The organism is Luteibacter sp. W1I16, assembly GCF_050434905.1.
GTDB lineage: Bacteria > Pseudomonadota > Gammaproteobacteria > Xanthomonadales > Rhodanobacteraceae > Luteibacter.
The window spans coordinates 114,866-170,492 of sequence record NZ_JBNDJJ010000001.1 but is presented as its reverse complement, the minus strand read 5'-3'; the positions used below and the strand labels follow the sequence as shown (position 1 = coordinate 170,492).

At 67.1% G+C, this 55,627-nt stretch carries 52 protein-coding genes (2 of these 52 cut by a window edge); 29 read left to right on the top strand and 23 right to left on the bottom strand.

Translation table 11 applies throughout. The features are described from left to right. From QFZ41_RS00755 to QFZ41_RS00745, 3 genes are all read left to right on the top strand, one after another. A protein-coding gene (locus QFZ41_RS00755; protein WP_371021837.1) for an efflux RND transporter periplasmic adaptor subunit crosses the window boundary here: on the top strand, positions 1-1,075 show its 3' portion. The gene continues 305 nt to the left of window position 1, outside the view; the window shows 1,075 of its 1,380 coding nt (coding positions 306-1,380); its start codon lies beyond the left edge, outside the window; the stop codon is at positions 1,073-1,075. 2 nt (positions 1,076-1,077) lie between these two features. Continuing rightward, positions 1,078-3,210 carry an HlyD family efflux transporter periplasmic adaptor subunit gene (locus QFZ41_RS00750; protein WP_429196971.1) on the top strand — a complete coding sequence of 711 codons (2,133 nt, stop codon included), beginning with the start codon at positions 1,078-1,080 and terminating at the stop codon, positions 3,208-3,210. Between the two features lie 64 nt (positions 3,211-3,274). Beyond that, entirely contained in the window at positions 3,275-4,438 is a 1,164-nt protein-coding gene (locus QFZ41_RS00745) for a M23 family metallopeptidase (RefSeq protein WP_429196969.1), read from the top strand. 1 nt (position 4,439) lies between these two features. On the opposite strand, the gene QFZ41_RS00740 is transcribed toward QFZ41_RS00745, so the two are convergent. The 15 genes from QFZ41_RS00740 to QFZ41_RS00670 form a co-directional block, all read right to left on the bottom strand. Beyond that, positions 4,440-5,282, bottom strand: a complete 843-nt coding sequence (locus QFZ41_RS00740; protein WP_429196967.1) for a class I SAM-dependent methyltransferase — start codon at positions 5,280-5,282, stop codon at positions 4,440-4,442. 77 nt (positions 5,283-5,359) lie between these two features. Continuing rightward, on the bottom strand, positions 5,360-5,872 hold the full coding sequence (locus tag QFZ41_RS00735; protein WP_429196965.1) for a cytochrome P460 family protein: 513 nt from the start codon (positions 5,870-5,872) through the stop codon (positions 5,360-5,362). A gap of 20 nt (positions 5,873-5,892) precedes the next feature. Beyond that, positions 5,893-6,951: an alpha/beta fold hydrolase gene (locus QFZ41_RS00730; RefSeq protein ID WP_429196963.1), complete on the bottom strand. Its 1,059-nt coding sequence runs from the start codon at positions 6,949-6,951 to the stop codon at positions 5,893-5,895. Positions 6,952-7,256: 305 nt separating this feature from the next. Then, positions 7,257-7,550 (bottom strand): cytochrome C oxidase subunit IV family protein, encoded by a 294-nt coding sequence (locus QFZ41_RS00725; RefSeq protein ID WP_429196961.1) that lies wholly within the window; start codon positions 7,548-7,550, stop codon positions 7,257-7,259. After that, complete coding sequence (locus QFZ41_RS00720; RefSeq protein ID WP_429196959.1) at positions 7,547-8,191, bottom strand: cytochrome c oxidase subunit 3 family protein; 645 nt, start codon at positions 8,189-8,191, stop codon at positions 7,547-7,549. Before QFZ41_RS00720 ends, QFZ41_RS00725 begins: the two co-directional genes overlap by 4 nt. Further along, positions 8,188-9,789, bottom strand: coding sequence for a cytochrome c oxidase subunit I (gene ctaD, locus QFZ41_RS00715; protein WP_429196957.1), 1,602 nt, complete (start codon positions 9,787-9,789; stop codon positions 8,188-8,190). The genes QFZ41_RS00720 and ctaD (QFZ41_RS00715) overlap by 4 nt, the downstream gene beginning before the upstream one ends. Then, on the bottom strand, positions 9,776-10,714 hold the full coding sequence (coxB, locus tag QFZ41_RS00710; RefSeq protein ID WP_429196955.1) for a cytochrome c oxidase subunit II: 939 nt from the start codon (positions 10,712-10,714) through the stop codon (positions 9,776-9,778). The genes ctaD (QFZ41_RS00715) and coxB overlap by 14 nt, the downstream gene beginning before the upstream one ends. Beyond that, positions 10,711-11,490 (bottom strand): SCO family protein, encoded by a 780-nt coding sequence (locus tag QFZ41_RS00705; protein ID WP_429196953.1) that lies wholly within the window; start codon positions 11,488-11,490, stop codon positions 10,711-10,713. Before QFZ41_RS00705 ends, coxB begins: the two co-directional genes overlap by 4 nt. Beyond that, entirely contained in the window at positions 11,487-11,795 is a 309-nt protein-coding gene (locus QFZ41_RS00700; RefSeq protein WP_429196951.1) for a hypothetical protein, read from the bottom strand. The genes QFZ41_RS00705 and QFZ41_RS00700 overlap by 4 nt, the downstream gene beginning before the upstream one ends. After that, positions 11,792-12,592 carry a hypothetical protein gene (locus QFZ41_RS00695; protein WP_429196949.1) on the bottom strand — a complete coding sequence of 267 codons (801 nt, stop codon included), beginning with the start codon at positions 12,590-12,592 and terminating at the stop codon, positions 11,792-11,794. Before QFZ41_RS00695 ends, QFZ41_RS00700 begins: the two co-directional genes overlap by 4 nt. Further along, entirely contained in the window at positions 12,589-13,149 is a 561-nt protein-coding gene (locus QFZ41_RS00690; protein ID WP_429196947.1) for a c-type cytochrome, read from the bottom strand. Before QFZ41_RS00690 ends, QFZ41_RS00695 begins: the two co-directional genes overlap by 4 nt. Beyond that, on the bottom strand, positions 13,146-13,673 hold the full coding sequence (locus QFZ41_RS00685; RefSeq protein ID WP_429196945.1) for a DUF3341 domain-containing protein: 528 nt from the start codon (positions 13,671-13,673) through the stop codon (positions 13,146-13,148). The genes QFZ41_RS00690 and QFZ41_RS00685 overlap by 4 nt, the downstream gene beginning before the upstream one ends. Further along, positions 13,670-14,983, bottom strand: coding sequence for an NrfD/PsrC family molybdoenzyme membrane anchor subunit (nrfD, locus tag QFZ41_RS00680; protein WP_429196943.1), 1,314 nt, complete (start codon positions 14,981-14,983; stop codon positions 13,670-13,672). Before nrfD ends, QFZ41_RS00685 begins: the two co-directional genes overlap by 4 nt. After that, on the bottom strand, positions 14,980-17,736 hold the full coding sequence (locus tag QFZ41_RS00675; protein ID WP_429196941.1) for a 4Fe-4S dicluster domain-containing protein: 2,757 nt from the start codon (positions 17,734-17,736) through the stop codon (positions 14,980-14,982). The genes nrfD and QFZ41_RS00675 overlap by 4 nt, the downstream gene beginning before the upstream one ends. After that, positions 17,733-18,380, bottom strand: a complete 648-nt coding sequence (locus tag QFZ41_RS00670) for a cytochrome c3 family protein (RefSeq protein ID WP_429196939.1) — start codon at positions 18,378-18,380, stop codon at positions 17,733-17,735. Before QFZ41_RS00670 ends, QFZ41_RS00675 begins: the two co-directional genes overlap by 4 nt. Before the next feature lie 173 nt (positions 18,381-18,553). Between QFZ41_RS00670 and QFZ41_RS00665 the strand changes: the two genes are divergently transcribed. After that, on the top strand, positions 18,554-19,102 hold the full coding sequence (locus tag QFZ41_RS00665; RefSeq protein WP_429196937.1) for a DUF4142 domain-containing protein: 549 nt from the start codon (positions 18,554-18,556) through the stop codon (positions 19,100-19,102). Positions 19,103-19,149: 47 nt separating this feature from the next. Here QFZ41_RS00665 and QFZ41_RS00660 read toward each other — a convergent pair whose 3' ends face one another. From QFZ41_RS00660 to QFZ41_RS00650, 3 genes are all read right to left on the bottom strand, one after another. Next, positions 19,150-19,698 (bottom strand): cysteine hydrolase family protein, encoded by a 549-nt coding sequence (locus QFZ41_RS00660; RefSeq protein ID WP_429196935.1) that lies wholly within the window; start codon positions 19,696-19,698, stop codon positions 19,150-19,152. A 17-nt stretch (positions 19,699-19,715) separates the two neighbouring features. Beyond that, positions 19,716-21,494, bottom strand: a complete 1,779-nt coding sequence (locus QFZ41_RS00655; protein WP_429196933.1) for a thiamine pyrophosphate-requiring protein — start codon at positions 21,492-21,494, stop codon at positions 19,716-19,718. A gap of 83 nt (positions 21,495-21,577) precedes the next feature. Next, positions 21,578-21,784: a DUF2795 domain-containing protein gene (locus QFZ41_RS00650; protein WP_429200156.1), complete on the bottom strand. Its 207-nt coding sequence runs from the start codon at positions 21,782-21,784 to the stop codon at positions 21,578-21,580. 200 nt (positions 21,785-21,984) lie between these two features. Here QFZ41_RS00650 and QFZ41_RS00645 point away from each other — a divergent pair, with 200 nt between their 5' ends. Then, a complete protein-coding gene (locus tag QFZ41_RS00645) occupies positions 21,985-23,199 on the top strand; it encodes a zinc-dependent alcohol dehydrogenase (RefSeq protein ID WP_429196931.1) in 1,215 nt (404 codons plus the stop codon). After that, complete coding sequence (locus tag QFZ41_RS00640) at positions 23,192-23,821, top strand: hypothetical protein (RefSeq protein WP_429196929.1); 630 nt, start codon at positions 23,192-23,194, stop codon at positions 23,819-23,821. The genes QFZ41_RS00645 and QFZ41_RS00640 overlap by 8 nt, the downstream gene beginning before the upstream one ends. Here the strand turns inward: QFZ41_RS00640 and QFZ41_RS00635 are convergent. Next, entirely contained in the window at positions 23,818-27,975 is a 4,158-nt protein-coding gene (locus QFZ41_RS00635; protein ID WP_429196927.1) for a CheR family methyltransferase, read from the bottom strand. The two genes, QFZ41_RS00640 and QFZ41_RS00635, sit on opposite strands and share 4 nt — an antisense overlap. A gap of 36 nt (positions 27,976-28,011) precedes the next feature. After that, positions 28,012-29,334, bottom strand: a complete 1,323-nt coding sequence (locus QFZ41_RS00630; protein WP_429196925.1) for a sigma-54-dependent transcriptional regulator — start codon at positions 29,332-29,334, stop codon at positions 28,012-28,014. Positions 29,335-29,536: 202 nt separating this feature from the next. Between QFZ41_RS00630 and QFZ41_RS00625 the strand changes: the two genes are divergently transcribed. From QFZ41_RS00625 to QFZ41_RS00615, 3 genes are read left to right on the top strand one after another with little or no spacing between them, the layout of a single operon-like run. Beyond that, positions 29,537-30,838 (top strand): NRAMP family divalent metal transporter, encoded by a 1,302-nt coding sequence (locus QFZ41_RS00625; RefSeq protein ID WP_429196923.1) that lies wholly within the window; start codon positions 29,537-29,539, stop codon positions 30,836-30,838. 55 nt (positions 30,839-30,893) lie between these two features. After that, entirely contained in the window at positions 30,894-31,883 is a 990-nt protein-coding gene (locus QFZ41_RS00620; protein ID WP_429196921.1) for an MDR/zinc-dependent alcohol dehydrogenase-like family protein, read from the top strand. Beyond that, positions 31,880-32,866: a Gfo/Idh/MocA family protein gene (locus tag QFZ41_RS00615; RefSeq protein ID WP_429196919.1), complete on the top strand. Its 987-nt coding sequence runs from the start codon at positions 31,880-31,882 to the stop codon at positions 32,864-32,866. The genes QFZ41_RS00620 and QFZ41_RS00615 overlap by 4 nt, the downstream gene beginning before the upstream one ends. A 47-nt stretch (positions 32,867-32,913) precedes the next feature. Here the strand turns inward: QFZ41_RS00615 and QFZ41_RS00610 are convergent, their stop codons facing one another. Continuing rightward, the gene (locus tag QFZ41_RS00610; RefSeq protein WP_429196917.1) at positions 32,914-33,954 is read right to left on the bottom strand and encodes a UDP-glucuronic acid decarboxylase family protein; all 1,041 of its coding nucleotides are present in this window, start codon (positions 33,952-33,954) and stop codon (positions 32,914-32,916) included. 220 nt (positions 33,955-34,174) lie between these two features. On the opposite strand from QFZ41_RS00610, the gene QFZ41_RS00605 reads away from it, so the two are divergent. The 7 genes from QFZ41_RS00605 to QFZ41_RS00575 are packed head-to-tail and all read left to right on the top strand — an operon-like array spanning position 34,175 to position 42,541. Continuing rightward, positions 34,175-35,290, top strand: coding sequence for an NAD-dependent epimerase/dehydratase family protein (locus tag QFZ41_RS00605; RefSeq protein WP_429196915.1), 1,116 nt, complete (start codon positions 34,175-34,177; stop codon positions 35,288-35,290). Beyond that, on the top strand, positions 35,287-37,350 hold the full coding sequence (locus QFZ41_RS00600) for an SDR family NAD(P)-dependent oxidoreductase (RefSeq protein ID WP_429196913.1): 2,064 nt from the start codon (positions 35,287-35,289) through the stop codon (positions 37,348-37,350). Before QFZ41_RS00605 ends, QFZ41_RS00600 begins: the two co-directional genes overlap by 4 nt. Further along, on the top strand, positions 37,329-38,429 hold the full coding sequence (locus QFZ41_RS00595; protein WP_429196911.1) for a glycosyltransferase family 4 protein: 1,101 nt from the start codon (positions 37,329-37,331) through the stop codon (positions 38,427-38,429). The genes QFZ41_RS00600 and QFZ41_RS00595 overlap by 22 nt, the downstream gene beginning before the upstream one ends. After that, complete coding sequence (locus QFZ41_RS00590) at positions 38,417-39,532, top strand: CgeB family protein (protein ID WP_429196909.1); 1,116 nt, start codon at positions 38,417-38,419, stop codon at positions 39,530-39,532. The genes QFZ41_RS00595 and QFZ41_RS00590 overlap by 13 nt, the downstream gene beginning before the upstream one ends. Further along, entirely contained in the window at positions 39,529-40,626 is a 1,098-nt protein-coding gene (locus QFZ41_RS00585) for a CgeB family protein (protein ID WP_429196907.1), read from the top strand. The genes QFZ41_RS00590 and QFZ41_RS00585 overlap by 4 nt, the downstream gene beginning before the upstream one ends. A gap of 11 nt (positions 40,627-40,637) precedes the next feature. Next, positions 40,638-41,729, top strand: coding sequence for a CgeB family protein (locus QFZ41_RS00580; protein WP_429196905.1), 1,092 nt, complete (start codon positions 40,638-40,640; stop codon positions 41,727-41,729). An 11-nt stretch (positions 41,730-41,740) separates the two neighbouring features. Further along, positions 41,741-42,541, top strand: a complete 801-nt coding sequence (locus QFZ41_RS00575; protein WP_429196903.1) for a DUF1698 domain-containing protein — start codon at positions 41,741-41,743, stop codon at positions 42,539-42,541. 50 nt (positions 42,542-42,591) lie between these two features. On the opposite strand, the gene QFZ41_RS00570 is transcribed toward QFZ41_RS00575, so the two are convergent. After that, positions 42,592-43,482 carry a manganese catalase family protein gene (locus QFZ41_RS00570; protein WP_429196901.1) on the bottom strand — a complete coding sequence of 297 codons (891 nt, stop codon included), beginning with the start codon at positions 43,480-43,482 and terminating at the stop codon, positions 42,592-42,594. 195 nt (positions 43,483-43,677) lie between these two features. Here QFZ41_RS00570 and QFZ41_RS00565 point away from each other — a divergent pair, with 195 nt between their 5' ends. Next, positions 43,678-44,187 carry a ferritin-like domain-containing protein gene (locus tag QFZ41_RS00565; protein WP_429196899.1) on the top strand — a complete coding sequence of 170 codons (510 nt, stop codon included), beginning with the start codon at positions 43,678-43,680 and terminating at the stop codon, positions 44,185-44,187. A gap of 10 nt (positions 44,188-44,197) precedes the next feature. Further along, on the top strand, positions 44,198-44,491 hold the full coding sequence (locus QFZ41_RS00560; RefSeq protein WP_429196897.1) for a hypothetical protein: 294 nt from the start codon (positions 44,198-44,200) through the stop codon (positions 44,489-44,491). A gap of 9 nt (positions 44,492-44,500) precedes the next feature. Here the strand turns inward: QFZ41_RS00560 and QFZ41_RS00555 are convergent, their stop codons facing one another. Then, a complete protein-coding gene (locus QFZ41_RS00555; protein ID WP_429196895.1) occupies positions 44,501-45,343 on the bottom strand; it encodes an SDR family NAD(P)-dependent oxidoreductase in 843 nt (280 codons plus the stop codon). Between the two features lie 197 nt (positions 45,344-45,540). Here QFZ41_RS00555 and QFZ41_RS00550 point away from each other — a divergent pair, with 197 nt between their 5' ends. The 11 genes from QFZ41_RS00550 to QFZ41_RS00500 all read left to right on the top strand — a co-directional run. Next, positions 45,541-46,737: a zinc-dependent alcohol dehydrogenase gene (locus QFZ41_RS00550; protein WP_429196893.1), complete on the top strand. Its 1,197-nt coding sequence runs from the start codon at positions 45,541-45,543 to the stop codon at positions 46,735-46,737. Beyond that, complete coding sequence (locus QFZ41_RS00545) at positions 46,734-47,159, top strand: hypothetical protein (protein ID WP_429196891.1); 426 nt, start codon at positions 46,734-46,736, stop codon at positions 47,157-47,159. Before QFZ41_RS00550 ends, QFZ41_RS00545 begins: the two co-directional genes overlap by 4 nt. Positions 47,160-47,240: 81 nt before the next feature. Further along, positions 47,241-49,007, top strand: coding sequence for a methanol/ethanol family PQQ-dependent dehydrogenase (locus tag QFZ41_RS00540; protein WP_429196889.1), 1,767 nt, complete (start codon positions 47,241-47,243; stop codon positions 49,005-49,007). A gap of 10 nt (positions 49,008-49,017) precedes the next feature. Continuing rightward, positions 49,018-49,551: a c-type cytochrome gene (locus QFZ41_RS00535; protein ID WP_429196887.1), complete on the top strand. Its 534-nt coding sequence runs from the start codon at positions 49,018-49,020 to the stop codon at positions 49,549-49,551. Next, positions 49,548-50,555 (top strand): cytochrome c oxidase subunit II, encoded by a 1,008-nt coding sequence (locus tag QFZ41_RS00530; protein ID WP_429196885.1) that lies wholly within the window; start codon positions 49,548-49,550, stop codon positions 50,553-50,555. Before QFZ41_RS00535 ends, QFZ41_RS00530 begins: the two co-directional genes overlap by 4 nt. Next, complete coding sequence (gene ctaD, locus QFZ41_RS00525) at positions 50,552-52,423, top strand: cytochrome c oxidase subunit I (protein ID WP_429196883.1); 1,872 nt, start codon at positions 50,552-50,554, stop codon at positions 52,421-52,423. Before QFZ41_RS00530 ends, ctaD (QFZ41_RS00525) begins: the two co-directional genes overlap by 4 nt. Next, positions 52,420-53,028, top strand: a complete 609-nt coding sequence (locus QFZ41_RS00520) for a cytochrome c oxidase subunit 3 (protein ID WP_429196881.1) — start codon at positions 52,420-52,422, stop codon at positions 53,026-53,028. Before ctaD (QFZ41_RS00525) ends, QFZ41_RS00520 begins: the two co-directional genes overlap by 4 nt. Continuing rightward, the gene (locus QFZ41_RS00515; protein WP_429196879.1) at positions 53,025-53,354 is read left to right on the top strand and encodes a hypothetical protein; all 330 of its coding nucleotides are present in this window, start codon (positions 53,025-53,027) and stop codon (positions 53,352-53,354) included. Before QFZ41_RS00520 ends, QFZ41_RS00515 begins: the two co-directional genes overlap by 4 nt. After that, positions 53,351-54,235, top strand: a complete 885-nt coding sequence (locus QFZ41_RS00510; RefSeq protein ID WP_429196877.1) for a cytochrome c oxidase assembly protein — start codon at positions 53,351-53,353, stop codon at positions 54,233-54,235. Before QFZ41_RS00515 ends, QFZ41_RS00510 begins: the two co-directional genes overlap by 4 nt. Then, positions 54,225-55,181, top strand: a complete 957-nt coding sequence (locus QFZ41_RS00505) for a PQQ-dependent catabolism-associated beta-propeller protein (RefSeq protein ID WP_429196875.1) — start codon at positions 54,225-54,227, stop codon at positions 55,179-55,181. The genes QFZ41_RS00510 and QFZ41_RS00505 overlap by 11 nt, the downstream gene beginning before the upstream one ends. Beyond that, positions 55,157-55,627 carry the 5' portion of a substrate-binding domain-containing protein gene (locus QFZ41_RS00500; RefSeq protein ID WP_429196873.1) on the top strand. 345 nt of this gene lie beyond the right edge of the window, so the window shows 471 of its 816 coding nt (coding positions 1-471); the start codon lies at positions 55,157-55,159; the stop codon falls past the right edge of the window. The genes QFZ41_RS00505 and QFZ41_RS00500 overlap by 25 nt, the downstream gene beginning before the upstream one ends.

Genomic DNA, 55,627 nt, shown 5'->3' with positions numbered 1-55,627 from the left:
GCTTTCGCCTGGCATGCTCGGCGAGGAACTGGCCGCGGAGTGGAGCGAGTGGCTGCCGGCGCACGTGTGGGTGCTGCCATTGATGGGTCCCGATCGCCATGTCGACGCGCTGCTCGTGCTCGCGCGTGACCAGGCGTGGCCGACGACGCTCACTCCTGACAGCGCCGAGTTCGCCCTGCTGCAACTCGCCAACCTCTACGGCTATGCCTGGTGGTCGCTGGTGGCGCGGCCGTCGCGTTGGCGGCGCTGGTGGGAAGCGGCGACCAGCGGACGCCGTCTGCGCTATGCGCTGGCCGTGCTGCTGGTGGTGTTGCTGATCCCCGTGCGCGAATACACGCTCGTTCCCGCCGAGGTGATCTCGACGCGAAGCCAGGTGATCGCTTCGCCACGCGAGGGCGTGATCCATCGCATGACGGTCCTGCCCAACGCGCCGGTGAAGGCCGGGCAGGTCCTCGCCGAACTCGACGACACGACCCTGCGCAACAAGCTCGCCGTCGCCCAGGCCGAACTGGCCACGGCCAGCGTGGAGATGCACCAGGCCGCGCAACAGGCCATCGAGAACCAGAACGCCAAGGCCGACCTCGGCATGGCCGAGGGCAAGTGGCGCGAGCGCCAGGTGGATGTGGTCTCGTTGCAGCGCGAAGTGGACAAGCTGGCCATCCGCGCACCGGCCGACGGCGTGTTCGTCTATTCCGATCCGGACGACTGGTCCGGCCGCCCCGTGCAGACCGGCGAGCGCATCGGCCTGCTTGCCGACCCGCATGCGCTGGGCGTGCGCGCATGGGCGCCGGTGGGCGAGCCGACCAACCTCGCCGAGGGCGCACCCATGACCGTCTTCCTCAAGGTCGCGCCGCTGGACCCGCTCGACGCGAAACTCGACTACGCCGGCTACCAGCCGGTGGAAGCACCCAACGGCGTCGCCAGCTATGTGCTGCGCGGGACGATCGATGGTACGCCGCCCGGCGCGCGCATCGGCCTGCAAGGCACGGCGCGCGTCTCGGGAAGCTGGAGCGTGTTCGGTTACCTGATGCTGCGTCGCCCGCTGGCCGCCGTGCGCGCCTGGTGCGGGCTCTGACGATGTCCGCCGTGCCTGCGATGGGGGCGATGGGTGGCATGGGCGCGGCGCCTCCGCCGTGGCCCGCGCTGCGCGACGAGTTGAACATCCATGCCGCCGGGCGCAATCGCGACGGTTCGCCGGCGTGGCATCTGTCGGACCCCGTGCGCAACCAGTTCTTCCGCATCGGCTGGCTCGAGTTCGAGTTCCTCCAGCATTGGGCGCTGGGCGATCCCCAGCGGATCGCCGAGGCCGTTACCGCCAGCACCACGATGACGCCCGAAGCCGACGACGTGCTGGAATTCGCGCGCTTCCTGCAACAGCAACAACTCACGCGTGGCGCCATGCCGAAGCGGCGGACGTCGGCGCTGCACTGGTTGTTGCAGAACTACCTGTTCATCCGCATTCCCCTCGTACGTCCGGAGCGCTTCCTGCGCCGGACACTGCCGTACGTCCGCTGGATGTTCGGCATGCGGTTCCTCGTCGCCACGCTGTTCGCGGCCGTCCTCGGCCTGCTGCTGGCGGCGCGGCAGTGGGACGTCGTGCAGGCCAACCTGCGTGGCGCCATGAGCTGGGACGGGGTCGTCGCCTTCGCCGGCGCGCTGGTCTTTTCAAAGTGCTGGCACGAGTTCGGCCATGCCTTCATGGCCACGCGGTTCGGCGTGCGCGTGGGACACATGGGCGTGGCGTTGCTGGTCATGTGGCCCATGGCGTACACCGATACCGGCGAGAGCTGGAAGCTCGAAGGCTCGCGCCGACGCCTCGCCATCGCCTCGGCCGGCGTCATGGCCGAGCTGGTGCTCGCCGCGTGGTGCACGCTGCTGTGGTCGTTCGCGCCGGAAGGCAACTTCAAGAACGCGCTGTTCTTCCTCGGCACCACGGCCTGGGTGCTCACGCTGGTGGTCAACGCCAGCCCGTTCATGCGTTTCGATGGCTATTTCATCCTCGCCGACGCGCTGGATTATCCCGGCTTGCACGAGCGTGCGGGGCGCTGGGCGAAGCGGTGGGTGCGCTTGCGCCTGCTCGGCATCGAGGATCCCCGGCCGGATGCGGTTTCGCCGCGTTTCGCCGGCTTCCTCACCGCGTTCGCGTTCGCCACGTGGCTGTACCGCCTGACCCTCTTCGTAGGCATCGCCGTGGTCGTCTACCACGCCTTCTTCAAGGCCCTGGGCCTGATCCTCTTCCTGGTGGAAATCGTGACTTTCGTGGTGAGGCCGATGCTCAATGAAGTGCGGATATGGTGGGCGCGGCGTGCGGAAATCCGCTGGCCGCGCGTGCGTCGTCGCCTGATCGTCCTCGGCGTGGCCGGACTGGTCGTACTGGTGCCCTGGTCGGCGAGCATCACCGCCGAGGGCATCGTGGAGGCGGGATTCGAACAGCCGGTGTTCACGCCGTTCGCCGGGCGGATGGAACGCGTGGCCGTGGCGGACGGCACCCATGTCACGGCCGGGCAGTTGCTGTTCGAACTCAGCGCACCGACACCCGAAGACGAGCGGGCGAAGGCCGATGCGCTGCGCGATGCCTACGAATCCACGGCGCGCGGTGCCATCGCCCTCGATCGCGACGGCGTGGCGAAGCAGGTCGTGGCCGAGCGCATGGCCGACCAGTACGACGTGCAGCGCCGCGCCAGCGCTTCCGAGCTGCACCGGTTGCGGCTCACGGCCAGTGAAGACGGGTTCGTGCGCGATCTCGACCCGGCGTTGCAGGCGGGCAGCTGGGTCTCGCCGGGCTCGCGCATCGCGACCGTCGTCGGAGGCACGCGCTGGCGAGCGGAGGTGCTGGTATCGGAGGCCGATCGCGCGCGGCTGGTTCCCGGCGCCGCCGCCACGGTGTATCCGCACGGCGACTGGCATCCCCTGCATGGCCGCGTGGTCGCGGTGGACGATGGTGCGCTCGAACACCTTCCCAGCCTGTTATTGGCGAAGAACCACGGAGGACCGATCCCGCTCAATCCGACGGCGCCGGCGAAGGAACTGCGCCCGGCGAGCGTCTGGTACCGGGTGCGCGTGGAGGGTGAAGGCCTGTCCGCTCCGCTCGACGCCGAGCAGGGCGTCAGCGTGCGCATGCAAGGCCGCCGCGAAAGTCTGGCGCGGCGCTGGATCGACAGCGCATTGCTGATCCTTCTGCAACAGACGGGACTGGGCAAGGAAGGCTGAGCCGGGTTGTCCTTCGCTGCCTCCGAGCCGCTACTATCGGGCACGGTCATCACGGGGGGATGGAATGCGCGCATGGATATGGGTGGCAGGCGTGGCGGCTTCGACCGGTACCGGCCTCCAGGCACGGACGGTGCCCGATCCGGCCCCGGTCGAAGCAAGGGTGCCCTGGGCGCCCACCGTGTTCACGGGCAGTGATGGCGCACGGCACTTCGCCTACGAACTGCACCTCACCAATTTCTACGGCGACACCGGCCCGTTGACCCTCGACGATCTGGACGTCTTCGCCGATGATTCGACACGGCCCTTGCTACATCTGGACAGCGCGGTGCTGGCCGCCGTGGCCAAGCCCGTGCCGAAGGAAGGCGCCGCCGCCGTCGTCGATCCTGGCAAGAGCGGCATCCTCTATCTATGGCTCACGCTTCCGGCCGGCGCGCCGGTGCCGAAGCAACTGCGGCATCATGTGGACATGACGGCGAACGGTCACGCCTACGCGGTGGACGGCGTCGAGGTGGTGGTATCGCCCACGGCGGCGCCGGTGATCGGTGCGCCCCTCCGCGGCGGCCATTGGCTGGCCCATGAAGGCCCCGGTGCTTTTCGCTCGCATCATTGGGGCAGCATGGTCGCGATCAACGGCAGCCTGACCGTTCCCCAGCGCTATGCGATCGATTTCGTCGGCGTGGACGCTTCGGGACGTGCGATCGAGGCCAGCGTGAAGGATCTGCAAGCGACGCGGTATGCGGACTGGGTCGGCTACGGCGCGGAGGTGATCGCCGTCGCGGATGGCGTCGTCGCCGGCGCGAGGGACGGCGAGGAAGAACACGCGCCGCTGAAACCGCAGCCGGAACCGGCTTCACTCACCACCGATGGCCTGTTCGGCAACTATGTGGTGTTGTCGATCGGGCCTGGGCAATACGCCGGTTACGCCCACCTCGCCAAGGGCAGCGTGCGGGTGAAGAAGGGCGACCACGTGCGCCGTGGACAGGTGATCGGGCAATTGGGACAGTCGGGCAACTCCGCCGCGCCGCACCTGCATTTCCAGTTGGCGAACGCACCGGAATTCCAGGGCTCGGAAGGCATCCCATATGTCTTCGAGCGGATCGATCTCTACGGCGAGGAAAGCGAGGCGCAGCTGTTCGGGCAGGGTGATCCATGGAAAGCGGCACCGCCGAGCCATCGCCAGGCGCAGTTGCCGCTCGACGGTATCGTGGTGGGCTTTCCGGACAAATAGCTCAACGACGCGTCGCGAATACGCCATCCAGGGCCGTTTGCGCCTTGAAGCCCGCGTGTTCGAGCCGTTTCGCGACTTCACGCGGCACGTCGCGGCCACTGGTCAGCTTGTTGGGGCTGCCCGTGTAGTGGAACAGGCGTCCGCCACGGCGCAGGACGCGCGCGAGCTGGTCGTAGAACGCTTGCGAATAGAGTTCGCCGGCGATGCCGAAGCGCGGCGGGTCGTGCAGCAGCGCATCGATCGACGCGTCGGGCACCTGGAGGATCGCTTCGGTGACGTCGCCATGGCCGAGTTGCAGCCTGCCGCCGGCGTCGGGGGCGTCCGGATCGGGAGACCATGGGTTGAGCGTGCGCAACCAGAGCACGTCCGGATTCTTCTCGAAGGAAAGCACTCTTTCCGCACCGGCGTCCAGGCAACAGGCGGCGAAGTAGCCGAGGCCACCGCAGGTATCGAGAACGACCTTGCCGCGCGGCTCCACCAACGCCACCTTGCGCCGCGCGTCGTCGATGGGCGACTCCTTCGATGTGGGCAGCATCTTGATGCCGTCGATCTCGAAGGTGGGCGCGCCCCAATCGGTAGGCACCAGCTTGATCAGCGAACGGGAGAAACGCGATACCGGTTCGAACGCCTCGCCATCCCAGTAATAGATCGTGCGGTCCTTGAGGCACGCGGGATATGGGTAGCTCCCGTCATGCCATTGCCAGGTGTCCGTATGCAGGACCGCCCGGCTTTCCGAGCGGCCGAGGTCCAACGACCCCGTCCATTCGTCCGCGCCGCTATCGCGCGAGGCGGAAAGCGCCCCGGCGACAGGGCGGGTGAGTAGCGGGCCTGCGTAATGCGACACGAAGGGAATCTCCTGGCTCCGCGGCGATACGGCGGGCAGGAACGATAGGCAATCGCCGCGTAAAAGTCACCCGCGAGCTATGGCGCGTAGCGGGTGAAGACGTAGTCGTGGTCGCGCACGAGCGCTTGGTGACAGGCGAAGCAGGTGCGATGCTGGGCCTCGTCGACGGCCTTGCCGTCGACGAAACGCCCGAACCCCCAGCCCCCGGTGGACGCGTATTTCTTGCTGTCCTTCACCATGACCTGCACGGTGGTCGCCGCGCCGGGCACGGTCGCGGAAGCGAACTCTTTCGAAGGCGTCCGCTTCCAGGCCAGCTTCACCAGGATCGTCCCGTCCGGAAAAGGCAGGTTCGCATGACGATATGCGTCCACGGCCTTCTGGTTGCCCACGACGGCGCGCAGCTCGTTGAGCGGGGCGTCTTCCAGGGCCGGAGCGATCAGTTCCCATTGCCGGTATCCCCCGGGAATGGTCACGCCATAGATGGGCGATGCCGAGAGCGGATGCGGGTCGTCCTTCGCTCCCGACACTTCCACCAGGGCGAACAAGGCCACGAACGCGATGGCACACGACAGGAGATGAACAGGCTTCATGCAAGGGCTCCGTTCGCGTCTCAGGACCGGGCCACGTCGATGACCGCCTTGGCGAAGGCCTGCGGCGCTTCCTGCGGAAGATTGTGGCCGACGCCGCCATCGACCAGGCGGTGCTCGTACTTGCCCGTGAACCGCTTCGCATAGGCGGACGGGTCGGGATGCGGCGCGCCGTTGGCGTCGCCTTCCATCGTGATCGTGGGCACGCCGATGGACGGGAAGGCCGCCAGTTTCGCTTCCAACGCGTCGTAGCGTGCTTCGCCTTTTGCCGCGCCGAGGCGCCACCGGTAGTTATGGATCGAGATGGCGACATGGTCGGGGTTGTCGAACGCGCTGGCCGAGCGCTGGAACGTCGCGTCGTCGAAGCGCCACTTCGGTGAAGCCTGCTCCCAGATGAGGTGCGCGAAGTCGTGCGTGTACTTCGCGTAACCGGCCTCGCCGCGTTCGGTGGCGAAATAGAACTGGTACCACCAGTTCAGTTCGGCCTTCGGCGGCAACGGCGCGCGGTTCTGTTCCTGGCTGCCGATCAGGTAGCCGCTCACGGAGACGAGGGCCTTGCATCGATCCGGCCACAGCGCGGCGACGATGCACGCGGTGCGCGCGCCCCAGTCGAAGCCGGCCACGACGGCCTTGTCGATCTTCAATGCGTCCATCAGGTCGATCACGTCCTGCGCGAGCGCGGCTTGCTGGCCGTTGCGCGGTGTATCGGCCGAGAGGAAACGCGTCGTGCCATAGCCACGAAGGTAGGGAACGATGACGCGATATCCCGCGGCCGCGAGGATCGGTGCCACCTCGACGAAACTATGGATGTCGTAGGGCCAACCATGCAGGAGGATGACCGGCGTGCCGTTCGCCGGACCATCCTCGGCGTATCCGACGTCGAGGCTACCCGCCTTGATCTGCTTCAGCGTCTTGAAGGAAGTCACGTTGCCTCCGGAGGTGGTTTTCTTCGCGGGAGCCGCCGGCGCCGCATGGACGGTGGACATCGCCGTCGAGGTGGTCAACATGAATGGCGCGGCGGCGATTCCCCAGGCGGTGGCACCGAGCCACTTGCGCCTCTTTTGGTCGACGGTATCCGTCATGGCACTACTCCAGGCAGGTTGAGCGGCCACGCCATCGCGGCCACGTGCCGCCTAATGTAGTGAGCGATGGCGAGATTGATTGCAGCTACTTCCGGTGTATTTGAAACCGCATGTAACGGTTTGGCCGCCTGATACATTGCGTTACAAAAAACACCCGCCGCGATGGAGCCAGGCTTCGCCGCTTACTGGTGGGAGCCGACCTTGTCGGCGATCCCGCGGCAGCGGGCCGGATTACGGCAAGCACCCATCGCCGACAAGGTCGGCTCCCACCGAGCCACTGCCACTGGAGCCACTGCCGCGCCGTCTCAGTGGACGACCACCGGCATGCGCGTGAGGAAATCGCCGAGCGTCAACGCGATCAGGATCGCCAGCCAGACGAAGCCGAAGCACGCCGCGAAGCGCACCGGTGCGCCGCTGGCCTTCAGTTTCATGAAGAAGAACAGCACCACCATCGCCTTCAACGCCGCGATGGCGAGCCCGGCGACCGCGTTCAAGGCGCCCAGGTGCACGCGGGCCACGATCACCGTCGCCGCCAGCAGAAGCGCCAGGACGAGAAGCGCAAGGACATGGGCGCGCAACGATGGTGGCTTCTCGCTCATGCGCGGCCCACCAGGTAATACAAGGGAAAGACGAAGATCCACACGATGTCGACCAGGTGCCAATACAGCGCGGCGTTCTCCAGCGCGGGATGGTTCCCGGCCGGGAAGTCACCCCTGCGCACCCTCAGCGCCATCACCAGCAAGAGCACCACGCCGATCGTCACATGCAGGCCGTGGAACAGCGTGGTGACGTAATACAGGATGAAAAACAGTTGTTTCGCCGGGGCGAGCTGCCCGACTTCCTCGTAGCGGATGCCGGGGATGACGGCGGCCTCGTAGTCGGCGTGGTATTCGATGCCGTGGATCGCGAGGAAGGCCACGCCCAGCGCGGCCGTCACGACGAGTAGCCACGCAGCCGTGTCGCGGCCACCCAGCTGCATGTCGCGCACCGCCAGTGCGACGGTGAAGCTGCTGGTGAGCAGCACCGCTGTCTCGAGCGTCCCCAGCGGCAGGTCGGTATGCCGGCTGCCGGAGACGAAGGCGTCGGGCCACAACAACCGGCACACCGTGTAGCCGGCGAACAGCACGCCGAAGAACAGGATCTCGGTGGCGAGAAAAGCCCACATGCCCAGCGTCGCCGCCTCGCGTTGTTGCGCGGCGTCATCGAACTGCCCGGCCACCCGTGTCGCCTCCGTGCTCATGGCGGCGTATACGCGTACGGCCCATCCTCGTCGACCGGCGGTGGGCGGGTGAAGTTATGTGTCGGGGGCGGTGAGTCCGTCTCCCATTCCAGCCCTTTCGCCCCCCACGGATCGGGACCCGCTTTTTCGCCATGCCGCAGCGACCAGAGGAAATACCCGATGGGAAGCAGGTATGCCGAGGCGAGCAGCACCGCCCCCGCCGACGAGAGCACGTTGAGCAGGCCGAACTCCGCCGGATACTCGTGGTACCGGCGCGGCATGCCTGCGGCACCCGCAAGGAATTGCGGAAAGAACGTGAGGTTGAAACCGAGGAACATGAGGATCGCGGCGAAGCGCGCCCACGCTTCGGAATAAAGCCGGCCGGTGATCTTCGGCCACCAGAAATGGATGCCGCCAAGATAGGCCATGACCGCGCCGCCGACCATGATGTAGTGGAAATGCGCCACGACGAAGTAGGTGTCGGTGAGGTTCACGTCCAGTGCGATGGCCGCCAGGAACAACCCCGTCAGCCCACCGACCATGAACAGGCCCACGAAGCCGAGCGCGTAGATCATCGGCGCCCCGAACGCGATGTCTCCCTTGTAGAGCGTCGCGGTCCAGTTGAAGACCTTGACCGCGGAGGGAACGGCGATGATGAAGCTGAGGATCGAGAAGACGATGCCGGCATACATCGACTGGCCCGCGACGAACATGTGATGTCCCCACACGAGGAAGCCGACCACGGCGATGCCGATGATCGAATACACCATGAAGCGGTAGCCGAAGATGCGCCGGCGCACGCTGGCCGTGATCAGTTCACTCACCACGCCCATCGACGGCAGCACCATGATGTAGACGGCGGGGTGCGAGTAGAACCAGAAGAAGTGCTGAAACAGCAAGGGATCGCCGCCGAGGGCGGGATCGAAGATTCCCACGCCGAAGAGTCGCTCCGCGGCGATGAGGGCCAGGGTCATGGCCAGCACCGGCGTCGCCAGCATCATCACCAGCGATACCCCGTACATCGACCACACGAACAGCGGCAGCCGGAACCACGTCATGCCCTCCGTGCGCATGGTGTGGATGGTCACGATGAAGTTCAGGCCGGTGAGGATCGATGAAAAGCCCACGATGAAGACGCCGACCACCGTCAGCACCACATGGGAGTTCGAGAACATCGTCGAGAAGGGCGTGTAGAACGTCCAGCCGGTATCCACGCCGCCGAGCAGGAGACAGGCGATGGTGAACAGGCCGCCCGCCATGTAGAGGTACCAGCTGAACAGGTTCAGCCGGGGGAAGGCGACATCGCGTGCGCCAATCATCAGCGGCAGCAGGAAGTTGCCGAGCGTGTTGGGAATGGACGGGATGAGGAAGAACCAGACCATCACCACGCCGTGGAAGGTGAAGGTCTTGTTGTAGGTTTCCGCGCTCATCACATCGCCGGCGGGCGTGGCCAGTTCCAGCCGCATGAGCGCGGCCGCCACGCCGCCGAGGAAGAAGAAGAACGTGATGGACACCGCATAGAGGATCGCGATGCGCTTGTGGTCGTGCGTGAGCAGCCACGAGCGCAGCGTGACGCCATCGTCGAGGTAGCTGGGTGGGGCGTGCTCAGCGAGGCTCATGCGGTGTCTCCCGGTCCTGTCCGCGGCGCTTGAGATAGGCGATGAGCGCGAGGATGTCGGACTCGTCGATGCGGCCCTTGTAGCTGGGCATCACCGGGTCGTAGCCCGCGGCCACCTCGCTCGCCGGCAGCACGATCGCATCGTGCAGGTAGCGTTCGTCGGCGAGCACCTGGCGGCCATCCGCCAGCGGCACCGTGCTGCCGTACAAGCCGTCCAGGCTCGGCGCATGCGCGGAGGACGCGGGATCGTGGCACCCGGCGCAGCCGAACCGTGTGAAGAGTGCCTTGCCGCGCACGGCGAGCGAGGCCGATGCATGCGTGGCCAGCCAGCGCGCGTGCGCCGCCGGCGTGTCGACGACTACCGTGCCGCGCATGCGCGAATGGTCGGTGCCGCAGAATTCCGCGCAGAAGAGGTCGTAGCTTCCGGCGCGGGTCGGTGTGAACCAGAGATCGGTATAGCGTCCCGGCAAGACATCCTGCTTCACCCGGAACGCCGGCACGAAGACATCGTGGATCACATCCTGCGAGGTCATCACCAGCCTCACGGGCTGTCCGGAGGCGACATGCAGGATGTTGATCTCGCGCTGCCCGTCGGGGTGCTCGAACTCCCACATCCACTGCTTGCCGATCACGTAGATCGTGGCCGCGTTGGCCGGTGGCGTTCGCATGTCCACCCACAGCACGATGCTCCAGACGAAGATGCCCACGAAAAGCGCGAAGGGCACCAGTGTCCAGACCAGCTCGATGCCCAGCTCGCGATGCGACTCACCGCTGCGATCCACGTGGCGGCCGCGGCGGAACCGGACAGCGAATACGAGCATGGCGGTGAACACACCCAGCACGACCACGGCGCTCAGCCCGACCATGGTGTAGAACATGGCGTCCAGGTGCCCGGCGAAGGTCGAGGCGCGGGGCAGGAGGTTCATGCCGTCCTCCGCCGCAAGCGGCCGATCGCCACCAGCATGCCGAGTACGAAGAGGCTTCCCAGCACCATCATCAGGCGCGAGACGAGCACGCTATAACGCCCGGTGGTGGGGTCGTAGCCGCAGCACAGCAGCACCAGGCGGTCGATGACGCCGCCGAGACGTCCGTTCGACGCATCGACCAGGGCCAGGCGCAGGGCGCCGGCATCGTAGCCGACGCCGAAGAAATACTGCGCGATCCGTCCCTCCGGCGTCACCACGATCAGTCCCGCGGGATGGACGTACTCCTTCGTGCGTTCGTCGAGGAAGTAGCGGAAGCCGGCGACGCGGGTCAAGCTGGCGATCGTGGCGGCGTCGGCCGTGCCGAACGTCCATGTCGCGGCGCGCGCGCCCGGTCGCATGCCGGCGAGCATGGTGCGTGCTTCGCGTGCGGCGGCGGCGGTCTCGTCCGGGTCGACGCTGAGGAACACCACGTGGAAGTCCGAGGCGGCATCGAGGGTCATGGTCGACACGGCGCGGCCGATGCCGTGCAACGTCAGGTCACAGAGGTTGGGACACCGGTAGTAGCCGAACGCCAGCACGAGTGGCTTGCCATGCGCGATGCCGGCCAGCGTTCTCGCCTCGCCGTCCTGGTCGACGATCCTGGCGGACATCGGCAGCGCCGCACCCACGTGCTGGTCGAATCCCGCGCGGGCGTCGATGTCCGCGGGCGGTGGCGGCGCCGCGGCCGCGGACATCGAGGCGATCAGAAGCATCAGCAAGGTGATGAGGCGGTTCATCGCGGTGGCTCCCGCGTCATCAGCCGCATGGCGCGCTCGACCGGCACGCGTGCCGTCGCATGCCGCTCGTCGACCCATTCCCACCGGTCCTGCGCCGCTTGCTGCCGCCGGAACGCCGCGAGATCGCTCGCCGGTCGCGCCTGTAGCCGCGGCTGGCCTACCGGCTGCACCGGCAGCGGCTCGGACGCCGCCCAGGTGCGCCAGATGAGGAAGCACACGCCGAGCACGGTCACCGTCGACACCAGCATGACAATGCCCACGATGACGAGATGGCGGCTGTCGATCGCCTGCGGTTCGTGGCTCATGGCAGCACCATCCAGGCCAGGTGGCATGCTTGCCCGAGCAGTGCTGTCGCGGCCGCGGCGTGCAAGGCCTTCGTCGAGATGGACCGCGTCAGCAAGACGGCGAAGGGGATGAACAGGTGGAAGAGCAGGGCCGCCACCGCGAGCGATGCCCACGCCCCGCGCGTGCGCGGCAGGTACCACGCGGCTTCGTAGGGCAGGTCGGCCATCCACGCGGTGAGGTAATCGACGCCCACCAGGTACGCCCATCCGAGGCATAGCGCGATGAGCAGGTTGCCCAGGTCGCGGGAGACACGCGTCGTCGCGACGTCGCCGGCAGGCGCGTGCAAGGTGACCAGGGTGAAGGCGACGACGAGTTGTCCCAGCGCCGCGACCAGCCCGATGGCGGAGGATCGCCAGCCGGGCGATAGCGAGACGATCCAGTCGTTGGCGAAGACGCCGCACGCGAACAACCACAGGATCAGCGTAGCGGCCGGCGCCCGCCGCGTCGCCCAGGCGCCGACGCCCCACGCGGCGAAACATGCGGCCGTGCGCCAGGCGAGGAAAACTTGGCCGAAGTACCAGCGGCGCTCGGTTTCCACGGGTTGGTGCAACCAGGGGAAGAAGTGCGCGGCGGCCATGAGCATCGCGATCGACGCGATGGCCGCCAGCGGAAGCAACAGGCGAAGTCGTCGCAGGCGCGGTCCGATCGCCGCCCCCCACGTCCCTCCCGTCAGCCGGTGGATCGCCAGCCAGGCGACGGCACCCGCGCCCGCCCACGTGGCGAGCAGCCAGGCAAGCAGGCAGAGGCGGGCGATCACCGGTTGGGCTCCTTCGCCGTCGACTCGCGCAGATGGGCCAGGTCTTCCGGCTCGAGCCGGTCGGCGGGAACGCGGCGGCTGAATTGCAAGGCGCGTATGTACGCCACGACCGCCTGACGGTCGGTGGGGGACAGCCGGTCGCCATAGGGATACATCACGCCCCAGCCCCGCGTGATCACGTCATAGAGGTGCGCGTCGTTCGTATCGCGCAGCCGCGCCTCGTGATAACTGGGCGGTGCGGGAAAACCGCGGCGAACCACCATGCCATCGCCATCGCCCCCGGCGCCGTGGCACGGCGCGCAGAAGATCGTGTAGCGATCGCGGCCTCGTTCGAGCAGCCCGAGGGTCAACGCGGGCGGCGCGGGCATCGCTTCCGGATCGTCGACCGGTACGGAACCCTCCGGCGGAACACGCGAGGCGACTCCGTCGGCGAACAACGGCGCCTCGGCCCCCCGCTTGTATTTCGGCTGATCGTACATGTCGTGCATGCCGCGCTCGCACCCTGCCAGCACGAGCACGAACACGAGTGACACGGCGAGCGGTAACCGGCCGGTCATGCATGGACCTCCGCGTGCCTGAGCGGCTGGAGCGCGGCGATATCGTCTTCGCCACGCCGCGATTCCCACAGCGGGTCGTCGGCGCGCAACCAGAGGAGGAAGCCGTCACGGCTGGCTTCCTCGAACCACGCCACGTCGAAGACCGGATGGTAAAGCGCGGGCAAGCCGCTACCTGCGAGGAAGGCGATGAATCCCGCGACCACCGCGAAGAGGATCGTCACCTCGATCGCGGACGGCACGAAGGCTGGCCAACTGGCATGCGGACGCCCACCGGCATCGACGGGGTAGTCGACCACGGCGGACAGGTACTGGATGGCGAGCATGCCCGCTCCTCCCACGAGGCCCGCGCCGAACATGATGCGCGGGATCCATCGACCCGCGCGTTCCACCGTGCCGTGCACGTCGTCGAGCGGGTAGGGCGAGAAGACCTCGATCCGCGTGTAGCCTTGCGCGCGCAGGCGGCGCAAGCCGTCGCGCAGGGACGCTTCATCCGCGAACTGAACGAGACGGCCCTGGACGGTCATGACCGGGCCTCCGTGGACGAGGCTTGCCTGCGCAGCTCGACGATCGAAAGGACCGGAAAGAAGCGCACGAAGACGAGGAAGAGCAGTGCGAACAAACCCACCGAGCCGGCCAGGAAGGCGATGTCCCACACCGTCGGGTGAAACGTGCCCCAGCTGGACGGCAGGTAATCGCGGTACAGGCTCGTCACGATGAGCATGAAGCGCTCCAGCCACATGCCCACTAGCACGAGCACCGACACGGCGAGCAACGCGGGACGGGAGATGCGGACGCGGCGCCACCAGAGTGCCTGGATCGCGACGCTGTTGCAGGCGATGGTCGACCAGAACATCCACGCGTACGCGCCCGTCATGCGATGTTCGACGAGGGCGATGTCGTAGCGGTCGCCCCCGTAGAAGGCCGTGAAGATCTCCGCGGCGTATCCGTAGGTCACGACCCAGCCGGCGGCGAGCATCAGTTTTCCCAGCCGGTCGAAATGCGCATCCATGAGGAAGCCTTCCAGGCCATAGGCACGCCGCAACGGGACGCTGAGGACCACCACCATGGCGATGCCGGAGAACAGGGCGCCGGCGACGAAGAACGGCGGGAAAATCGTGGAGTGCCAGCCGGGCAACAGGCCTTCGGAGAAATCCAGAGCGACCATGCTGTGGACGGAAAACACCAGCGGGACCGCGAGCGCGGCGAGCATGCGGGTCAGGGTCGCATGGCGCTCCCAGTCACGCGCCTCACCCCGCCAGCCCAGTGCGAGCAGGCCGTAGAACACCTGCCGCCCCCGCGTCGTGGCGCGGTCGCGAACCGCCGCCAGGTCGGGAATCAGGCCCGTGTAGAAGTAGAGCACCGAGACGATGACGTAGGCTCCGATCGCGAAGAAGTCCCACACCAGCGCGCTGCGCCACTGGGGCCACAGCCCCATGCGATCGGGATATGGCGCCAGCCAGTAGGCGAACCACGGGCGCCCGAGATGCAGCACGGGAAACAGGCCCGAGACGGCGAGTGCGAACACCGTCATCGCCTCGGCGTGCCGGTTGAGCGCGGATCGCCAGCCTTGCCGCGTGAGAAACAACGCGGCCGAGATGAAGGTGCCGGCCATGCCGATACCGATCCACCAGACGTAATTGGCGATGGCGAAGCCCCAGGCGACCGGCATCGCGACACCCCAGATGCCCACGCCCCGCGCCAGCAGCACCACGATGGATGCGGCGAGCAGTCCGGTGAGCGACAGCGCCACGGCGAATCCCCATTTCCACGCGCGTCCGGGCGGGCGCCGCAGGGCGAGGCCGGTGACGACGTCGGTGACGCTCGCGGCGTTCATGCGTCCTCCCATGCCGGGTTGGGATTGCGCAGTGACGCGAGGTAGCTCGTGCGTGGACGCGTGCCCAGTTCTTCCAGCAACAGGTAACGCCGCGGGGACCGTTGGATGGCGGCGACCTCGCTATCGGCGTCGGCCAGGTCGCCGAAGACGATAGCTTGCGTGGGGCAGGCCACCTGGCAGGCGGTCCGTACCTCGCCATCCGCGATACGGCGTCCGTCGCGGTCGGCGTCGATGTGGGCGCGTTCGATGCGTTGCACGCAGTACGTGCATTTCTCCATCACGCCCCTGGGCCGCACGCTCACGTCCGGGTTGCGCATCGCCTTCAGGCTTTCGCTTGCGAAATCGGCGTACTGCAGGAAGTTGAAACGGCGCACCTTGTAGGGGCAGTTATTCGAACAGAACCGCGTGCCGATGCAGCGGTTGTACACCTGGAGGTTGAGGCCTTCGCTATCGTGGACCGTCGCCTCGACGGGACAGACCACCTCGCACGGCGCGTGTTCGCAATGCATGCACGGCACGGGCTGGTGGTAGGTGCTTGGCGAGGCCGGTGTTCCTTCGTGATAACGGTCGACTCGGATCCAGTGCATCTGCCGTCCACGCAGGACTTCCTTCCGGCCGACCACGGGAATGTTGTTCTCCGCCTGGCAGGCGGCCGTGCAGGCGTTGCATCCGATGCAGGCGGCCAGGTCGATGCTCATGCCCCAGCGGTACTCACCCGGCGCCTTTTCGCCGTAGAAGCTCGCCGGCTTCGAGGGGGCGGGGTAGTCGGGCGGAGACGCGGGGGTACCCACCCGGACGATATCGCGCCCTTCCATCTTCTGGTGCCGCTGCGTCGTGGCTAGAGGTTCCTGCCGATGCAGGGGCGTGAGCGTCGCTCCCGCGATCCGCCACGTCTCGTCGCCACCGCGCAGTGGATAGGCATCGTGACCGACGCCGCCGCCGAGACCACCGCGCCGCCCGTGGCCGAGGGTGAGGGTCACAGTACCGTCGGCCTGCCCCGGGACGACCAGCACGGGGACTTCGATGGAACGGCCGGCCACGTCGATCTTCATCACGTCGCCATCGCCGAGCGCACGCCGCTTCGCAAGCGCCGGCGATACCAGCGCGGCGTTGCCCCAGGTCAGCGACGTCACGGGGCGAGGAAGCTCTTGCAGCCATGCGTTCTCCGCATGGCGCCCGTCCCACGACCACTCATCGGGACGGAACACGATGTCCAGGTCTTCGTCACCTTCCGACCCATGGTCCTTGTCCGGTGCCGGTGCGGCCGCCGCGGGCACCGGTGCGACGGGCGTCGCCGGCCGCGTGTCGCGAAACGCGCCATCCCGCAACGCTTTCGTCCATGCGTCCTCTTCGGCCAGCAGCGCACTCCATGTGGTCCGCACGAGCCCGCGTGGGTCGTCGGTGAGGCCGCCCAGCAAGAGCTCGACCACGTCGTGCGCGGAACGCCCGTCGACGAGCGGCGCGAGCACCGGTTGCACGATGGTGACGCTGCCATCCAGTGCACGCAGGTCCGACCAGGATTCGAGCGGATGAAGGGCGGGAAGATGCCATCGTGAGCACGAGGCTGTCTCGTCACGGTACTTGCCCAGGTGCATGGTATGCCGCACGCGCGCAGCCGCCTCCGCGAAGCCGGGGAGGGTGTAGGCCGGATTGGCGTCGAGCGAGAGCAGGGTGTCGACGCGTCCGCCGCGCATGTCGTCCAGCAGCGCCGCGAGGTCTCCTGTCGTCGAGAGAACGGGCGTTGCCGAGCGCACGGTGACGCCCTCGTTATCCAGCGTCCGGTTGATGGCATCGGCCAGCGCATGGACTTCCGCTGGCTGGTACGGCCCGACCGCCACGAGCGACGCACCGCGATGGGCCTTGAGATCGGCGGCGATCGCCTCGACGCGGTGTCGCGACGCCGCGTCGAGATCGCTGGCTGCGCGCGCGGTGGCGCCGACCGCGGCGGCGAGTGCGCGGGCGATGGCGACGATATCGCGCGCGGACGCCGCCCAGGCATGGTCGGCGTTGCGGCCCGTTAGCGATGGCGTTGGTTCGATCGCGTAAAGGCGAGTCATGCGCGCGATGTCGATGCGCCGCGCCGCGAACTCCCGCGCATGACGCAGGTGCCCGGGGGACATGCCGAGCAGGTCTGCATCGAGGCTCACGATGACCGCTGCCCTCGACAGATCGTAGACGCGGTCCGCCGGACGGCCCATCGCCGGCTCGTGCACGTGCCAGCGCGCTTCCGGATAACGCGCGAGCAGGGCGTCCCGCTGGCGGGCGAGCGTCGGCGAATGCAACGCCCCGGAAACGATGCGCAGACCGGCGCCCGAGCCGGCGAAGCGTTCGCGCATCGCCGCTGCCTCGCCCTCGAACGCGGCCCAGCTCGATGGCACGCCGTCGCGGCGTGGCGCGTTCGAGCGGGCGGGGTCCCACAGATCCAGGATGGCGGCCTGGAGGCGGGCGTCGCTGCCTCCGAGGCTCGACGGATGGCCTGGATTCCCGTCGATGCGGATGGGCCGGCCATCACGCAGTTGCACGACCACGCCCACGACATCGCCCGCGCTGAGCAGGGCGGTGGCGTAGCGGGCGGAGTCCGGTGCGGACCGGCCGGACCGGCCTAGCTGTGGAACGATGCGTTCCGGCGGTGGCCCCGAGCATCCCGCCAGTCCGGCGAATGCCAGGGATGCCCCGAGCAACCGAAGAAACTCGCGGCGTCCCATCGCCGGCTCCATCGCCGCGAGTGCCGGCAGCGGATCGTACGCGGTCATCGGTGACATACCGAACAGTCGGTGAGACGGCGGCGGTCGATCCGGTACGCGTCGACCAGGGCCATGCCCAGGCGGTCGTCGCGCGGGTCGGGTTCGCGCAGGGCGAACACCTGGTCGCGCGGCCGCACCGCTTCCTCCGGATGGCGATGACAGTCGAGACACCATTTCATCGACAACGACGCTTCGCGCCGCATCAGCGGCATCCTGTCCACTCTGCCGTGGCACGACACGCATCCGACGCCCTTGGCGACATGGATCGAATGGTCGAAGTAGACGAAATCCGGCAAGTCGTGCACGCGCTCCCAGCGCAGCGGCACACCGCTCCGCCAGCTCTCGACCAGTGGCGCGAGCAAGGGTTGGTCGGTAAATAATTGCGAATGGCAAGTCATGCAGGTGGATACCGGCGGTATGCCAGCGAAGGCGTCCTTCTCCACGCCGCCGTGGCAATACCGGCAGTCGAGGCCGACCTCGCCCACGTGATGCTGGTGACTGAAAGGAACCGGCTGTTCCACGGCCTCGTCTTCACGGTTCGGTTCGCCGGTGGCGCTTCGCCACACCGCGACGCCGACGACGGCGGCCACCAGCAGCACGAGCCATGCCAGCTTTGCGTAGAGACCAGAGCGTGGGTGGAATATCTGTGCCATCTCCCTCGTCGGTCCTGCCTGACCCCGTGAACGCTAGTCGCGAAACCGTGCGCGCTTCGTGAAACGCACCTCTTGCCGTGCGTTCTCTTGAAGGGTTCGACACCCTGCGTCCACGCGTGCTTCATGGGCGCCATGCGACATCAAGCGCACCTCAACACCACCGGGTGGCCCTTATGACGACTCTTTCGAAACGTATGCTCGCGACCTCGCTGGCGATGGCGATGGCCTTCGCCGGCACCGTGCAGGCGCAGACCAACGCGGCACAGGCCGACCGCGCCGCACCGTCGCCATCGGCGAAATCCAACGCGCCCGACGCCCTGTTCGTCCAGGAAGCAAGCGCCTCGGGCCTGGCGGAGGTCGAGTTGGGCAAGCTCGGCGCGAGCCAGGGGCAATCCAGCGCCGTGAAGACCTTCGGTCAGCAGATGGTGGACGACCATACCAAGGCCAACGAGGAACTGAAGACGATCGCGTCCGGCAAGTCGATCGAGGTCTCCGCGATGCCGCCGCCGGATTCGGCGAAGGCCGCCGCGAACATGACCAAGTTGAGCGGCAACGAATTCGACGCCGCCTTCAAGAAGCGCATGGTCAAGGACCACGAGAAGGCCGTTAAGCTCTTCAGCAAGGAATCCTCCAGCGGCAAGGACGCTGAGTTGAAGGCGTTCGCGACAAAGACGCTCCCGACCCTTCAGCATCATCTCGAGATGGCCCGGCAGCTGCCATGAGGTTGGAAGGAAAAAAGACGGTGGTGCACGCGTCCCGCGGCGCCTGATCAGGGCAGGACGATCGAGGTCGAGCGTGGTGTCTCCATGGCGCATGTATCGCGCAGGTGGACAAGCGTCCGCTCGACCCTTTCCTTCGTCTGCGCCGCCGTCGTATCCACGGGTACGACCGATTCGTAGCCACGCACGTGGGCATCCAGCACCGTCGCGAGGATGCACGAGTCGGTGGCGATACCGGTCACGACGAGCCGCCGGACGTTCAGGAACGAAAGCAGGGACGGCAGCGCGGTCTCGAACAGCGCCGAGTGCCGCGGCTTCACCAGCTTAAGATCGGTGGGTGCCGGCGCCAACGCCTCGGCGACCTCGCGGCCGGTGCCACCGGCGCCGCGCACGAAGTCGACGAGTTCGTCGAAGCCGTCCTGCCAGCGGCTGAAGTTGTCGTTGACGTAGATGACCGGTGCGCCGTGCGCGTGGAAGCGGTCACGCAAGGCGGCGATGGACGGGACGATCGCCCTGGTATGCGCGGCGAGCTCATCCCCGCCGGGAAAGTCGAAGGTGTTGAATACATCCAGGATCAACAATGCGGGCGAATGGCTCAAGCGCTAGCTCCTTCGTATCAGTCGATCCAGCCGGCGAGTACCTCGCGCAGCGTCTGCCGGATCACGCCCCGGCGGTCGGGATCGCCCTGGCCCAGCGCGCTCATGTAAGCGCGTGCCTGCGCCCAGGTGATGTGCGGCGGCAGGGGCGGCACGTCGGGGTCGGTCACGAACTCGATGACGACGGGCCGGTCGGCGGCGAACGCCTCCCTCCATGCATCCGCGATACGCTCGGGGTCGTCGACGCGGATGCCCTTGAAACCCAGCATTTCGCCGTAGCGTGCATAGGGGAAATCCTCGACGTCCTGGGCGGCGGAAAACTTTGGGTCGCCTGCGAGGGCGCGTTGTTCCCACGTCACCTGGTTCAGGTCGTGGTTGACCAGCACCATGATCACCAGGCTCGGATTGCTCCAGCGCTTCCAGTACTGCTTGATCGTGACCAGCTCCGAGTTGCCGTTCATCTGCATGGCGCCGTCGCCGGCGATCGCCAGCACCGGCCGGTCCGGATGGGCCATCTTGGCGGCGATGGCGTAGGGCACCGCACTGCCCATCGTGGCGAGCTTGCCGGAGACCGAGGCCATCATGTCGTCGCGGATCTTCATGTCACGCGCGAACCAGTGGGTGTTGGATCCGCTGTCGCCGGTGACGATGGCACGATCCGGCAAGACCGGGGAAAGCTCCCAGAATACGCGCTGCGGATTGATCGGCGAGGCAGGCTCCATCGCCTTCAGTTCCAGGGCGCGCCACCACTTGCGCACGTCCACCTCGATGCGCTCCCGCCAGGTCGTGTCGTCCTTTGTCTTCAACAGGGGCAGCAGGCGTCGCAGCGTGGCCGCGCTGTCACCGATGAGGTTGACCTCCGTGGCGTAGCGCATGGAGACGTTGCGCGGCTCGATGTCGATCTGCACGGCGCGCGCCTGTCCGTCCGCGGGAAGGAATTCGGAATAGGGAAACGTGGTGCCGATCATCAGCAAGGTGTCGCACTCGTCCATCAGGCGCCAACTCGGCTTCGTGCCGAGCAGGCCGATCGAACCGGTGACGTAGGGCAGTGAATCGGGCAACACCGCCTTGCCCAGCAGCGCCTTGGCGACGCCGGCCTGGAGGATGTCAGCTACCTGGGACACTTCCGTGCCGGCGCCTAGCGCGCCGGCGCCCACGAGGATGGCGACCTTCGACCCAGCGTTGAGAATGTCCGCCGCGCGGCGCAGTTCATCGTCGGTGGGCGCGGGCAGGCCCTGTGCGTGCCCGACACCGGAGTAGACGTTGCCATGGACACGCGGCGGACTCGGTACCGCCGGGCTCTCCTGCACGTCGTTGGGAACGATCACGCAGGTGACCGCGCGCTCCGCCTTGGCGATTCGCACGGCGCGATCGATCACGTGGCGCATCTGCGCCGGGCTGACCACCGTCTCGACGTAAGCACAGACGTCCTTGAACAGGCCGTGCAGGTCTACCTCCTGCTGGTAGTCGCTGCCGAGCGCGGACCGTGCCTGCTGGCCGACGATGGCGACGACGGGAACGTGGTCCATCTTCGCGTCGTACAAGCCGTTGAGCAGGTGGATGGCTCCGGGGCCGGACGTGGCCAGGCACACGCCGACCTCGCCCGTGAATTTCGCGTGGCCGGCCGCCATGAAGGCGGCCATTTCTTCATGCCGCACGCGCACGTAGTCGAAACGGTCCGCCGCGCGTCCCATCGCACCCATGATGCCGTTGATGCCATCGCCGGGGTAACCGAACACGCGGCGGATGCCCCATGCGCCCAGTCGTTCCAGGAGGAAGTCGCCAGTGGTCTTGCTCATCGTGCCTGCCATGGAGATCGGTCCGGAGGCGTCCTATGGTGTACCGCGGTGAATCGCGTGTACGTGAAAATCGATCGGAGCCGCTATTCGATTTTCCCGTAACTCTTCATCACCTCCTGCGGCCCGCCGTATTCCTGGTCGTCCAACTGCTCGATCACCTCCATCACTTCGCGCGGCGCGCCGTTCGACCGCGCGCGCTCGACGAGCGTGGCCTTATCGGCCGGATAACTCACGCCTTCAAGGTAGTTCTGGATATTCGCCGGGGATTTGCCACCCACACCTCGTGTCATGATGTTCACCTCTGTGTCCGGGATGAAGGCACGCTCTCAGAAACGGCGTGACCGCCGTGTCGCTCGCGTTTAAGCATGCGGCTCACAATGCTGACCACGTCTCCGTTCGGTGTCGTCCCCGCGTTGTCGACACCATGCCTGTGCCATCTTCACGAGCCGTGGCCTAGGGTCGTGACTTTGCCAACACACGGAGTGGATCCATGAAAGCAGTCGTTTTCCACGCCATAGGCGACATCCGGCTCGACGACGTGCCCGAGCCGTCCATCGAATCCGATACCGACGCCATCGTGCGTCTCACCTCGTCCGCCATCTGCGGCACCGACCTGCATTTCATCCGTGGCACGATGGCCGGCGTCGAACCCGGCACCATCCTCGGGCACGAGGGTGTGGGCGTGGTCGAGGCGCTCGGCGACGGGGTCCGCAACCTCGAAGTCGGCGACCGTGTCGTCGTGCCTTCCACGGTGGCCTGCGGTTACTGCTCGTACTGCCGCGCGGGCTACTACGCCCAGTGTGACAACGCCAACCCCAATGGGCCCGGCACGGCGTTCTACGGTGGCCCGAAGGAGGCCGGTGGCCTGAACGGCATGCAGGCGGAGAAGGTCCGCGTGCCGTTCGCCAACGTCAACCTCGTGAAGCTGCCGGACGAGGTGAGCGACGACGAGGCCATCCTCATCTCCGACATCTTCCCGACGGGCTACTTCGGCGCGGATATCGCCGGTATCGAACCGGGGCATACGGTAGCCGTGCTCGGTTGCGGTCCTGTCGGGCAGTTCGCCATCGCATCGGCGAAGTTGCTCGGAGCTGGCCGCGTCTTCGCGATCGACCAGCACGAGGACCGTCTCGCGATGGCGCGCGCCCAAGGCGCGGAAACGGTGGATTTCAGTCGTGAAGACCCGGTTGAAACGGTGAAGCGGCTGACCGGGGGCATCGGCGTGGACGCGGTGATTGACGCCGTCGGCGTGGACGCCCAGCATGCGCATGAGGGGCCGGCGGCCGGTAACCCCGCTCCGGGCAAGGCGAAGGACGTGTCTCCTGATGCGAAAACCGATGGGCCCACGTGGGAAGCCGGCGACGCACCGATGCAGGCGCTGGCATGGGCGGTCGAGATGGTGGCGAAGGCCGGGGCCGTATCGATCATCGGCGTGTATCCCCCCACGGACAATCTGTTCCCCATCGGCGCCGCCATGAACAAGAACCTCACCATCCGCATGGGCAACTGCAACCACCGCAAGTACGTGCCCATGCTCGTGGAGCTGGTGCGCTCGGGTCAGGTCGTGCCGACGCGGATACTGACCCAGCGTGAACCCCTCGCCGGAGCGATCGACGCGTACGAGGCGTTCGACCAGCGGAGGCCCGGCTGGATCAAGGTGGAACTGCAGCCGGAACGTGACTCGGCCGAGGGCCGGCATGGCTGACCAGGAAGCCACCCGTACGCTTGGCGAAGCCGGGTTCCGCCGCGAAGCCGCACATGCCCTGAGCACACCTCTGGGAAGCCTGCTGCTGCAGGCGGAACTGATCGACCATTACCTTCACCAGGACAAGGTCCCGCAGGCGCGGGAGGCGGTGGCCGCGTTGCTTCGCGAGTTCGACAGCTTCGGCCGCCGCTTCCGGTCGGTTTTTTCCGCGATGGCGGACATCGCCGAGGAAGGCCCGGATCACGGCAGTCCACGCGAGTGCCTTGCCGAGGCCCTGGTGGATATCGGCGAAGAGGCCGTCGCCATCGGCTACCGCGGGGCATCGCCGCGTGTGTCGATGCCGGCCGCTGCCTTGACCGCGTTGATGCGGCGCCTTGCGTTGCTCGCCACGGAGGCGCACGCGAGCGACGTGACATTCACCGGCACCCAGGCGGGTGCCGAGTGCCTGCTGTCGCTGACCGGGGTGGGCGGCGATCCGGTCGGAGATGAAAAACAGCCTTTCGAATCGGAACGCGCCTTGCACTTGTGGACGGCGAGGGAGATCGTCGCGCGCCACGGCGGCCGCCTGGTCGCCGCGCACGCCACCGAGGCGATCGTCCTGATCGTCCTGCCGATCGCCTAGGTGCCGGCCGGAACCGGGCGCCGGGGCACGAGGGTCAGCACGGCGAGCAGGGCCTTCATCGATACGGGCTTGCTCAGGTGGGCGTCGAAGCCCGCCTGCAAGGCCGTGCGTTCGTCCTGCTGACGCCCGAAGCCGGTCAGCGCGATCGCGGTGACATGCCTGGCCGTCTCCGATTCGCGCACCCGCCGGATCAATTCGAGGCCATCCATGCCGGGCATCCCGATGTCGGAAAGAAGCGTGTCGAACCCACCGGTGACGAGCAGGGCGAGCGCCTCCTGACCGGACTGGACCGCACTCACACGCGCACCTTCCATTTCCAGCAGCTCGGCGAAGGGGCCCAGCAGTTCGGCGGAATCGTCGACCATGACGATACGGCGGCCCGCGAGGACTTTCACCTCCTGCGGTTCGGAGACATCGGCGATCGACACCGCCGCCTGCTCGCGCCGCAAGGGCAGACAGACGACGAAGGAGGATCCCTTTTCCGGGCCTTCGGAACGAGCCGCGACCGTGCCGCCATGCAGTTCGACGAGATGCCGCACGAGCGCCAGGCCGATACCGAGCCCACCACCGGCGCGGTTCCTGCGGTTGGATCCCTGTTCGAACATGTCGAAGGCGCGGGCGACCAGGTCCGGCGTCATGCCGATGCCGTCGTCGTCGACGCGTAGCTCGGCGTCGTTCTCGTGAGATTCCAGCACCACCTTGATGTGACCGCCTTCGCGCGAGAACTTCGCGGCGTTGCTCAGCAGGTTCCATACCACCTGTTCGATGCGCACGGTGTCCGCCAGCACCACCACATCCTCGGCGGGGAGGTGCAGTTGCAGGTCGACGTGCCGTCCGGTCAGGTCTTTGGCGACGCCATCGGCGATCCGGCGGATGCAGTCGGACAGGTTCACCGGCGACACGTTCAGGGCGAGCTTGCCGGTGTTCACGCGCGACAGGTCGAGCAGGTCGTCGATGATCTGCGCCTGGCTTTCCACTGTCTTCCTGATCGCGTCCGCGGCGCGATACAACGCGATGTCTTCCTTTGCCGTGGCGGCGCGCGCGACGAGTTCGGCATTCATGATGATGAGGTTGAGCGGATGCTTCAGTTCGTGCGACATCACCGCGAGGAACTCGTCCTTCAGTTCGACGGCGCTCTGTGCCTGCCGACGGAAGGCCTTCTCGGCGTTGAGCAGTTCCTCGCGCTCGCGCTCGCGTTCCTTGTCCATGGTGACGTCGCGGGCGATCTTGGCGAAGCCATGGAAGCCGCCCTGGTGCAGGGGCGTGGTGATGCCGCTGCAGAAGATGCGCTGCCCGCCGGCACGTACGTGCCAGCGGTCGTCCGTGGCACGGCCTTCGGTACGGGCCTGCTCCATCTCGCGGCGGAAGGCCCCGCGCTCCCGATCTTCCGGCGTGAAGATGAAGTCGCCATGGTGGCCGATCGCGTCGACCGCGGAATAACCGAAGATCCGTTCCGCGCCCTTGCTCCAGGAAGTGACGATCCCCTCCGCATCGGTGGTGATGATGGCGTAATCGGTGGCGCTGTCGGCGACCAGGCGCATGCGCTCGTCGCTGCTGCGGGCCGCTTCCTCCGCGGCGCGGCGCCGCGTGATGTCGATGAAGGTCAGCACCGCGCCCTCGATGCGGTCCTCGGACGTGCGGTACGGGAGGATGCGCACGATGTACCAGCGCCCATCCTGGCTGCCGACCTCGCGTTCGATCGTGCGCAGCGACTGGAAAGCCTGTGCCGCGTCCGAGGCCAGTTCCACGTAGTCGAGGCTATGGTTCAGATCGAGCAGCGAACGGCCCACGTCGGCGGCGATCAGCCGGAACACGTCGGCCGCCCTTGGTGTGAAGCGCTTGATGCACATGTCCCGGTCGACGAAGACAGTCGCGATATCGGTCGAGGCGACGAGGTTGTGCAGGTCGTCGTTGACCTTCGCGGTTTCCTCCACCTTGAGCTTCAACTCGTGGTTGACCGTGATCAGTTCCTCGTTGATCGATTGCAGTTCTTCCTTGCTCGTTTCCAGTTCTTCGGTGGCGGAACGCAACTCTTCATTGATCGACTGCAACTCCTCGTTCGAGGCTTTCAGTTCCTCGCCTGAGGTTTCCGATTCCTCGATGGTCAGCTGCAGCTGTTCCTTGGCGCGCTTGAGTTCCTCCTCGAGTTGCAGGAGGAGCGGTGCCTGTTCGCTCTCGGTGTCGCTGGTGGAGGGGTCGCGCGGTTGCGATTCATGGAACACCACGAGGTGGAAGCCGGCATCACTGTCCTGGTCCCGGACCGGCCTCACCTCGACGGACACGGCGACGGACTTGCCATCGCGCTCGGTGAGCACCGAACGCGAACGCACGGGCTTGCCTTCCTGCGTGGCCTGGAACAGCGAGGCGCGCAGCTCCAGACGAAGTTCCGGAACGATCAGCGACGTGAGTTGGTACGAAGGCGCTCCGCCGGCGAGCCTCAGGTAGGGGCCCGCGCTCTCCACCATGTGCGCGATGTGGCCGTCGCGATCCACGAGGATGCTCGGCGGCATATGATCTTCCACGGCCTTGCGGTGCACTTCGGCCAGGGAGCGCGCGCGCCGTTCGCTGGCCGAAGTGGCGGAGGCGAGGGAGCCGGCGGCGGATTGCAGCGGCAACGGGCGCGTCGGTGCCTGTAGATAGAGCCCGGTCCTGCCGATCGGGTTGGCGCGGTAGATGCGGTTCTTCTTGTCCACCGGAGTGAACAGCTTGGCGGCCATGTCGGCCGACTCCGAACTGCCCAGGAACAGGAATCCACCCGGGCGCAGGGCGAAATGGAACATTTCCAGCACGTGCGCCTGGATATCCCGGTTGAGATAGATCAGCAGGTTCCGGCAGCAGATCAGGTCGAGCTTGGAAAACGGCGGGTCTTGCAGCACGTTGTGCCGGGCGAACAGGACTTTCTCGCGCAGCGGCTTCGGCACGCGATAGAAGTTGTCGTCGCGGACGAGGAACCGGCTGATGCGCGCCGCCGGAATGTCGGTGACCACGGCGGTGGGATAGCAGCCCTGCCGCGCATAGGCGATGGCGTCGTCGTCGATGTCGGTGGCGAAGACCTGCACGGTGGCGTCCGCCGGTGCAGCTTCCGAGAGCAGCATGGCCAGTGAATAGGCTTCCTCGCCGGTGGCGCAGCCCGGGCTCCACGCGCGGACGCGTGGATGCTCACCCAGCCCCTCGAACAACTGCGGGATGATGGAATGCTCCAGCGCTTCGAACGCCTCGCGGTCACGAAAGAAATTCGTGACGCTGATCAGCATGTCCTTGAGCAAGGCGGGCCGTTCGTGCGGATGGTCGTGGAGGTAGTCGCGGTATTCCTCCAGCGTGTGCAGCCCATTGACCTGGAGGCGCCGCTCGATGCGGCGCAGCACCGTGGCGCGCTTGTACGCGCGGAAATCGTGCCCGGTCTTCGCGCGGAGGATCAGCATGATGTCGCGCAACGCATCCTCGTCCATCGTCAGGCGTGACGGCGGGGGCTCGGCATCGGCCGGGGCCTCGCCCGCCGGCGGCGCGATCGCCGGCAGGGCGATCCGTGACGCGCCGCGCGCGAGGCTGACGATGCGTTCGGGCAGTTCGGCCACGGGCATCACGAAGTCGACGGCGCCCGTCGCGATGGCCGCACGCGGCATCTGGTCGTATTCCGCATCGTCCGGATGCTGGGCCAGGGTGATGCCACCGCGTTCGCGGATCCGCGCGATGCCGACCGAGCCGTCGGCACCGGTGCCCGTGAGCACGACGGCGAAGGCTCGTTCGCGGTGGACCTCGGCCAGCGTACGGAAGAAGAAATCGATCGAGGCGTGTTTTCCGCGGGTGCGCCCCAGGTCCACCAGGCGAAGGTAGCCGTCGTTCATCGACAGGCCCTTGCGCGGCGAGACCACATAGACCTCGTTCTTGCGCAGGGGCACCGGCTCCACGACCTGGACGACCCGCATGGCCGTCGACCGCTGCAGGATCTTGTCGGCGATGCTGTCGTGCCGCGGCGAAAGGTGCATCACGATGACGATGGCCATGCCGGGCTCGGCAGGCATGGCTTCGAGGAACCGTGCGAGCGCGGCGAGTCCGCCCGCGGACGTGCCGATGCCGACCACCGGGAAGTCCAGGCTGCTCGTTCGGATGTTGGGATCGGTTTCCGGATCCGGCGGCAGGGGCAGCTGGGACATCGGGTGGACCTTCGATAGCGAGGGCTCGATTCTCCCTCATGTGCTCCGGAATTGGGATCTCGGCAGGCCGGGAGGCTCGTGCCGGTACCTGGCGAGCTTGTTGTAGATCGTCTTGGCGCTGATCCCCAACCGTCGTGCCGCCGCCGTGCGGTCGCCCCCGCACGCGGCGAGCGCGCGCAGGATCGCCTCCTTTTCGATGTCGGCGAGGGTCCCTTCGGGGACCGGGGCGGAGGGCGCGGTCCATTCCATCGGCCGCTGCAGGACGAGGAGATCGCCACCTTGCAGATACGCTCGCTGGACCAACTGGCGCAGTTCGCGAACGTTGCCGGACCAGGCATAGCCTTGCAATGCCTCGAAGGCGCGCCCCGAAAAACGCCGCGCGGTGCCGTACTCCGCGTTCAGTTCGTCGAGGATGCCGTGGGCGATGACCTCGACGTCTTCCGGGCGTTCGCGCAGGCCGGGCATCCTGAGTTCGTAGCCCGCCACCCGGAAGTACAAATCGGCACGCAGGCGGCCTTCGGCCACGGCCTCGCGCGGAACCCGGTTGGTCGCCGCCACCAGGCGCACGTCGACCTTGCGAGGCGAGCGGCTGCCCAGCGGGGTGATCTCCCCGCACTCGAGGAAGCGAAGCAGCGCCGCCTGCACGCCGTGCGGGGCTTCCGTGATCTCGTCGAGGAACAGCGTGCCGCCGTCGGCTTGGGCGACGAGCCCGGCATGGTTCTCCACCGCGCCGGTGAAGCTGCCGCGCTGGTGTCCGAACAGCTGGCTCGACAGCAGGTCCGGCGCGAGGGTGGCGCAGTTGATCGCGACGAAGCGACCCGTGCGACCGCTGCGGTCGTGGACCAGGCGGGCCGCCAGTTCCTTTCCCGTTCCGCTTTCGCCGTGCAGGAGCAGCGGAAACCGGCTCGGCGCGACGGCGTGCAGTTCCCGCACCGCGGCGCACATGGCCGGGGAGTCCCCGAGCAGGCGGCCGCGCGCATCGGTGGTGGCAGCGATCGTGCGGGCCATCGGTGCCTGTGCGAGGAGTTCGCGAAACGCGGAGAAGCGGAAGGGCTTGGTCAGCACGCCCAATGTGCCGGGCACGCTTTTCCCCGCCCACGTGGCCAGCGCGGCGTTTCCGCTCATGACGATTTTGCGTGTGCCGGCGAGGCGGGGCTCCGACAGCAATTCCAGTCCGCAACCGTCGGGAAGCCCTATATCCACCAGCGCGCAGTCGAAGCGGTGCGTTCCGGCGGCTTCGACGGCCTCACCCAGTGTCATCACCGGGTGGGCCTCGAAACCTACCTCACGCGCGAATTCGCTGGCCCGTTCCGCGAACGGGCGGTCGTCGTCGAGGATGAGCAGGCTTCCTGCGGGCATGGCTACCATGGCATTCGTCGGGAGGGTGAAAAGGGTCGCAAGAAAGACAACGTGGGGCCTTCACCGTGATGAACCGGTCAAGGTTCCGTGCGTACCGTTCCGGCATACGTGATTTAGGTTCGTGTGGCTGTCTTCACGGTCACCGCGCGCGTTAGAGCGGCAGGCGGCGACCATCATCGCGATCCGTCACTGGGAGCGATGCATGACACGCCACGAAGTCGAGGCGCGGCGCGGCGCGGCGCCGGAGCGCGCAAAGTTGCCGCGATGGTTGGGTAGCGGCGTGGTCACCGGCGCGGCGGACGACGATCCTTCAGCGATCGGCACTTATGCCAGCGCGGGCGCCCGCTATGGACTGGGCGCGTTATGGATCGCGCCCGTGCTGCTGCCGATGATGTACGTGGTGATGTATGTCTCGGCGAAGCTGGGCAGGGTCTACGGCAAGGGCTTGTTCGCCGCCATGCTCGACCGTTTCCCGCGCGGCGTCGTATATCCGATGGCTGTGCTGGCGTTCGTGGGCAACGTCATCGAGGCGGCCGCGAACCTGGGCGGTGTCGGCGCGGCCGTCAACCTGCTGCTGCCCCTGCCGGGATGGCTCATCGTCGTGGCCGTTGCCGTTGCCGTGACCGGATTGCAAGTGCTGGGCTCGTACATGTTGCTGCGGCGGATCTTCCGCTGGCTGACCCTGGCATTGTTCGCTTATGTCGGCGCGGCGATCATGGCCAAACCGGACATCGTCGAGGTGTTGCGCGGCACCTTCGTCCCCACCGTTCGCCTCGACGCCGGTTTCGTCGCCATGCTCGTGGCCTGCATCGGCACGTCGCTGTCCGCTTACGTGTACACGTGGCAGTCGAACCAGGAAGTGGAGGAGCGCATCGCCCGGGGCGACAGCCAGCCGTGGCGGCACCGCGATGCATCGGCGGCGTCCGTGGCGCTCGTGCGCCGTGACGTCATCGCCGGCGTGGCGTTCTCCAACATCGTCCTGTACTTCATCATCATGTCCACAGGCGCCACCTTGCACGCCTCGGGACAGCACGATATCGACAGCGCGGCACAGGCGGCCCGGGCGCTGGAGCCGATCGCGGGCGAGGGCGCGCGCTGGCTGTTCGCGCTGGGCGTGATCGGCGTCGGTTTCCTGGCCGTGCCGGTCATGACCACGGGCGCGGCGTACGACCTGGTCCAGGTCCTTCGCAAACCCGGCAGCCTGCACGACGCACCGCGTCAGGCACCGCTGTTCTACGCCACGATCCTCGTGGTGACCGTGGTGGCCGTCGCCCTGAACCTGCTTGGTTTCAACCCGATGCGTGCCCTGGTCTGGTCGGGGATCGTCCAGGGCTTCTCGGTTCCTCCACTCCTTTTCCTGATCATGGTGATGACGGGAGACAAGCGAATGATGGGCGAGCGCGCCAATGGATGGCTAACCCGCACGCTCGGATGGACCACGACGGCGGTCACGGGGATCGCCACCGTGGTGCTTGTCGTGTTGTGGGCGAGCGGCCGCGGCTGACGCCGTGCTGCCCTCGCGCCGCGTTGAAGATCACCATCAACCTGAAGGAGAAACGATGTCTGGTATGTCCTCCGAGACGATGCGCGCCGCCGTGCTGGCGGCGCCGGGAGAGATCAGGATGGAGCGCGTGCCCCTTCCGCGCCCGCTTGCCTCGCAAGTGCGCATCCGGTTGCAGGGCAGTGGCCTGTGCGCATCGAACGTGCCGGCGTTCGAAGGCAGGGAATGGTTTTCCTATCCCTTGCCCGCCGGCGATCTCGGCCACGAGGGGTGGGGCATCGTCGACGCGGTCGGCGACGAGGTGACCGGCATCGCGCCGGGGCAGCGCGTGGCGGCGCTTTCGTATCGTGCCTATGCAGAGTACGACGTGGCCGAGGCGGCGCATGTCGTGCCGCTGCCGCCAGCTCTCGACGGCCAGCCCTTCCCGGGGGAAGCCCTCGGGTGCGCGATGAACATTTTCCGCCGGGCCGACGTGCGGGCAGGGCAGACCGTGGCCGTCGTCGGGGTAGGCTTCCTCGGCGCCGCGCTCATCCAGCTCTGCGCGAAGGCCGGGGCGCGCGTCATCGCCGTGGCACGCTCCGAGGTGGCCCTGGATCTCGCCCGTCGCTGTGGGGCGCAACAGGTCCTGCCCATGCTCGACCATGCCACGCTGATCGAGCAGGTGAGCGGCCTGACCGGCGGCGCGTTCTGCGAGCGCTCGATCGAATGCACGGGAAAGCCGTGGCCGTTGGATCTCGCTGGCGAATTCACCGGCGTGCGAGGGCGGCTCGTCATCGCGGGTTTCCATCAGGACGGCTTGCGCCAGGTCAATGTCCAGTTGTGGAACTGGCGCGGCATCGACGTCGTCAATGCGCACGAGCGCGATCCGGCGGTCGCCACGGAAGGCATGCACCTTGCGGTGGAGGCCGTACTCGACGGCCGGCTCGATCTCTCCCTGCTGGTGACGCACCGGTTTCCACTGGACGAAGCCGGGGCCGCCCTGGCTGCCGTGCGCGAGCGCCCCGATGGCTTCACCAAGGCGGTTCTGTTGATGGGAGATGCCGCATGAGCCGCAGGCTGAGGTTGGGATTCGCGGGCGTTGGCTGGATCGGGCGGCATCGTATGCAGGCCTTGCTCGACGCGGGTGTGGCCGACGCCGTGGGAATCGCAGACGTCGACGAAGCCTGTGTGGCGGAAGCGAGCACCCTGGCGCCAGGAGCGACCGTCTGCGCCAGCTTCGAGGAACTGCTCGTGCTCGATCTCGACGGCGTCGTCATCGCGACGCCCAGCGCGGGCCATGCGGGCCAGGCCATCGCCGCACTGGAGCGCGGCCTTCCCGTGTTCTGCCAGAAACCGCTGGGGCGCAACGGCGACGAAGTGGCAGGCGTGGTCGAGGCGGCGCGATCGGCAGACCGCCGGCTGGGCGTGGACCTCAGCTACCGCCACCTGGCAGGCATCGCGGAGGTCCGCGAAGCGATCCAACGCGGCGACCTCGGACGGATCTATGCCGTCGAGGCGGTCTTCCACAACGCCTATGGTCCAGGCAAACCGTGGTTCTACGAGCGCTCGCAATCCGGCGGCGGCTGCGTCATCGACCTCGGTATCCACCTCGTGGACCTGGCCCTGTGGCTGTTGGGGCATCCCACCGTGCGCGGCGTCGACAGCCGCTGTTTCGTCAGGGGCGTGCCGTTGCGCGAGACCCCGGAGGCGGTGGAGGACTATGCGACGGCACGGCTGGATCTCGAAGGCGATATCGCCGTCGACGTCGCCTGCTCCTGGAACCTGCCCATCGGAATGGATGCCGAAATCGGGCTTCGCGTCTTCGGTACCGGTGGTGGCATCGGCCTGCGCAACGTGGAAGGCTCGTTCTACGACTTCATGCTGGAGCGCTTCGACGGCCGGCAGCGAACGGTGCTTTCCGCGCCGCCGGACGCGTGGGGCGGCCGGGCGGCGGTGGCATGGGCACGCTCCCTCCTGGATTCACCGGGCTACGACGCGGACGCGGATGGCTTGGTGGAACTGGCGCGAGTGCTCGATCGCTTCTACGCCTAGCCGCGGCTGCCGCCGCGCCGGCCAGTGCCGGCGCGGCGGCAGCCGGTTTACGCGTTCGCGGCCGCGCCGAACCCGGGCCGCTGGCGAACACGCCGCGTGCGCACGGGAACGAGTTCACGGCGGAACGCCTCGATGGTGCGCGCGAGGCCTTCCTCGGCGGGAATGCGCGGCAACCAGCCGAGCAACTCCTGCGCCCGCGAGATATCCGGGCGCCGCCGCTTCGGATCGTTCTCCGGAAGATCCTTGTAGACGATGGTGGAGTCGCTTCCGGTAAGCCGGATGATCAGCTCCGCGATTTCCTTCACGGTGCGTTCCACCGGGTTACCCAGGTTCATCGGGCCGCAATGGTCGCAGTCCATGTAGCGGACGATGCCTTCCACCAGGTCCGTCACGTATTGCAGGCTGCGTGTCTGCGAACCATCCCCGAACACCGTGAGCGGCTCGCCCGCGAGTGCCTGGCGGATGAAGTTGGTGACGATGCGCCCATCGTGCGCATCCATGCGCGGCCCGTAGGTGTTGAAGATGCGGATGATCCGCACGGGCAGGCCATGGTGCCGGTGGAAGGCCATGGTCGCCGCTTCCGCGTAACGCTTGCCCTCGTCGTACATGCTGCGCGGGCCGTTCGGATTCACGTTGCCCCAGTCGTCCTCGTGCTGCGGGTGGTGCAGCGGGTCGCCGTACACCTCGCTCGTGCTGGCCAGGAGGAACTTCGCGCCGTGCGCCTGCGCCAGCCGGAGCAGATGGTGGGTCCCGAAGCTGTTCGCTTCCAGCGTCTCGATCGGCCACTGCTGGTACTTCGGCGGCGAGGCCGGGCTGGCCAGGTGCATCACCCAGTCCACCGGCGCGTCCACCTCGAAGGCCCGCGCGATGTCGTGCTCGAGCAGGCGGAAGCGGGGATGGTTCGCGAGATGCTCCAGGTTGGACCTGCGTCCCGTGATCAGGTCGTCCACGCCGGTGACGCGGTGGCCGTCCGCGATGAAACGGTCGACCAGGTGGCTGCCGACGAAACCCGCCGCTCCCGCGACGACGATGTGCAGCGATGAGGAAGGCGGCGGAAACGCCCCTTCCAATGGTGTTGCCTTTGCCATGACTGTGTCCTCATCTGGCGTGGAACGTGGTGACGGGGGAGACGAACGCTTCCGAGGATGGAAGTGCTTTCGTACCGGAGGAGTGAAATACGGATGGCCGTCCAAACACGATCCTGAGCACGGCACGCGCGTTAAGGAATGTCATCGTCGCGACGTGTGGAATTCACTCCTCCTGTCCGCTGCGGCGTCGAAGCTGGATCTTCCAGCGAAGGAGCATGCAATGAGCAAGACCATCCTCATCACCGGCGGCGCCGGCTTCATTGGATCGTGGCTCGCGGACCAGCTCCTGGCCGACGGCCATCACGTCCGTGCGCTCGACCTCCTGACACCCCAGGTGCACGGCGCGGAGGGAGTGCGTCCGCCTTATCTTTACGACGACGTGGAGCTCGTGCACGGCGACGTGCGCGATCCTGAAGCCGTGCGCAAGGCGCTCCAGGGGGTCGATGGTGTCTACCACCTCGCTGCTTCGGTCGGTGTGGGGCAGAGCATGTACGAGATCGCGGGGTACACCTCGATCAACAACCTCGGTACGGCCGTGTTGCTGGAGGCCCTGGTCGAGCGGCCGGTGGAACGGCTGGTGGTGGCTTCGAGCATGAGCATCTACGGCGAAGGCATGTACGCCGATGGCGAGGGCAACCGCGTGCCCGGCACGCGCCGCGGCCGGGAGCAGTTGCGCCGCGGGGAATGGGAACTGCGCGATGAACGCGGCGCCGAACTCGTGCCGGTGGCGACGGCGGAAGACAAGCAGCCCGACCTGTCCTCCGTGTATGCGCTGTCGAAGTACGACCAGGAGCGGCTGTGCCTGATGATCGGCGAAGCGTATGGCATACCGACGACGGCGATGCGCTTCTTCAACGTCTACGGTCCGCGCCAGGCGCTATCGAACCCTTATACGGGCGTGCTCGCGATCTTCGCCGCGCGCCTGCTCAACGGCAATCCGCCCAGCATTTTCGAGGATGGCCGGCAGCGCCGCGATTTCGTCAGCGTGCACGACGTGGCGCGGGCCTGCCGCCTCGCCTATGACACCCCCGCCGCCGCGGGTGCCGTGATCAACGTAGGCAGCGGTCACTCCTTTACGATCGTGGAACTCGCGCGCCGCCTCGGTGAGGCTGCCGGCCGCCGCATCGAGCCCGAAATCAACGGCAAGTACCGCGTCGGCGACATTCGCCATTGCGTCGCCGACATCTCGTTGGCCGAACGGCTCATCGGATATCGCCCGGAGGTCGACATCGACCGGGGGCTGGAAGAACTGGTGGGCTGGCTCGACACGGCATCCGCCGTCGACCGGGTGGTGGAAGCGAGCGCGGAACTGCACCGCCGGGGGCTGACGCTATGAGGTCGGCGACGGATAGGCATGCCGGCCCGGCGGCCGTGGCGGTACGTGGCGAAGCGCCCGCGATGGGCTTGCTGGAATGGTTCTGGATGGGCGACCGCGAACTCGCCGAGGCGTCCATCGACGAACTGCGTGAACTCGGCGTGCGGAACCTTCGTTTTGGCGTGTCGTGGGCCGATTTCCTACGCGAGGGAGGACCGGAGTGGTACGACTGGCTCATCCCCACGCTCGCGAAGCACTTCGAGCTGCTGCCTTGCTTCCTGTATACGCCTCCGTCGCTGGGAGAGACGCCCAGCACCGCGTCGCCGCCGCGCAACCTCAAGGATTACGCCGACTTCCTCGACGTGTGCATCACCCGCTACGGAGAGCACTTCGAGTACGTGGAACTATGGAACGAGGCGAACAACCTCATCGAATGGAATTACGGACTCGATCGCGGCTGGACGAAGTTCTGCGAGATGGTGGGCAACGCGGCGTCGTGGGCGCGGCGGCGCGGCAAGAAGACCGTGCTAGGCGGTATGTCCCCGATCGATCCGAACTGGCTGGAGACGATGTTCGACAATGGCCTCATGTCTTACATAGACGTCGTCGGCGTGCATGGATTTCCCGGCAGCTACGACATGCCCGGGGAGTCCTGGGCCATGCGCATCCAGCGCGTCGCCGACGTGCTGCACGCGCACGATCATCCAGCGGAACTCTGGCTGACGGAGACCGGTTATTCCACCTGGCGGCACGATGAATTCGAACAGGTGCGCGTGGTAGCGGAGGCCGGCCGGCTGCCCGTGTCGCGCGTCTACCTGCTGTCGTTACGCAACCTCGCGGCGGAGCGGCCTTCGCAAGCCGGCTTCCATAACGACGAGCGCGACTATCACTTCGGCATCAAGCTCGCCGATGGCCGGCCGAAGCTGCTCTACCGGCTGTGGGCGACGCACGGCCTGCACGGCGTGCGCGACGCGGCGACCTGGCCCACGCCGTTGCGCCGCGACGTGCCGGTGTCGGTCGTGACCGGAGGAGCGGGCTTCATCGGCTCGAACATCGCGACGCGGCTCGCCGCCGAAGGACGGCGCGTGCGTATCGTCGACAGCCTGGCGCGCCCGGGCGTGGAGGACAACCTCACGTGGTTGCGCGAGCGTCATGGCGACCTGATCGAGTTTTCGCCGTGCGACATGCGCGACCGGCATCACCTTGCCGAGGTGATGGAGGGTGCGAAGGAGATCTTCCATCTCGCCGGCCAGGTGGCCGTCACCTCCAGCCTCGACGATCCGGTCACCGACTTCGACATCAACCTCGGCGGGGCGATTAACGTGCTGGAGGCGGCGCGCCGCCAGCGGAACGTGCCGCCGGTGATCTTCGCCTCGACGAACAAGGTGTACGGCGGCCTGGAAGATATCGCGCTGGAAGTGGTGGACCGGCGTTACCAGCCCGTGGACCCCACCTGGCTCCGGCACGGGGTGAGCGAATCACGCCCGCTCGACTTCCATAGCCCCTATGGCTGTTCGAAGGGCGGCGCCGATCAGTACATCGCCGATTATGCCCGCTGCATGGGGGTGCCCTCGGTCGTGTTCCGCATGAGCTGCATCTACGGCCCCCGGCAGTTCGGCACGGAAGACCAGGGGTGGGTCGCCCACTTCCTCATCCGTGCTCTGGAAGGCAAGCCGATCACGCTCTACGGCGATGGCATGCAGGTGCGCGACATCCTGTTCGTCGACGACGTGGTCGAGGCTTACCTGCTGGCGGCGCGGCGCATGGACGAACTGGCCGGCCGTGCCTTCAACCTCGGCGGTGGCCCATCGAACACGATCAGCCTGCTCCAGTTGCTGGACTGGATCGACGACCTCACCGGGCGCCGGCCCGTGGTCGAATGGTCCGACTGGCGCCCGGGCGACCAGCGCTACTACGTGTCCGACACACGCCGGTTCACCGAGGCCACCGCATGGCATGCCACGGTCGGCGCGCGCGAGGGCGTGGAACGGCTTTACCGCTGGCTGCGTGCGTACCGCGGCATGGACGAAGCACTTCCGCAGAACGCGGGCGAGTGGTCATGGCTGTCCGCCGCGTCATGATGAGCACCGACGCGGTCGGCGGCGTCTGGACCTTCGCGCTCGAACTGGCCGAAGGCCTCGGCCGCCACGGTATCGAGGTGTTGCTCGCCGTGCTGGGACCGGCGCCGGATGGAGGCCGTTTGCGCGCGGCGACGCGCATTCCGGGGCTGCAGATCGCCCACCGCGACTATCCGCTCGAATGGATGCGCGAAGCGAATGACGAAAACCAGGACGCCGCGGGCCGTTGGCTGCTGGATCTCGCGCACGGCTTCGGGCCGGACGTGATCCACCTCAACCATTTTTGCCACGGCGCGCTCGAATGGCCGGCACCCTGCGTGGTCGTCGCCCACTCCTGCGTGGCCACGTGGTACGAGTACGTACGGCGCACGCCACCGGGCCCCGAGTGGGATGACTATCGCCGTCGCGTCGCCACGGGACTGGCCGGTGCCACGCTGGTCGTCGCCCCGACACAGAGCATGCTCGACGACCTGCAACGGATCTACGGTGGCCTGGGTAAGACCAGCGTCGTGTACAACGGCCGCCGTCCCGAGGCATTCCCGGCTGCCCGCAAGCAACCGTTCGCGTTATGCGCCGCGCGGGCGTGGGACGAGGCGAAGAACGTGGCCGCGCTGGACGCCGCCGCGCCACATGTGCGCTGGCCGATCCGGGTGGCGGGCGACGTCCGCCACCCGGAAGGAGGCAACGCCCGTTTCGAGCATGTGGAATTGTTGGGCGCGCTGGGCGAGAGCAGGATGGCGAACCAGTTCGCGCACGCGGCCATCTACGTCCTTCCGGCACGCTACGAACCGTTCGGGTTGTCGGTACTCGAGGCCGCCTTCGCCGGCTGCGCCCTCGTGCTCGGCAACATCCCGTCGTTGCGAGAACTCTGGCACGACACGGCGTATTACGTTCCGCCGGACGATCCGGAAGCGATCGCGCACGCCATCAACACCCTGGCCAGCGATCGGCGTGCCCTGCACGCGCGTGGCGCCCGTGCCCGCCGGCACGCCAGCCGCTACACGTCGGAGCGGATGCTCGCGCGCTGGCGCTACACCTACCGGCAACTGGCCAAGCAGGAGCAGAAACCATGCACGTCGTGATGTTCTATCACTCGCTGTTGTCTGACTGGAACCACGGCAACGCGCATTTCCTGCGCGGCGTGGCCAGCGAACTTCTGGCGCGCGGCATCCATGTCACCGTCTACGAGCCGAAAGGGGCGTGGAGCATGGAGCAACTGTTGGCGGAGCAGGGAAGCGAGCCCATCGAAGCCTTCCACCGGGCCTACCCGGACCTCGGCAGCCGCGTCTACGACCCCGACACGCTCGATCTGGACGACGCGCTGGACGATGCCGACCTCGTCCTCGTCCACGAGTGGAATACCCATGAACTGGTCGCACGTATCGGCAGGCACCGGCGCGACCACCCGCACTACCGGTTGCTTTTCCACGATACGCACCATCGTGCCGTCAGCGACGCGAGGGCGATGTCGCAGTACGACCTCGCTCACTTTGACGGCGTGCTCGCTTTCGGCGGCGTCATCCGCGACATGTACGTGCGCCGCGGCTGGGCGTCGCAGGCGTGGACATGGCACGAGGCGGCCGACGTCCGCGTCTTTCATCCCATCGACGGAGTGCGCCGCGACCGCGACCTCGTCTGGATCGGCAACTGGGGCGATGGCGAGCGCACCCGGGAGCTGCGCGAATTCCTGCTCGATCCCGCCCGCGACCTTCGCCTGACCGGCACGGTGCATGGCGTCCGCTATCCTGGAGAAGCACTGGCCGCGTTGGAGCGGACCCGTCTCGATTACCGGGGCTGGCTGCCGAATTTCGCCGCGCCCGCGGCGTTCGCCTCACACCGATTCACCGTGCACGTGCCGCGCGGTCCTTACGTGCGCACGTTGCCGGGCATTCCCACCATCCGCCCGTTCGAGGCCATGGCCTGCGGTATTCCGTTGATCAGCGCGCCATGGGACGACACCGAGGGCCTGTTCACCCCCGGCGCGGACTTCCTCGTCGCACGCGATGGCGAGGAGATGCGCCGGCATATGCGCGATCTCCGCGAGGACGCCGCCATGGCGGCGGAACTGGCCGCCCACGGGCTGGCTACCATCCGCGACAGGCACACCTGCGCCCATCGCGTCGACGAGTTGCTGGGTATCCACGCTTCGCTCGTTGATGCCCCCATCGAGAGGAACTACGCATGAAGTTTGCCTTCTTCGGATCGAGCCTGGTCTCGGCCTACTGGAACGGAGCGGCCACGTATTACCGTGGCTTGATCCGGCACCTGCACCAGCTCGGTCACCAGGTGACGTTCTACGAACCGGACGCGTACGGGCGCCAGGCGCACAGGGACATGGACGATCCCGATTGGGCCCGCGTGGTCGTGTATCCCGCGACGACGGATGCGACCCACGCCATGCTGGACGAAGCCTCCGGCGCGGACGTCATCGTCAAGACCAGTGGCGTGGGCGTGCTCGACCGCACGCTGGAGGAGGGCGTGCTGAGCCTGAAGCGGCCGGAAAACATCGTCATCTTTTGGGATGTCGACGCGCCGGCGACCCTGGACAGCGTGCATTCCGATCCGCTCAATCCGTTCCGCCGGCTCATCCCGCGTTTCGACCTCATCTGCACCTATGGCGGCGGAGCACCCGTGGTGGACGCGTACAGGGCGTTGGGCGCGCGGCACTGCGAACCGGTGTACAACGCGCTGGACCCGCACACCCATCACCCCGTGCCACGACAGGAGGCGTTCGCCGGTGACCTGGGCTTCCTCGGCAATCGCCTGCCGGATCGCGAGGCGCGGGTCGAACACTTCTTCCTGGCCGCGGCCGAGGCGCTGCCGGGCAAGCGCTTCCTGCTCGGAGGCAGTGGATGGGGCGACAAGCAGATGCCTGCGAACGTGTCGTACGTGGGTCACGTCTACACGCGCGATCACAACGCGTTCAACGTGTCGCCACGAGCGGTGCTGAACATCAGCCGCGATTCGATGGCCCGCTACGGTTTCTCCCCGGCGACGCGCGTGTTCGAGGCGGCGGGCGCGGGCGCCTGCCTGATCACGGACGCATGGGAAGGCATCGAACTGTTCCTTGAGCCGGGCAAGGAAGTCCTCGTGGCGAGCGGGGGCGACGAGGTCGCCGCGCACCTGGAAGGGCTGACGGAAGAACGGGCGCGCGCCATCGGTGCTGCCGCGTTGGGGCGCGTGCTGGCGGAACACACCTATGCGCACCGCGCACGTCAGCTCGAGGCGCTGCTCACCGGCCGCATGCCGCAGCCCGCGCCGCTCGCGGCGACAGCATGAGGGCCGCCGGCATGGATATCGTCTTCCTCGGACTGTCGATCACCTCTTCATGGGGTAACGGTCACGCCACGACGTATCGTGGCCTGCTGCGCGAGCTGGCCCGGCAGGGCCACCGGGTCACTTTCCTCGAACGCGACGTGCCCTGGTACGCGCTGCATCGGGATCTTCCGGAGCCCCCGTACGGCCGTACGCATCTCTACGATTCGCTCGACGACCTGCGCATGCGCTTCAGCGCGACGGTGCGCGACGCGGACGCGGTCGTCGTCGGTTCGTACGTTCCCGATGGCCGCGAACTCGGCGACTGGGTCATGGCCACGGCCAGGGGCACCACCGCGTTCTACGACATCGATACGCCGGTGACCCTGGCGAAACTGGATGCGGGTGACCATGCCTATCTCGCCCCTGGGCAGATCGCCGGCTACGACTTGTACCTGTCGTTCACGGGCGGTCCAACGCTCGACCGGCTTCGGGACACCTATGGCGCCCGCTGCGCCCGCGCGTTCCATTGTGCGTTCGATCCGGCGTCGTATTACCCGGAAGACGTCGCCGCAAGGTGGGACCTGGGCTACCTGGGCACGTACAGTGACGATCGCCAGCCACGCGTCGAGTCGTTGCTCAACGAACCGGCGCGGCGATGGCCCGAGGGCCGTTTCGCCGTGGCCGGTCCCATGTATCCCGCCGCCATCGACTGGCCGCCGAACGTGATGCGCAACGACCACGTGCCGCCTGCCGGGCATCGCGCGTTCTACAACGCGCAGCGCTTCACGCTCAACGTGACGCGTGACGACATGATCCGCGCGGGGTGGTCGCCCAGCGTGCGCCTCTTCGAGGCGGCGGCTTGCGCCACGCCGATCGTGTCCGATGTATGGGACGGCATCGAATCGCTGTTCGAGCCGGGCAGGGAGATCATCCTCGCCCGTGGCACGGACGAAGTCCTCGACGTGCTCCAGCACATGCCGGACGCCGAACGCGTCGCCATCGGGCGTCGCGCCCGCGAGCGCGTCATGGCCGAGCACACCGCGGCGCACCGTGCGCGTGCCTTGCCGGTGTTGCTGGAGGAAGCGGCGAACCTGCCCGCACCGCCTGTCGAAGCGACCGCCTAGGAGGAGGCCACATGAGCACGCTGCGCACCTTGCAATCCCACCCGGCGCGGGCGTCGGCCGCGTCGGAGGACATCCACGACCTGGGTCCATGGTTCCACAACCTGCATCTGCCGGACGGACGGCAGACGGCGCCGGACCATCCGCTCGGCGATTACCCCGCGTACAAGTGGGACATGCTCGCGCCGCATCTTGCCGAAGATCTGTCCGGGCGCAGCGTGCTCGACATCGGCTGCAACGCGGGCTACTTCGCGATCGAACTGGCGCGGCGCGGCGCCCGCGTGACCGCGATCGATCACGACCCGCATTACCTTCGCCAGGCAGCCTGGGCCGCACGGCAGTTCGACCTCGGCGATCGGCTGGAACTGGCCGAGGGCGACGTCTACGGGCTGGCGGGCCATGCGCGCCGGTACGACATCGTGCTGTTCCTCGGGGTGTTCTATCACCTGCGCTATCCCTTGCTCGGGCTGGACCTGGCCGCGTCGCTGTCGACGAACCTGCTGCTCTTCCAGAGCCTCGCCATGGGCGGCGACGGGGACGATCCCGATACCTCGGATCCCGGCTACCTCGGCCGCGACCGTCTACGCGAGGACGCTTGGCCCAAGCTGTCCTTCATCGAACATGAACTCGCCGGCGATCCCACCAACTGGTGGGTACCGAATCCGTCCGCGATGCGCGCCATGGTTCGCTCAGCCGGATACGAGGTGAGTGCCATGGCGGACGACATTCACGTCTGCCGGCGCACTTCCGCGGCCGATGCCGCCGAGGCGCGGCTCGACGCGTTGGTGCGCCGGCTTCGTTCCTACCCTGTCTGATCCAGCCCGGGTCATGCGGTACCCACATGACCCGGGTGGTGCTCCCGCCGTTACCGGTCGGCGTCCTGCCCCAAGGTACCGAGGTCGGCGCCGGTGACCGGGTCGCGCGTCGGATCCGACTTGCCGCGAATGGCGAACGCATCGACGGCCGTGCGTTCTTCCGCCGTCAGTTCCACGTCGGCATGGCCATCGCCACCGTCCACCGGCAGGCTGTCCTCGGTCGGCGTGATGACTTCGCTGAAGGCCTTGCCTTCGCACCACGGGCCGGTACGGTCGCCTTCGCCGCGTGACGTGTTGACGTAGGTGTCGCTGAAGCGCGGGTCTCCCGGCAGCTTGCCCGGCGGAAAGCTCTTGTCCATGGAATAAAGGGCCTTCTCGAACGACTTCTGGTGCGAGATCTCACGAGTCATCAGGAAAGTGAGGGCATCGCGCACGCCGGGGTCGTCGGTGAGGTTGATGAGCCGTTCGTAGACGATCTTGGCGCGTGCCTCGGCGGCGATATTGGAACGCAGGTCGGCCGTGGGCTCCCCGATCGAGTCGATATAGGCGGCGGTCCATGGCACGCCGGCGGAATTCACCAGGGCGGGACCTCCGCCGTAGAGGACCTGCGTCACATGGCTGTCGTTGCCGGCGCCTTGCAACGCACGGTACATCTCGGCCTGCTGGTCGACGGTTTCCGCGAGCAGGCCCTTGGCGCCGCGGTTGAGCATGGCCACGATCGAACCGATGACCTCGAGGTGACTCAGTTCTTCCGTGGCGATGTCGAGCAGCATGTCCTTGCGGCCCGGATCTTCCTCGGCAAGCGCCTGGGTGAAATAACGCATGGCCGCGGCGAGTTCCCCCTGCGGCCCGCCGAACTGTTCGAGCATGAGGTTGGCCAGTCCGGGGTTGGACTCGCTGACGCGCACGGTGTACTGGAGACGCTTGTTGTGGTTGAACATGCTGGCTTCGCTCCTGGCTGGCGGAGCCACCATCTTTTCCAAAGCAAGGTGCAGTACGAGGTCAACACGCGTGAGGGCGATTGCACGCTGCTGAACCGGCCTTCTCTTCCGTCATGGCGACGTCACGCTTCGTGGCTGCCGCGTTTACCAGGTATCCGCAACGATCGCGGCTCCACTCACCAAGGAGCACCCACCATGGCCGAACTGAAAGAGAACCTGCTCGACTGGCTGCGCGATGCCCATGCCATGGAACAGCAAGCGGAACAGATGCTACGGGCGCAGGCGAGCCGGATCGAGCATTACCCCGCCGTGAAGCAGCGCATCGAGCAGCACCTGGAGGAGACGCTGGGCCAGCAGGCCCTGCTAAAGGCGTGTATCGAACGGCTTGGCGGCAGCACGTCGGGCATGAAGGACCTGATGGGCAAGGTGATGGCGTTCGGCCAGGCGGCGGGCGGCATGGCCAACTCCGACGAGATCGTGAAGGGCGCGATTTCCAGCTACGTGTTCGAGAACCTTGAAATCGCCACCTACACGGCCCTCATCGCGGCGGCGAAGACGGTGGGCGACACCGAGACCCAGCGCACCTGCGAGCAGATCCTTCCGCAGGAACAGGCCATGGCGAAATGGGTACTCGACCACTTGCCCGAACTGACCGAGGAATTCCTGGTCCGTGACGCCACTCCCGATGTCGAAGCCAAGCGCTGAGGAGCGGATCATGCGAGTCGCACCGATCCTCCTCGGCATGGCCCTGGCCTTTCAGGCGATAGCGCAGGATCGCCCCGTGGAAACGAAGACGCAGACCGTGAACTCCGCCCCGCAGACGGTGCACGAGACGGAGCGTTCGCTGAAGAAGGAACAGGCGCAGCACTGGAGCGACGGCCTGAACACCAAGCGAGCGCCCGACCCGCGCAAACGGGACGAGTACGGGTCGCCGAAGGTGTCGCCACCGAAGGGGCAGGGAACGGATAACGACGCGGGTCTTCCGAAGAAGGACCCGCCCACGCGTTGAGGCCGATGGTCAGGGGCGGGGTGGCGATTCCATGTCGCCCCTCGACCGTTGTGGCGTGTCGACATCTTCGTACATCTTCTCGTTCATTCGCGACTGCATGTGCTCCGACATGAAGCGGCGCGAGAAGACCATGGCCTTGTTCACGGCACCGGCGACCACGACGCGTTCGCCATCCATGACCGCGCGGTAGCCGATGTCCGCCACCTCTTCCGGGTCCATCAGGTTGGCTTTCTGGAAAGCGAAGCTCTTCTCCAGGTCGCCCTTGGGGAAGAAGTCGGTGTCGGTGGGGCCGGGGCAAAGCGCGGTCACCGTCACGCCGGCGTGCTCCAGTTCGGTGGCGATCGCCTCGCTCCAGGAAAGGATGAAGGCCTTGCTGGCGTGATAGACCGACATCGTGGGCCCGGGCTCGAAGCCGGCGATGGAAGCGGTATTCAATATGCGGCCATGACGGCGCTGGACCATCCCCGGGAGGAACAGCGAGGTCAGCCGCAGCACCGCCTCGACATTGAGGCGCAGTGTCGACAAGTGCGTGGCCACCGGCACGTCCGCGTAATTACCCTTGAAGCCGTGGCCGGCGTTGTTCACCAGGATGTCGATCATCCAACCGGCGCCGTTGATGACCGCTTCCACGGCCTCGAACGACTCCCTCCGTTCCAGGTCGACCGCCGCCTGCAGCGTTTCCACGCCGTGCCGTTGGCGGATGTCGGCCTCGATGCGCGAGAGTTCCCCGCCATCGGGAGCGACCAGGCATACCGGGTGGCCGTGCGCCGCGAAGCGGTGCGCGAGGTGCAGCCCGATGCCGCTGCTGGCCCCGGTGATGAGGACGGTGTCCCGTGTCGTCTGTTCGGCCATGGTGGCGATCTCCCGGCGGCTGTCCGATGGTCGACTGTCGCGTCGATGCGCTGAAGCAGCCGTGGCGCCCGGATGAAAGGGCGCACACGTCGGTGAAGGCCGCGACGGCGATGTGTTCCCGCACGCACGGGCCCTTGGCGCGGCGGTGACGGCGAGCGGATGACGATCCGGCCGTCACCCTGCCTGCGGAGGTCCCGATGCTCGCCACCACCTATCGCCGTCCCTACCGGGTCAGCGCCCGCCACGTGCCGGATCCCGTGATCGAGCATCCGCTCGATGCCATCGTGAAGGTCTTGCGCAGCTGCATCTGCGGCTCCGACCTGCACCTCTACCATGGCCTGGTGCCGGACACGCGCGTAGGCTCGGTCTTCGGCCATGAATTCGTCGGCGAAGTCGTGGACATCGGCTCGGAGGTACGCAACCTCAAGGTCGGCGACCGCGTCATCGTGCCTTTCAACATCTTCTGCGGCACGTGCTACTTCTGCCAGCGGGAACTCTACAGCAACTGCCATAACGTTAATCCCGAGGCGACCGCAGTGGGCGGCATCTATGGGTATTCACACACCACGGGCGGCTACGACGGGGGGCAGGCGGAATACGTGCGCGTGCCCTTCGCGGATATCGGGCCGACGCCGATCCCCGCCGACATGCACATCGAGGATGCCGTGCTGCTGACCGATGTCGTGCCGACGGGTTACCAGGCCGCGGAGATGGGTGACATACGCGAGAACGACACGGTAGTGGTGTTCGGTGCGGGTCCCGTGGGCATCATGGCTGCGCGCTCGGCGTGGCTGATGGGCGCGGGACGGGTGATCGTCGTCGACCATGTCGACTACCGTCTCGACTTCGTCAGGCGCTACGCCCATTGTGAAACGGTGGACTTCCGCTCCGTGGGCGACATGGCCATCCACATCAAGAAGCTGACCGACGGACTGGGTGCCGACGTCTGCATCGACGCCGTGGGTTGCGAGGCGGCGGGCAGCGCCATGCAGCGGCTGACGGGTGTCACCATGAAGTTGCAGGCGGGTGCGGCCACCGTGTTGCATTGGGCGATCAACTCCGTGCGCAAGGGTGGCAACGTCTCCATCGTCGGCGTGTACGGCCCCACCTTCAACGCTGTGCCTATCGGCAACGCATTGAACAAGGGACTGACGCTGCGCATGAACCAGGCCAGCGTGAAGCGTCACCTGCCGCGCCTGATCGAACACATAAGGGAAGGGCGCCTGGACCCGCGCGCGATCATCACGCACCGCGTGCCGCTGGAGGAAGTGAGCGACGCGTACGAGATGTTCTCCGGCAAGAAGGACCAGTGCATCAAGACCGTGCTGATTCCACCCGGCGTGACGGATACGCCCGCCACCCGGACCACGATCCAAGAGGGCACCGCCGCATGAATGCCGCACATGATCATCCACGCGACCGCATCCCCGGTTGGGGCGCCGACCTGGATCGCGCCAACCGCCCCGCCGTACCGATGGAGCGGCGGCCGCCGCGGCTGGAAGGCGTGCACTGGAACGAGCCGCCCCGGCAGCAAGCCAACGTCGAGATCCTGAAGTCGACGGAGCACCTGCGGATGCCCCCCGTCTTCGGCACCAGCGTACCACCGCGCGGCATCAGTGGCTGGATCCGCCGGCGCGCCTTCCGACACAGCGAGAACGACCTCCGTCACTGGCTGATGCTGCTCTTCGCCGATCGCGTCGACACGGTCGAGGGGCTGTTCTCGGATGCCCGCCACTCGCCGAAGGCTCGCTCGGTCGTCGCCGTGGCCGGGGCGCTCGCGGTCGCCGGCTTCCTGCTTCGCCGGTCGGCATCGTGACGCGAAGCGGGTTGGATTCTTCACGCGTCCGGTACATGGGAGCGTTCTATTTATAGCGCCTCCCGTGGTCAGGAGGATTCGATGAGACAACATGCCGGCCGCCTCGTGGGGGCGCTGCTCCTCATGGCGGGCGCGGGCTTCATGCCCGCGCCCGCCCAGGAGAAGGGCGACTGGCCGATGCCGGCTCACGACCTGTCCAGTACCCGCTACAGTCCGCTGGACGAGATCACTCCCGCCAACGCCGGTACGCTGAAAGTCGCCTTCACCTTTTCTACGGGCGTCGACCGCGGCCAGGAGGCGGCCCCGATCGTGGTCGACGGCACGATGTACATCGTTTCACCGTACCCGAACATCGTCTACGCGCTGGACCTGACGCGTGAGGGCGCCCCGCTCAAGTGGTCGTTTCGTCCGCAGCCGGATGCCGCGGCGCAGGGCGTGGCATGCTGCGACGTGGTCAACCGGGGCGCCGTCGTCGCCGGCGGCAAGCTGTTCTTCAACACGCTCGACGGACAGACCATCGCGCTCGACGTAGCGACGGGCAAGCAGGCGTGGCGCACGAAGCTGGGTGACATCAACCGCGGCGAGACCATGACCATGGCGCCGCTGGTGGTCAAGGACAAGGTGCTGGTGGGAAATTCGGGCGGCGAGTTCGGCGTGCGTGGATGGCTGACCGCCCTGGACACCGCCACCGGCAAGCAAGTGTGGAGGGCGTACAGCACGGGCCCTGACAAGGACGTTCTCATCGGCCCTTCGTTCAAGCCGTTCTACGCCAGCGACAAGGGCAAGGACCTGGGCATGACGACCTGGCCGCCCGAGGCATGGAAGACCGGAGGCGGCTCCGTGTGGGGCTGGATTTCCTATGATCCCGAAACGAACCTCGTCTTCTATGGCACGGCCAATCCCGGCCCCTGGAACGCGGAGCAACGGCCGGGCGACAACAAATGGACGGCCGGCATCTTCGCGCGCGACGTGGATACGGGCGAGGCGAAATGGTTCTACCAGTTCAGTCCGCACGACCTGTACGACTACGACGCGATCAACGAGAACGTGCTCGTCGACCTGCCCATCGGCGGACAGGCGCGTAAGGTCATCGTGCGCCCGGAGCGCAACGGCTATGTGTACGTGATCGACCGCGCCACCGGCGAGGTGCTTTCCGCCGACCCGTTCTCACCGGTGAACTCCACGCTGGGCATCGACCTCAAGACCGGCCGCCCGCGTTACAACCCCGACAAGCAACCACGCATGGGCAAGGTCGTGCGTGACATCTGTCCGACCGCGCCCGGAGCGAAGGACTGGAACCCGTCGGCGTGGTCTCCCGATACGGGCTTGCTCTACATACCGCACGCGAACCTGTGCATGGACTGGGAATCGATGCAGGCGAACTACATCGCCGGGACGCCCTACGTAGGCGCCGAGGTGCGCATGTACGCGGGCCCCGGTGGACATCGCGGCGTGTTGACGGCGTGGGATCCCGTGCGGCGGCGCATCGCGTGGGAAATCAAGGAAGACCTTCCCGTATGGAGCGGGACGGTCGCCACGCGTGGCGGCGTCGTGTTCTACGGCACGATGGACGGCTGGTTCAAGGCGGTCGACGCGAAGGACGGCAAGCCACTCTGGAAGTTCAAGACCGGCTCCGGAATCATCGGGCAGCCGGTCAGCTACCGCGGTCCGGACGGCCACCAGTACATTGCCGTGCTTTCGGGCGTGGGTGGCTGGGCCGGTGCCATCGTGGCCGGCAACCTGGACCCTCGCGATGGCACGGCGGCCAAGGGCATGGTCAACGCGACGGCCGACCTGAAGCAGAAAACACAGCCGGGGGGCACGCTCTATGTGTTCGCGCTTCCTTGAGGTCGCGGTCATGGCGGCGTGCATCACGCTGACGCTCGCCGGGTGCGAGCGCGAGAAGCGCGACTTCTCGGGTCCGCAGCCCGCGGGCGGGCCGGCGCCGCCACTGGTCGGATTGCAGCCGGGAACGCCGTCGCCGGTGCCGCCCGACCCGCGCGGCGCACGTTATGAAAACAACGCGTACCACATCGGGCAGGGGCAGAACCTGTTCCGATGGATGAACTGCAACGGATGCCATGCGAACGGAGGCGGTGATGCCGGCCCGGCGCTGATGGACGGCGAGTGGCGCTATGGCGGGGACATCGACCACATCTACGCGTCGATCGACCAGGGACGGCCCAATGGCATGCCGTCGTTCCGCGGCAAGATTCCAGCGGAGCAGATCTGGCAGCTTGCGGCGTACGTGAGGTCCTTGTCGGGAAACGTACGCAAGGACGCCGTGCCGTCGCGTAGCGAGGGCATGTCGGCTACGCCGCCGCTGACGCGCAGGGAAAGCGAGCCGCCGAAGGGGGGCGATCCCGCGCCGAACCAGGAGCCGCAGCGTTGAGGCTGGCCATCTTCAGCGCCGTCCTGCTGCTCGCCGGGTGCCGCGGACGCCAGAATGCGCTCGATTTCGCGGGCGACCAGGCATCGGCGATCGGCGACATCTGGCACCTGATGCTCATCGTATGCGGTGTCATGTACCTGCTGATGATGCTGCTGCTCGGCTGGGCGACCTGGCGTGCGCTGCGAGCCCGCGCGGATTCGCATGATGCGCAGACGGAGGCTCCCGGTGTCGACCGGCAATGGCGAGTCGCCCTCATGGGGTGGTCCGGGCTCATCGTGCTCGGCCTCTTCGTGCTGGCCGGCGGCAGCTTCCTCGTGGATCGCCGCCTTGCACGCGGGGAGGACCCGAATGCCCTGCAAGTGAGGATCACCGCGTCGGAGTGGTGGTGGCAGGTGGAATATCTCGATCCCGATCCCTCGCGCACGATCGTCACCGCGAACGAACTGCACCTCCCGGTCGACCGGCCCACGCGCGTGGAGCTGCGCTCGAACGATGTGATCCACAGCTTCTGGGTGCCGAACCTCAACGGCAAGACCGACCTGATCCCGGGGCGCAGCAATTTCCAGACCCTGACGCCACGCAAGACCGGGCAATGGCGAGGCCAGTGCGCGGAGTTCTGCGGGCTCGAGCACGCGAGGATGGCTATGGACGTGACCGTGCACGATGCCGCGGGTTTCGCGGCGTGGCAGGCGGCGCAACTCACGCTGGCGAAGACTCCGGACACGCCGCGGCGCGCGCAGGGCCAGCACGTGTTCGTGACCTCCACGTGTGCCTCGTGCCACACCATCGCAGGCACGGACGCCTCGGGCAAGGTCGGACCCGACCTCACGCACCTCGCCAGCCGCCACAGCCTGGCCGCGGGTGCCTTGCCGCTGGATGCGAAAACGCTGGCGGCGTGGATCAGCCAGCCACACGCCGAGAAGCCGGGAACCAACATGCCCGCCACCGATCTTCCGCCCGAACAGTTGGGCGCGCTCGTCGACTACCTGATGTCGCTGCGATGAACACGGCGCGCGAACTCGAATCCACGTGGGCTGACGCGCCGGGCTGGCGGGGCTGGATCACGACCGTCGATCACAAGCGCATCGGCCGCCGTTATCTGGTCACGGCCTTCGTCTTCTTCATCATGGGCGGCATCCTCGCCTTGCTGATGCGCACACAACTGGCGTATCCGGACGGCCACGTGGTCGGCCCGGATCGCTACAACCAGCTGTTCTCGATGCATGGTTCATCGATGATGTTCCTGTTCGCGGTGCCGGTGATGGAAGCCGTCGCCGTGTACATCGCGCCCTTGATGTGCGGCACGCGGAACATCGCCTTCCCGCGATTGAACGCCTTCAGCTACTGGATCTACCTGTTCGGCGGGATCATGATCTACGTCGCGTTCTTTCTGAACGTGGGGCCAGAAACGGGCTGGTTCTCGTACGTCCCGCTGGCGGGCCCGCAGTTCTCGCCGGGCAAGCGCACGGACTTCTGGGCGCAGATGATCACCTTCACCGAGGTGGCCGCGCTGGCGGTGGCGATCGAACTGATCGTCACGATCCTCAAGATGCGCGCGCCGGGCATGACGCTGGCGCGCATGCCGTTGTTCCTCTGGTCGATGCTGGTGACCAGCTTCATGGTCGTGTTCGCCATGCCCGCGGTGATGCTGGCCAGTTCGTTCCTGATCATGGACCGCCTCGTCGGCACCCACTACTACAACGCGGCCGAGGGCGGCGACCCGTTGCTCTGGCAGCACCTGTTCTGGTTCTTCGGCCACCCCGAGGTCTACATCATCTTCCTGCCCGCGCTGGGCATGGTGTCCAGCATCACGCAGACCTTCGCACGGCGCCCCGTGTTCGGACGGCTCGCCCTGGTCGTGTCGCTGGTGGCCACCGGCTTCCTCGCCTTTGGCCTCTGGGTACACCACATGTTCGCGACGGGCCTGCCGCGCATGGGCAACAGCTTCTACACCGCCGCGAGCATGATGATCGCGCTGCCCAGCGGCGTGCAGATCTTCTGCTGGATGGTCACCCTGGGCATCGGCCGCCCGAAATTCTCAACGCCGCTGTTGTTCGTGATCGGCTTCTTCATCACCTTCGTGCTCGGTGGCCTGACCGGCGTCATGCAGGCCTCGGTACCACTCGACCTGCAATTGCACGACACGTATTTCGTCGTCGCCCACTTCCACTACGTGCTGATCGGCGGCGCGGTGTTTCCCCTGTTCGGCGCGTTCTTCTACTGGTTCCCGAAGTTCACGGGCAAGATGTTGAACGAGACCGCGGGGAAGTGGATGTTCTGGCTGTTCTTCACCGGCTTCAACGTGACCTTCTTCCCCATGCACATCGCCGGCCTGCAGGGCATGCCGCGGCGCGTGTACACATACCCGGGCGACATGGGCTGGAACCTGTGGAACCTCCTGTCCACGGCGGGTGCTTACCTCATCGCGATAAGCATGCTGGTATTCATCGCGAACGTGGTGCGCACATTGCGTTCTCGCGAAGCCGCCGCGGAGAACCCCTGGGACGCGCCCGACCTCGAATGGGCGGCCGCGTCGCCGCCGGCCACATACAATTTCAGCGCCGTGCCGGTGGTCACCAGCGATACGCCGCTGTGGACCGATCGCGACGCGCTGGGTGCTCTTTCCGGTCTTCGTGACGACCGCCCGGAAGTGTTGATCACCTCCGCGGTGGAGGCCGCGCCACAGATACGCTGGGGCATGCCTAGCCCGAGCGTGTGGCCGCTGGTGACAGCGCTGGGTCTCACGGTGATGTTCGTGTGGTCGATCTTCACCCCATGGGGCATCGTCTGGGGCGCGATCCCCTTCGCGATCGGGGCAACGGTCTGGTTCTGGCCGAAACGCTCACAACCCGGCCTGGAGAGCGAATCATGAGACCGCTGCGTATCACCGGCGACGTCGGCGGCCTGCCGGACCACGCCTTCGGCCCGGCCAGCCTGGGCTGGTGGGGAACGGTGGGCTTCATGCTCATCGAAGGCATGGCCTTCGTGCTCGCCACCGGGGCGTACTTCTACCTCATGTCGAACGAATCCGCCTGGCCGCCGGGCGGGCAGCCCCCCTCATTGATGTACGGCACGCTCTTCACGGTGCTGGCGATACTCAGTGAGGTGCCCAACGTCTGGTTGTCCCGACGCACGCATGCCGGCGACGTCGCCGCGATACGCATCGGACTCTGGGTGATGGTCGCCATCGGCGTGGTGCTGATGGTGATTCGCGGGTTCGAGTTCGGCGCGCTCAACGTGCGCTGGAACGACAACGCCTATGGCTCGATCCTCTGGGCGCTGATGCTGATGCACACGGTGCACATCGCCACCGACCTCTACGACACCATCGTGCTGGCGGCGATCGTGGCGCTGCACGAACCGGACTCACGCAAGCGGTCGGATGTGGCGGATAACGTCATGTACTGGCACTTCGTCGTGGTGACCTGGCTGGCGATCTACGTGCTGGTCTACCTCTTGCCCGGGCACACCAAATGAACCGCGTGCTCGCCGGACTGACTCCGTGGACCGGCCTCCTCGCGGGCTCCGTGGCGTGGGCGCTTCACCAGCAGTTGCTCGCCGACGCGCTGCGTTTCAACTGCGCCGCGGTGTCGCCCGGCCGCGCGCTCCTGGCGCTGGCCCTGGCCCTGGCGCTGTGCCTCGCCGGGGCGGTCGTATCCTGGCGATCGGTACGCGGTACAGGCGACGCGAGCGCCGGGAGGGCCTTCGCCGGCCGGCTATCGATCCTTGGCGCTGGCATCTTCGCCCTCGCCGTCGCCATGCAGGGCGTGGCGTCGTTCACCGTGCCGGGCTGCTTCCGGTGAGGCGCCCGATCCTGTGCGTGGCGCTGCTCGTGCCGGGGCCGGCGGTGGCGCATGACGCGCCGGGCCCGTTCGCCGGCTGGAGCTTCGAAGCCTGGGTAGTGGTACCCCTGGCACTCGCCGCGCTGCTTTACGCCGTGGGCCAATGGCGTCTTCGCGGGAGGACGTCGACCGCCTTCGACTGGCGCCGGCCATCGTTCTTCGCGGCAGGCTGGCTGGTGACCGCGCTCGCCCTCGTGTCGCCGCTGCACGTGGCCGGGGGCCGCTCGTTCGCCGCGCACATGTTCGAGCACGAGCTGTTGATGCTGGCCGGCGCACCGTTGCTGGTGCTGTCCCGGCCGTTGCCGGTCATGCTCTGGGCCTTGCCACACGCGGCTCGACGTGGACTGGGCAGGGCGGTGCTCGCGCCCGGCATCGGCGCGACGTGGTCCATGCTTACCCATCCGGCGGTGGCCACCGTGCTCCAGGCAGTGGCGTTGTGGCTGTGGCACGCACCGGCCTTGTTCGGCCTGGCGCTGGCGGGCGAGGGGTGGCACGTGCTCCAGCACCTCAGCTTCATGGTGACCGCGCTGCTGTTCTGGTCATCGATGCTCGACGAGGCGCGCATGCGCCATCACCCGATGGCCGCCGTGGTCGGCCTGTTCGTCACCGCGCTCGTGAGTGGCGCCCTTGGTGCCTTGATGGCGTTCTCGGCCAGTCCCTGGTATGTGGGCTACGTCCGCCTCGGCATGACGCCATTCGGACTGACGCCGGTCGAAGACCAGCAACTCGCCGGCCTGTTGATGTGGATACCCGGTGGCGTGGTCCATGCCGCCGCCGCGCTCGCGATCGTCGCGAGGTTGCTGCATGGATCACCGAGGGAGGCCGTGTCGCATGCGGAATGAATGGCTGGCCGCCGCGCTCGTGTTCGCAAGCACCTGCGCCCATGCCGACACCGTGTTCGTTTCCGACGAACAGGCCGCGCTGATCCACGTGGTGGACGGCGAATCGGCGAGGGTGACCGGCAGCATCGCGGTGGGCAGGCGCCCGCGCGGCATGGCCTTGTCGCCGGATCACTCGCGCCTCTATGTCGCCGCCGGCGACGACGACCGGATCGACGTGGTGGATACGGCCACGCGCCGCGTCATCGGACACCTTCCCTCGGGCCCGGATCCGGAGCGCTTCGCGATCAGCCCGGACGGCAAGCGGCTCTACGTGGCCAACGAGCGCGATAGCGTGGTGTCCTTCGTCGATATCCCCGGCGAACGCATCACCGCCACGGTCGAGGTGGGCTCCGAGCCGGAAGGCATGGCGGTCAGCCCCGACGGCAAGACCGTGGTCTGCACATCCGAAGCCACCAGCGTGGTCCATTTCATCGATGCGCAGAAAGCCGTGCTGGAGGACAGCGTCCTCGTCGGCACGCGACCACGCGATGCCGTGTTCAGCGCGGACGGCAGACTGTTGCTGGTGAGCTCGGAGGCGCGCGCGACGGTCGCGGCGTTCGACGCCCGGTCGCACAAGGTCGTCCGCACGATCGACTTCTACCGTGCACATGGCGCACCCGGCAACGTGCAGGCGGTGGGCATCGCACTCGACCCGGACGGCAAACGCGCCTTCGTCGCGCTCGGACGTGGCAATCATGCCGCCGAAGTCGATGTCCCGACGGGCGAGATCCTGCGTTACATCCCGGTGGGCCAACGCAACTGGGGCATCGCGATGTCGGCGGACGGAAAGCGCGTCTACGCGGCCAGCGGGCTTTCGGGCGACCTCACCGTGATCCGCCGTGGCGACGGGTCCACCACCACGATCCGACTCGGAGGGAAGCCATGGGGCGTCGCCGTCTTGCCCTGACGGGCCTTTGCATCGCGTGGTTCGGCGTCGCCAGCGCATCGGCGCCCGAGCTGCGTGTCTGCGCGGACCCGAACAACCTGCCGTTCTCGAACGAACGCCGCGAAGGTTTTGAAAACAAGCTCGTGGAGATGGTGGCGCGCGACCTTGGCATGACGCCGCGTTATGTGTGGTGGGCGCAGCGCCGGGGCAACCTGCGCAACACCCTCAACGCAGGCCGTTGCGATGTCGTGCCGGGCGTGGCCAGCGGCCTGGAGATGCTGGCGACGACGCGCCCTTACTACCGTTCGACCTATGTCTTCGTCACGCGCCGCGGCCATGACATGCCTACCTCGTTCGACGACCCCCGCCTGGCGACGTGGCTGGTCGGCGTGCAGATGATCGGGGACGATGGCGCGAACACACCGCCCGCGCACGCCTTGTCCCGTCGTGGCCTCACGGGGAACGTG

What these genes read in the sequence shown, in the direction of transcription:
- QFZ41_RS00750 (WP_429196971.1), top strand. Translation starts at nt 1,078, where the DNA reads ATGTCCGCCGTGCCTGCGATGGGGGCGATGGGTGGCATGGGCGCGGCG.
- QFZ41_RS00745 (WP_429196969.1), top strand. Translation starts at nt 3,275, where the DNA reads ATGCGCGCATGGATATGGGTGGCAGGCGTGGCGGCTTCGACCGGTACC.
- QFZ41_RS00735 (WP_429196965.1), bottom strand. Translation starts at nt 5,872, where the DNA reads ATGAAGCCTGTTCATCTCCTGTCGTGTGCCATCGCGTTCGTGGCCTTG.
- QFZ41_RS00730 (WP_429196963.1), bottom strand. Translation starts at nt 6,951, where the DNA reads ATGACGGATACCGTCGACCAAAAGAGGCGCAAGTGGCTCGGTGCCACC.
- QFZ41_RS00725 (WP_429196961.1), bottom strand. Translation starts at nt 7,550, where the DNA reads ATGAGCGAGAAGCCACCATCGTTGCGCGCCCATGTCCTTGCGCTTCTC.
- QFZ41_RS00720 (WP_429196959.1), bottom strand. Translation starts at nt 8,191, where the DNA reads ATGAGCACGGAGGCGACACGGGTGGCCGGGCAGTTCGATGACGCCGCG.
- ctaD (WP_429196957.1), bottom strand. Translation starts at nt 9,789, where the DNA reads ATGAGCCTCGCTGAGCACGCCCCACCCAGCTACCTCGACGATGGCGTC.
- coxB (WP_429196955.1), bottom strand. Translation starts at nt 10,714, where the DNA reads ATGAACCTCCTGCCCCGCGCCTCGACCTTCGCCGGGCACCTGGACGCC.
- QFZ41_RS00705 (WP_429196953.1), bottom strand. Translation starts at nt 11,490, where the DNA reads ATGAACCGCCTCATCACCTTGCTGATGCTTCTGATCGCCTCGATGTCC.
- QFZ41_RS00700 (WP_429196951.1), bottom strand. Translation starts at nt 11,795, where the DNA reads ATGAGCCACGAACCGCAGGCGATCGACAGCCGCCATCTCGTCATCGTG.
- QFZ41_RS00690 (WP_429196947.1), bottom strand. Translation starts at nt 13,149, where the DNA reads ATGACCGGCCGGTTACCGCTCGCCGTGTCACTCGTGTTCGTGCTCGTG.
- QFZ41_RS00685 (WP_429196945.1), bottom strand. Translation starts at nt 13,673, where the DNA reads ATGACCGTCCAGGGCCGTCTCGTTCAGTTCGCGGATGAAGCGTCCCTG.
- nrfD (WP_429196943.1), bottom strand. Translation starts at nt 14,983, where the DNA reads ATGAACGCCGCGAGCGTCACCGACGTCGTCACCGGCCTCGCCCTGCGG.
- QFZ41_RS00675 (WP_429196941.1), bottom strand. Translation starts at nt 17,736, where the DNA reads ATGACCGCGTACGATCCGCTGCCGGCACTCGCGGCGATGGAGCCGGCG.
- QFZ41_RS00670 (WP_429196939.1), bottom strand. Translation starts at nt 18,380, where the DNA reads ATGGCACAGATATTCCACCCACGCTCTGGTCTCTACGCAAAGCTGGCA.
- QFZ41_RS00665 (WP_429196937.1), top strand. Translation starts at nt 18,554, where the DNA reads ATGACGACTCTTTCGAAACGTATGCTCGCGACCTCGCTGGCGATGGCG.
- QFZ41_RS00655 (WP_429196933.1), bottom strand. Translation starts at nt 21,494, where the DNA reads ATGAGCAAGACCACTGGCGACTTCCTCCTGGAACGACTGGGCGCATGG.
- QFZ41_RS00650 (WP_429200156.1), bottom strand. Translation starts at nt 21,784, where the DNA reads ATGACACGAGGTGTGGGTGGCAAATCCCCGGCGAATATCCAGAACTAC.
- QFZ41_RS00645 (WP_429196931.1), top strand. Translation starts at nt 21,985, where the DNA reads ATGAAAGCAGTCGTTTTCCACGCCATAGGCGACATCCGGCTCGACGAC.
- QFZ41_RS00640 (WP_429196929.1), top strand. Translation starts at nt 23,192, where the DNA reads ATGGCTGACCAGGAAGCCACCCGTACGCTTGGCGAAGCCGGGTTCCGC.
- QFZ41_RS00635 (WP_429196927.1), bottom strand. Translation starts at nt 27,975, where the DNA reads ATGTCCCAGCTGCCCCTGCCGCCGGATCCGGAAACCGATCCCAACATC.
- QFZ41_RS00630 (WP_429196925.1), bottom strand. Translation starts at nt 29,334, where the DNA reads ATGCCCGCAGGAAGCCTGCTCATCCTCGACGACGACCGCCCGTTCGCG.
- QFZ41_RS00625 (WP_429196923.1), top strand. Translation starts at nt 29,537, where the DNA reads ATGACACGCCACGAAGTCGAGGCGCGGCGCGGCGCGGCGCCGGAGCGC.
- QFZ41_RS00620 (WP_429196921.1), top strand. Translation starts at nt 30,894, where the DNA reads ATGTCTGGTATGTCCTCCGAGACGATGCGCGCCGCCGTGCTGGCGGCG.
- QFZ41_RS00615 (WP_429196919.1), top strand. Translation starts at nt 31,880, where the DNA reads ATGAGCCGCAGGCTGAGGTTGGGATTCGCGGGCGTTGGCTGGATCGGG.
- QFZ41_RS00610 (WP_429196917.1), bottom strand. Translation starts at nt 33,954, where the DNA reads ATGGCAAAGGCAACACCATTGGAAGGGGCGTTTCCGCCGCCTTCCTCA.
- QFZ41_RS00605 (WP_429196915.1), top strand. Translation starts at nt 34,175, where the DNA reads ATGAGCAAGACCATCCTCATCACCGGCGGCGCCGGCTTCATTGGATCG.
- QFZ41_RS00600 (WP_429196913.1), top strand. Translation starts at nt 35,287, where the DNA reads ATGAGGTCGGCGACGGATAGGCATGCCGGCCCGGCGGCCGTGGCGGTA.
- QFZ41_RS00595 (WP_429196911.1), top strand. Translation starts at nt 37,329, where the DNA reads ATGGCTGTCCGCCGCGTCATGATGAGCACCGACGCGGTCGGCGGCGTC.
- QFZ41_RS00590 (WP_429196909.1), top strand. Translation starts at nt 38,417, where the DNA reads ATGCACGTCGTGATGTTCTATCACTCGCTGTTGTCTGACTGGAACCAC.
- QFZ41_RS00585 (WP_429196907.1), top strand. Translation starts at nt 39,529, where the DNA reads ATGAAGTTTGCCTTCTTCGGATCGAGCCTGGTCTCGGCCTACTGGAAC.
- QFZ41_RS00580 (WP_429196905.1), top strand. Translation starts at nt 40,638, where the DNA reads ATGGATATCGTCTTCCTCGGACTGTCGATCACCTCTTCATGGGGTAAC.
- QFZ41_RS00575 (WP_429196903.1), top strand. Translation starts at nt 41,741, where the DNA reads ATGAGCACGCTGCGCACCTTGCAATCCCACCCGGCGCGGGCGTCGGCC.
- QFZ41_RS00570 (WP_429196901.1), bottom strand. Translation starts at nt 43,482, where the DNA reads ATGTTCAACCACAACAAGCGTCTCCAGTACACCGTGCGCGTCAGCGAG.
- QFZ41_RS00565 (WP_429196899.1), top strand. Translation starts at nt 43,678, where the DNA reads ATGGCCGAACTGAAAGAGAACCTGCTCGACTGGCTGCGCGATGCCCAT.
- QFZ41_RS00560 (WP_429196897.1), top strand. Translation starts at nt 44,198, where the DNA reads ATGCGAGTCGCACCGATCCTCCTCGGCATGGCCCTGGCCTTTCAGGCG.
- QFZ41_RS00555 (WP_429196895.1), bottom strand. Translation starts at nt 45,343, where the DNA reads ATGGCCGAACAGACGACACGGGACACCGTCCTCATCACCGGGGCCAGC.
- QFZ41_RS00550 (WP_429196893.1), top strand. Translation starts at nt 45,541, where the DNA reads ATGCTCGCCACCACCTATCGCCGTCCCTACCGGGTCAGCGCCCGCCAC.
- QFZ41_RS00545 (WP_429196891.1), top strand. Translation starts at nt 46,734, where the DNA reads ATGAATGCCGCACATGATCATCCACGCGACCGCATCCCCGGTTGGGGC.
- QFZ41_RS00540 (WP_429196889.1), top strand. Translation starts at nt 47,241, where the DNA reads ATGAGACAACATGCCGGCCGCCTCGTGGGGGCGCTGCTCCTCATGGCG.
- QFZ41_RS00535 (WP_429196887.1), top strand. Translation starts at nt 49,018, where the DNA reads ATGGCGGCGTGCATCACGCTGACGCTCGCCGGGTGCGAGCGCGAGAAG.
- ctaD (WP_429196883.1), top strand. Translation starts at nt 50,552, where the DNA reads ATGAACACGGCGCGCGAACTCGAATCCACGTGGGCTGACGCGCCGGGC.
- QFZ41_RS00520 (WP_429196881.1), top strand. Translation starts at nt 52,420, where the DNA reads ATGAGACCGCTGCGTATCACCGGCGACGTCGGCGGCCTGCCGGACCAC.
- QFZ41_RS00515 (WP_429196879.1), top strand. Translation starts at nt 53,025, where the DNA reads ATGAACCGCGTGCTCGCCGGACTGACTCCGTGGACCGGCCTCCTCGCG.
- QFZ41_RS00505 (WP_429196875.1), top strand. Translation starts at nt 54,225, where the DNA reads ATGCGGAATGAATGGCTGGCCGCCGCGCTCGTGTTCGCAAGCACCTGC.